The organism is Chitinophaga sp. 05T412, from assembly GCF_056396465.1.
This window is the reverse complement of record NZ_JBFTLN010000003.1, coordinates 576714-634384: the sequence shown is the minus strand read 5'-3', so window position 1 is coordinate 634384 and position 57671 is coordinate 576714. Positions and strand designations below refer to the sequence as shown.

General features: G+C 47.6%; 43 protein-coding genes (2 of these 43 cut by a window edge). 23 read left to right on the top strand and 20 right to left on the bottom strand.

Going from position 1 to position 57671, the window contains the following annotated elements:
• The 3 genes from AC1DFM_RS09830 to AC1DFM_RS09820 form a co-directional block, all read right to left on the bottom strand.
• Window positions 1-2419, bottom strand: the 5' portion of a protein-coding gene (locus tag AC1DFM_RS09830; protein WP_477076540.1) for a TonB-dependent receptor. It extends 935 nt beyond the left edge of the window; 2419 of the gene's 3354 nt are visible here — the first part of the coding sequence; the start codon lies at window positions 2417-2419; its stop codon lies off the left edge, out of view.
• Between the two features lie 203 nt (window positions 2420-2622).
• Window positions 2623-3807 (bottom strand): FecR family protein, encoded by a 1185-nt coding sequence (locus tag AC1DFM_RS09825; protein ID WP_477076539.1) that lies wholly within the window; start codon window positions 3805-3807, stop codon window positions 2623-2625.
• A gap of 44 nt (window positions 3808-3851) precedes the next feature.
• Entirely contained in the window at window positions 3852-4439 is a 588-nt protein-coding gene (locus AC1DFM_RS09820) for an RNA polymerase sigma-70 factor (protein WP_477076538.1), read from the bottom strand.
• A gap of 118 nt (window positions 4440-4557) precedes the next feature.
• Between AC1DFM_RS09820 and AC1DFM_RS09815 the strand changes: the two genes are divergently transcribed.
• Window positions 4558-5778 carry a trans-sulfuration enzyme family protein gene (locus AC1DFM_RS09815; RefSeq protein ID WP_477076537.1) on the top strand — a complete coding sequence of 407 codons (1221 nt, stop codon included), beginning with the start codon at window positions 4558-4560 and terminating at the stop codon, window positions 5776-5778.
• 54 nt (window positions 5779-5832) lie between these two features.
• On the opposite strand, the gene AC1DFM_RS09810 is transcribed toward AC1DFM_RS09815, so the two are convergent.
• The 4 genes from AC1DFM_RS09810 to AC1DFM_RS09795 form a co-directional block, all read right to left on the bottom strand.
• Window positions 5833-6375, bottom strand: a complete 543-nt coding sequence (locus AC1DFM_RS09810; RefSeq protein WP_477076536.1) for a hypothetical protein — start codon at window positions 6373-6375, stop codon at window positions 5833-5835.
• A gap of 283 nt (window positions 6376-6658) precedes the next feature.
• Complete coding sequence (locus AC1DFM_RS09805; RefSeq protein WP_477076535.1) at window positions 6659-7978, bottom strand: GntP family permease; 1320 nt, start codon at window positions 7976-7978, stop codon at window positions 6659-6661.
• A 32-nt stretch (window positions 7979-8010) separates the two neighbouring features.
• A complete protein-coding gene (locus AC1DFM_RS09800; protein ID WP_477076534.1) occupies window positions 8011-8493 on the bottom strand; it encodes a YdcF family protein in 483 nt (160 codons plus the stop codon).
• A gap of 106 nt (window positions 8494-8599) precedes the next feature.
• Complete coding sequence (locus AC1DFM_RS09795; protein ID WP_477076533.1) at window positions 8600-11740, bottom strand: glycoside hydrolase family 31 protein; 3141 nt, start codon at window positions 11738-11740, stop codon at window positions 8600-8602.
• Between the two features lie 200 nt (window positions 11741-11940).
• Here AC1DFM_RS09795 and AC1DFM_RS09790 point away from each other — a divergent pair, with 200 nt between their 5' ends.
• From AC1DFM_RS09790 to AC1DFM_RS09780, 3 genes are all read left to right on the top strand, one after another.
• On the top strand, window positions 11941-12471 hold the full coding sequence (locus tag AC1DFM_RS09790) for an OmpA family protein (RefSeq protein WP_477076532.1): 531 nt from the start codon (window positions 11941-11943) through the stop codon (window positions 12469-12471).
• A gap of 193 nt (window positions 12472-12664) precedes the next feature.
• The gene (locus AC1DFM_RS09785) at window positions 12665-13771 is read left to right on the top strand and encodes a Gfo/Idh/MocA family protein (RefSeq protein ID WP_477076531.1); all 1107 of its coding nucleotides are present in this window, start codon (window positions 12665-12667) and stop codon (window positions 13769-13771) included.
• Window positions 13772-13896: 125 nt separating this feature from the next.
• The gene (locus AC1DFM_RS09780; protein ID WP_477076530.1) at window positions 13897-14490 is read left to right on the top strand and encodes a porin family protein; all 594 of its coding nucleotides are present in this window, start codon (window positions 13897-13899) and stop codon (window positions 14488-14490) included.
• Between the two features lie 90 nt (window positions 14491-14580).
• On the opposite strand, the gene AC1DFM_RS09775 is transcribed toward AC1DFM_RS09780, so the two are convergent.
• Both AC1DFM_RS09775 and folD read right to left on the bottom strand, forming a co-directional pair.
• Entirely contained in the window at window positions 14581-15105 is a 525-nt protein-coding gene (locus AC1DFM_RS09775) for a DinB family protein (RefSeq protein WP_477076529.1), read from the bottom strand.
• Between the two features lie 224 nt (window positions 15106-15329).
• Window positions 15330-16181: a bifunctional methylenetetrahydrofolate dehydrogenase/methenyltetrahydrofolate cyclohydrolase FolD gene (gene folD / locus AC1DFM_RS09770; protein WP_477076528.1), complete on the bottom strand. Its 852-nt coding sequence runs from the start codon at window positions 16179-16181 to the stop codon at window positions 15330-15332.
• Between the two features lie 185 nt (window positions 16182-16366).
• Between folD and AC1DFM_RS09765 the strand changes: the two genes are divergently transcribed.
• The 12 genes from AC1DFM_RS09765 to AC1DFM_RS09710 all read left to right on the top strand — a co-directional run bounded on the left by AC1DFM_RS09765 (window position 16367) and on the right by AC1DFM_RS09710 (window position 32672).
• The gene (locus AC1DFM_RS09765; RefSeq protein ID WP_477076527.1) at window positions 16367-18370 is read left to right on the top strand and encodes an FAD-dependent oxidoreductase; all 2004 of its coding nucleotides are present in this window, start codon (window positions 16367-16369) and stop codon (window positions 18368-18370) included.
• Between the two features lie 117 nt (window positions 18371-18487).
• Window positions 18488-19084, top strand: a complete 597-nt coding sequence (locus tag AC1DFM_RS09760; RefSeq protein WP_477076526.1) for an RNA polymerase sigma factor — start codon at window positions 18488-18490, stop codon at window positions 19082-19084.
• A 93-nt stretch (window positions 19085-19177) separates the two neighbouring features.
• Window positions 19178-20398, top strand: a complete 1221-nt coding sequence (locus AC1DFM_RS09755) for a FecR family protein (RefSeq protein WP_477076525.1) — start codon at window positions 19178-19180, stop codon at window positions 20396-20398.
• A 67-nt stretch (window positions 20399-20465) separates the two neighbouring features.
• Complete coding sequence (locus AC1DFM_RS09750) at window positions 20466-23789, top strand: TonB-dependent receptor (RefSeq protein ID WP_477076524.1); 3324 nt, start codon at window positions 20466-20468, stop codon at window positions 23787-23789.
• Window positions 23790-23799: 10 nt separating this feature from the next.
• Complete coding sequence (locus AC1DFM_RS09745; protein ID WP_477076523.1) at window positions 23800-25491, top strand: RagB/SusD family nutrient uptake outer membrane protein; 1692 nt, start codon at window positions 23800-23802, stop codon at window positions 25489-25491.
• A gap of 417 nt (window positions 25492-25908) precedes the next feature.
• A complete protein-coding gene (locus AC1DFM_RS09740) occupies window positions 25909-26406 on the top strand; it encodes a hypothetical protein (protein WP_477076522.1) in 498 nt (165 codons plus the stop codon).
• A gap of 32 nt (window positions 26407-26438) precedes the next feature.
• Window positions 26439-27032: a hypothetical protein gene (locus tag AC1DFM_RS09735; protein ID WP_477076521.1), complete on the top strand. Its 594-nt coding sequence runs from the start codon at window positions 26439-26441 to the stop codon at window positions 27030-27032.
• A gap of 76 nt (window positions 27033-27108) precedes the next feature.
• Window positions 27109-27630, top strand: coding sequence for a hypothetical protein (locus tag AC1DFM_RS09730; protein ID WP_477076520.1), 522 nt, complete (start codon window positions 27109-27111; stop codon window positions 27628-27630).
• A 14-nt stretch (window positions 27631-27644) separates the two neighbouring features.
• On the top strand, window positions 27645-28556 hold the full coding sequence (locus AC1DFM_RS09725) for a DMP19 family protein (protein ID WP_477076519.1): 912 nt from the start codon (window positions 27645-27647) through the stop codon (window positions 28554-28556).
• A 326-nt stretch (window positions 28557-28882) separates the two neighbouring features.
• On the top strand, window positions 28883-29323 hold the full coding sequence (locus AC1DFM_RS09720) for a hypothetical protein (RefSeq protein ID WP_477076518.1): 441 nt from the start codon (window positions 28883-28885) through the stop codon (window positions 29321-29323).
• 210 nt (window positions 29324-29533) lie between these two features.
• Window positions 29534-31903, top strand: coding sequence for an ABC transporter permease (locus tag AC1DFM_RS09715; RefSeq protein WP_477076517.1), 2370 nt, complete (start codon window positions 29534-29536; stop codon window positions 31901-31903).
• A 37-nt stretch (window positions 31904-31940) separates the two neighbouring features.
• On the top strand, window positions 31941-32672 hold the full coding sequence (locus tag AC1DFM_RS09710; protein WP_477076516.1) for a hypothetical protein: 732 nt from the start codon (window positions 31941-31943) through the stop codon (window positions 32670-32672).
• A 47-nt stretch (window positions 32673-32719) separates the two neighbouring features.
• Here the strand turns inward: AC1DFM_RS09710 and AC1DFM_RS09705 are convergent, their stop codons facing one another.
• The gene (locus AC1DFM_RS09705; protein WP_477076515.1) at window positions 32720-33643 is read right to left on the bottom strand and encodes a helix-turn-helix transcriptional regulator; all 924 of its coding nucleotides are present in this window, start codon (window positions 33641-33643) and stop codon (window positions 32720-32722) included.
• Window positions 33644-33736: 93 nt separating this feature from the next.
• Here AC1DFM_RS09705 and AC1DFM_RS09700 point away from each other — a divergent pair, with 93 nt between their 5' ends.
• The 6 genes from AC1DFM_RS09700 (at window position 33737) to AC1DFM_RS09675 (ending at window position 44362) form a co-directional block, all read left to right on the top strand.
• A complete protein-coding gene (locus AC1DFM_RS09700; protein WP_477076514.1) occupies window positions 33737-34609 on the top strand; it encodes an NAD(P)H-binding protein in 873 nt (290 codons plus the stop codon).
• Between the two features lie 100 nt (window positions 34610-34709).
• The gene (locus tag AC1DFM_RS09695) at window positions 34710-35432 is read left to right on the top strand and encodes a metallophosphoesterase family protein (protein WP_477076513.1); all 723 of its coding nucleotides are present in this window, start codon (window positions 34710-34712) and stop codon (window positions 35430-35432) included.
• 219 nt (window positions 35433-35651) lie between these two features.
• Window positions 35652-38201 (top strand): GH116 family glycosyl hydrolase, encoded by a 2550-nt coding sequence (locus AC1DFM_RS09690; RefSeq protein ID WP_477076512.1) that lies wholly within the window; start codon window positions 35652-35654, stop codon window positions 38199-38201.
• A 108-nt stretch (window positions 38202-38309) separates the two neighbouring features.
• The gene (locus AC1DFM_RS09685; RefSeq protein ID WP_477076511.1) at window positions 38310-41393 is read left to right on the top strand and encodes a SusC/RagA family TonB-linked outer membrane protein; all 3084 of its coding nucleotides are present in this window, start codon (window positions 38310-38312) and stop codon (window positions 41391-41393) included.
• A 10-nt stretch (window positions 41394-41403) separates the two neighbouring features.
• Window positions 41404-43203 carry a RagB/SusD family nutrient uptake outer membrane protein gene (locus AC1DFM_RS09680; protein ID WP_477076510.1) on the top strand — a complete coding sequence of 600 codons (1800 nt, stop codon included), beginning with the start codon at window positions 41404-41406 and terminating at the stop codon, window positions 43201-43203.
• 16 nt (window positions 43204-43219) lie between these two features.
• On the top strand, window positions 43220-44362 hold the full coding sequence (locus AC1DFM_RS09675) for a hypothetical protein (protein ID WP_477076509.1): 1143 nt from the start codon (window positions 43220-43222) through the stop codon (window positions 44360-44362).
• A 121-nt stretch (window positions 44363-44483) separates the two neighbouring features.
• Here the strand turns inward: AC1DFM_RS09675 and fucP are convergent, their stop codons facing one another.
• The 8 genes from fucP to AC1DFM_RS09635 all read right to left on the bottom strand — a co-directional run bounded on the left by fucP (window position 44484) and on the right by AC1DFM_RS09635 (window position 54309).
• Window positions 44484-45758: an L-fucose:H+ symporter permease gene (gene fucP, locus AC1DFM_RS09670; protein ID WP_477076508.1), complete on the bottom strand. Its 1275-nt coding sequence runs from the start codon at window positions 45756-45758 to the stop codon at window positions 44484-44486.
• Between the two features lie 21 nt (window positions 45759-45779).
• A complete protein-coding gene (locus AC1DFM_RS09665; RefSeq protein WP_477076507.1) occupies window positions 45780-46640 on the bottom strand; it encodes a fumarylacetoacetate hydrolase family protein in 861 nt (286 codons plus the stop codon).
• Window positions 46641-46665: 25 nt separating this feature from the next.
• Window positions 46666-47898, bottom strand: coding sequence for a DUF6786 family protein (locus AC1DFM_RS09660; protein ID WP_477076506.1), 1233 nt, complete (start codon window positions 47896-47898; stop codon window positions 46666-46668).
• 136 nt (window positions 47899-48034) lie between these two features.
• A complete protein-coding gene (locus tag AC1DFM_RS09655; protein WP_477076505.1) occupies window positions 48035-49684 on the bottom strand; it encodes a UxaA family hydrolase in 1650 nt (549 codons plus the stop codon).
• A 12-nt stretch (window positions 49685-49696) separates the two neighbouring features.
• Window positions 49697-50470, bottom strand: a complete 774-nt coding sequence (locus AC1DFM_RS09650) for an L-fucose dehydrogenase (protein WP_477076504.1) — start codon at window positions 50468-50470, stop codon at window positions 49697-49699.
• A gap of 3 nt (window positions 50471-50473) precedes the next feature.
• On the bottom strand, window positions 50474-52036 hold the full coding sequence (locus tag AC1DFM_RS09645; protein ID WP_477076503.1) for an aldehyde dehydrogenase (NADP(+)): 1563 nt from the start codon (window positions 52034-52036) through the stop codon (window positions 50474-50476).
• 25 nt (window positions 52037-52061) lie between these two features.
• A complete protein-coding gene (locus AC1DFM_RS09640; protein ID WP_477076502.1) occupies window positions 52062-53198 on the bottom strand; it encodes a glycoside hydrolase family 172 protein in 1137 nt (378 codons plus the stop codon).
• A 91-nt stretch (window positions 53199-53289) separates the two neighbouring features.
• The gene (locus AC1DFM_RS09635; protein ID WP_477076501.1) at window positions 53290-54309 is read right to left on the bottom strand and encodes a LacI family DNA-binding transcriptional regulator; all 1020 of its coding nucleotides are present in this window, start codon (window positions 54307-54309) and stop codon (window positions 53290-53292) included.
• Window positions 54310-54560: 251 nt separating this feature from the next.
• Between AC1DFM_RS09635 and AC1DFM_RS09630 the strand changes: the two genes are divergently transcribed.
• Window positions 54561-55676: an epoxide hydrolase family protein gene (locus AC1DFM_RS09630; protein WP_477076500.1), complete on the top strand. Its 1116-nt coding sequence runs from the start codon at window positions 54561-54563 to the stop codon at window positions 55674-55676.
• 112 nt (window positions 55677-55788) lie between these two features.
• Here the strand turns inward: AC1DFM_RS09630 and AC1DFM_RS09625 are convergent, their stop codons facing one another.
• Entirely contained in the window at window positions 55789-57333 is a 1545-nt protein-coding gene (locus AC1DFM_RS09625; RefSeq protein ID WP_477076499.1) for a sulfatase family protein, read from the bottom strand.
• A gap of 11 nt (window positions 57334-57344) precedes the next feature.
• A protein-coding gene (locus AC1DFM_RS09620) for an alpha-L-fucosidase (protein ID WP_477076498.1) crosses the window boundary here: on the bottom strand, window positions 57345-57671 show its 3' end. The gene runs 972 nt beyond the window's last position; 327 of the gene's 1299 nt are visible here — the last part of the coding sequence; its start codon lies off the right edge, out of view; the stop codon is at window positions 57345-57347.

Sequence of the window (57671 nt, the reverse complement as noted above, 5' to 3'; positions counted from 1 at the left end):
CGATGCTACCGCTGAGGCGATCATGAAGAATGGCGAAGTCGATACCCACGTTTAACCCGGCGGTGGTTTCCCATTTCAGGTTAGGATTGCCCAACGAGTTGGGAACAAGGCCAATGGAAGTAACGCCATCATACACGTAGTTAGCGGTGGCGAGCCTTGTTAACGTACGATACGAGCCTACTGCCTGGTTGCCGGACTTACCGTAAGATGCTCTCAGCTTCAGTTGAGAGATAGTAGGGATGGCGGCCATGAATTTTTCCTGTTGGATATTCCAGCCGGCAGCAACAGATGGGAACACACCATATTTGTTATTAGCGCCGAACCCGGAGTAGCCATCGCGACGGATAGTAGCGGTGAACAGGTAACGGCTGTCGTAGTTATAGTTGGCGCGGAACATCTGTGATACCAGGGAGCTACCGGTATAAGAGGTGGTGGTTTTTTGTACCTGTGCCGCTTTCAGGTTGTTGAAGTCGAGGTTATCATTCACAAAGCTATTCGCATCCAGTTGTGAGGTGAATTGCTCGTCCTGTTGTGCACTGTACAATGCTGTTAAATCTACCTGGTGTTTTTTTACGCGCAGGTTATAGGTCAGGAGATTTTCTACAATCCACTGTTTATTTTCTTCGTTATACACCTTGGCTGTTCCCAGCATATCGCCCGTTTTACGACCGTAGTAATCGCCGGTGCGGTTAGGACGGAAAGAGTAGGAGGCATTCACCCGATACTTCAGTCCTTTCAGGAAAGGAGGTGCTATTTCTGCGTAACCGCTGCTGGTCATATTTTTACCGCGATCCAGTCCGGGGTTATACAGGTTAATAAGCGGACTTTGATACAGCGTTTGTGGTGCAATGGGATATACTTCATAGTCGCCCGCCGCATTGTAGAGGGTACCATAAGGACTCAGTGAGTTGGCATCAAACAGGGTGGCTTTACCGCCGTCCTGGTTGTTGTTCACGAAGAACAGGTTCACGCCTGTTTTCATCCATGGTGTCACGTTGGCATCAATGTTAGCACGGATGCTGGCGCGGTTATACTGAAACCCTTTGATAGTACCTTCTTCTTTCAGATAAGTACCGGAAACATAATATTTCACATTGTCGGTGCCACCGGAGATGCTGAGTTCATGGCTATGGATATATCCTTGTTGCGCAATTTCTTTGAGCCAGTCTACTTCCGGTTTACCGGCAGCAAAATTTTGTTGTTCAGATAGGTAAGGTAAGTCGGGTGCATCGGGACGGCCAGCCTGGATATTGTACCAGTGATTTTTGGTGCGGTACTGTTCTCCATTCATCTGCTTCACGGTATTGGCCTGGTATTCCGGTCCGGCGTAGCCGTTGTAGGAGATAACGGGTTTACCGGTTTTTCCTTTTTTAGTGGTGATCATGATGACGCCATTGGCGCCTCTGGCGCCATAGATAGCGGAAGCAGATACATCTTTCAGCAGGTCGATCGCAGCGATGTCATTTGGATTGATATCATTGTACGAGCCTGCGAAGGGGATACCATCCAGTACAATCAAAGGAGCATTGCTGGCATTGATGGATTTAAGACCGCGTAAATAGAAGGCCGGGGAGCTGCCTGGCTTGCTACTGTTGCTCACGATATTCACGCCCGGAGTAGTTCCTTGAATCGATTGCAAAACGTTGGTAACAGGAAGATTCTGGAGGCGTTCTTTCGGCACGGAGGCGATAGCGCCGGTGACGTCGCTTCTTTTCTGGGTACCATAACCCACTACCACTACTTCTGTTTGTTGTTCTACGGAGATCTTCATTACGACGTTGAAAGTAGTGTTGCCGGTAACCGTTACCTCCTGCGGTGTCATGCCGAGGTACGAGAACACGAGTACATGCGGACCTTCGCCGGTGATGTGCAGGGAGTAGCCACCATCTGCGCCGGTGCTGGTGCCGAGGGAGGTACCTTTTACTCTTACGGATACGCCTGGCAGCGGGGCGCCGGTTTCGTCCGTCACTTTTCCTTTCACATCTGCCGGTGGTGCGGCAGTGATGTTGTTATCGCTGGTGTTGCTGGTTGCTTTAGGAGAAATGAAAATCGACTTGTTCACGATTTCATATTTCAGTGGTTGACCTTTCAGCATGAGGTCGAGGAAAGCCTGTATCGGTGCGTTTTCCACTTTCATGGTAACAGGATTGGCTTTCTCCAATACTTCTCTGCTGGCTACTACAGTGTAGCCGGATTGTACCCGGATTACGGGGAAGATTTTTTCTACCCGCACATTTTTGCCGGACCAGGTAATCAGTTGTGCGTACCCGGCGGCATGTACTTGTAATAGTGCGGCAGTAAGCAATAGAAACGTCAGTTTCATGACTAACAGCGTTTTGGTTGAAAACCAGTGTCTGGCCAGTACTTTTGTTCGTGTAGGTACATAGCGGGCCTGGTTACAAAGAGCAATTTTTTGCATAGCTTTGCATTGATTTGGCTTGTAAATAGATAGTTGTCCGGAATATTCAACTGCTTTGCATAGCTGTAATCTTTTGGTCGGAGGTGGTCGAAACACCTTCGGCTTTTTTATTACAGGTATACTGGCGTTGGTGGTGGAACATTAGTTCACTGTTTTTCTATAACATGTTGTCGTTTGGTTGTTAGATGTAGCGTCGATTTATTTTAAGCATTAATAATTAATTTTCTTCCTTCCAGCCGGAAGTGCATACCTGATTCCCGCAGGAAGTTGAGCACGGTGGCGAGTGTTACGTCGCTGTTGATTTCTCCTACAAAAGTGATGTCCGGTGGTGTTGTTTCATATACCACTTCAATATCATACCATCTTGCGATCATGCTGATGACAGTAGTCAGTTTTTTATCCTCGAAATTCAGGATACCATTTTTCCAGGCAATTACGGCGAGGGTATCAACCTGTTTGTTGAGGGTAGCTACGCCGGTAGTTTGGTTGATGTCCAGTTGCTGACCGGGTTGCAGCCGCCTGATTTGTTGTTGCGCTTTTACCTGTACGGCGCCTTCCAGCAGGGTGGTGCTGCTATAGGCATCATCGGGGTAAGCGCTGATATTAAAATGTGTACCGAGTACTTCTACAGTCGTTTCGTTATTCATTTTTACGAAGAAGGGCGCGTTTGGATGCGCGGCTACTTCGAAGTAGGCTTCTCCGGAAAGCGTAACGCTTCTGGTATTGCCGGTGAAGGCAGTAGGGAAGGTGAGAGAGCTGGCGGCATTCATCCATACGTGCGTACCATCAGGCAGCAGCAGTTGAAATTTGCGGCCGCGTGGGGTAGTCATTGTATTATAGGTCACGGTGCCGGTTCCAGCCGCATTGTAGCTCAGTTGCCCGTTTTGCAGTACTAGTTTGGTGCCTTGCTGGGTACTGATCACGCCATTATTTAAGCTGTCCAGTACTACCTGGCTGCCATCGCCGAGGGTGAGTATGGCGCCATTTTTACCGGGTTTTACATCATGGGCATTGGTGGCCAGTACGGTTGCTGGCGCCTTGATAGCCGGGCGTTGCAGCAGATAACCGCCTGCGGCAATGAGCAGAAGTATAGCGGCGGCAGCGGCGTAATACCAACGGAATGACCTGATTTTCCGCACCGGTGCAGCAGGTTGAAGAATGGATTGGATGGCATCTTCATACTGCGCCGGATTATAGGCAGGATCAGGTAATGCAGCCGCATGGAGTTCACTGATGAGGGTGGTCCATTCGTCTTCATCACCGTCTGTACGCAGTGCGGCGAACAATTCTTCTTCTTCCGCGGCGGTGGCGGTACCGTTATAATAACGATGCAATAAAAACCGGTAATACTCTTTTGCTTCCACGATACAATCCCTTCTTTTGCTCATAGACGTCCCGAAATGGTAAGTGTACTATGCGTCTGAAAAAAAAATTAAAAAAATCTGGATAGGAGTATAATCAGCAGGATAGGAAGTCGCGTTCCTGTTTGTTTTTCCAGGTATTCGCGGATAAATTTGCGGGCGGTGACCAGCTGGTTTTTCACCGTATTTTCAGATATGGCCAGGGCATCGGCTATTTCCTTGCGGGATTTGCCTTCCTGGGTATTCATCATAAAAACTTCCCGGCGGGAAGCGGGTAATTTTTCTACCGCATCTTTGATAAGTGCCTGTAGTTCTCTGGCATAGATGCCGGCGGAAGCATCTTCGTTATCCGCCACGTCTTCGATATCATTCTGCCGGTTTCTTTCTCTGGCATGTTTCCGGAGGGCGGAGAGGGAATAGTTAGCAGCCAGTGTATAGAGCCAGCCGCCGGGATTTTCAATATCCCGCAGGGTGTGCCGCACCAGCCAAACCTTCAGGAATACTTCCTGGAGTACTTCTTCCACGGCAGTATCTGATTTCAAGAGTTTTTTGACAGACCCCAGCAATACAGCATTGTAGCGATGATACAAGGAACGGAAGGCTGTTTCATCTCCATCTGCAATTTGAAAAAAAAGAAGCCTGTCGCCTGTTAAACTCAATGTCTGTGCTGTGTTTTATCTCATCAATATTATATCATTTCCGCTTTCCCAGCAAGCGCTTTCTTTCCATTGATCATTTTTTATTGGATATGAGGGTGGGAAGCAATTAATTTACAACATGGAAAATCATGCACCATTTAGCGCAATGGCATCTGCAGCTATTCATGCTGCGCAAGCTGGTATGGGCGAGAATGCCCACCTGGTACCCGTATACGCTACCTCTACTTTTACATTCGATAATGCCCAACAGGGCATGGACCGTTTTTCCGGTAACGCGCCGGGATATATTTATTCCCGGTTTGGTAATCCTACCGTAACGGTAGCAGAGCAGTTGATAGCGGCCCTGGAATCTTTTGGTATTGTACAGGAAGATGGAAGTCCTTTGGCGTTAAGAGCCATCCTCCATGCCAGCGGTCAGGCGGCCATGGCTACCCTGTTCCTCGCCAATATTGCATCCGGAGATACGGTGCTCACGCATTACGCGCTCTACGGCGGCACACATGAATTCTTATTCGACTTCCTCCCCAAATTCGGAGTGAAAGCGCTGATCGCCGATTTGCACGACCTGGCACAGGTAGAACAATTATTGCAAACCCGCCCGGATATCCGGATGATTCATATTGAATCACCCGCCAATCCTTCGATGCGTTGTGTGGATATTGCCGGCATTTGCGACATTGCCCACGCGCATGGCGTGAAAGTAAGTGTAGATAATACGTTTGCTACACCTTACCTGCAACAACCCTTCCGTTACGGCGCCGATTTCGTTTTCCACTCCACCACCAAATTCCTGAACGGTCATGGCACGGCTATCGGCGGCGTATTGCTGGGCAAAGACCTGACCGCCATGCAGAAAATCAATAAAACAGCCAAGCTGCTCGGTGGCACCGCCAATCCGTTCGATACCTTCCTGCTGATTCAGGGTATTAAAACGCTGGAACTGCGCATGAAACAGCACTGCAGCAATGCCATGGCGGTAGCGGAGTTTCTGGAGGCGCATGCCGCTGTTGCCGTCGTGAATTTCAACGGCCTTGCGTCCCATCCGGATTATGAATTATCTGCCCGGCAGATGCGCTATCCTGGTGCGGTGATGAGCTTTGAACTGAAAAATGGCTTCGATGCAGCCGTACGATTTATCGATCGCCTGCAAATGTGCTTGCGCGCCGTGTCTCTTGGTACTGTGGATACGCTGATTTCGCATCCGGCATCAATGACGCATTCCGGCATGAAGAAAGAAGACCGGGAAAAAGCCGGGATTTCTGATGGATTGATCCGGATGAGTGTAGGACTGGAGAATGTTACGGATATATTGAATGACCTGGAACAGGCATTGAAATAAGCTGTTTGGGGCATTGGCAGATGCCCCAAACGGCCATCAAAATATCACATTTACTCAGCAACCACCTTTGTGAGGGGGACGTTTATAAAGTATTTTACTATCTCGTTCTACATAGTCGCCCGCTACTATCGGATATGAATACTTGGGGGCATACGATACACTATGGCTTCTTATAATGATTTTGTCGTTGACTTTCAGGCTACGCAATGGCTGAAATTCATTAGACTTTTCCAACCCAAAACTAAGAATATAATCCTCACCATTAATCCTGGCCATCACTCCGAAGCCTAATCGTGAGCCTGGCGGAAGAGAAAGAGACGTTACAACAGCTTCCATATTGGCAAGCGTATTTACAGACCTGCTTATTTTAGCTGCATTGGCAAGCACTTTTTCACCTTCGGGAGACACTTCCCATTTTTTGAACATGATACCAGCCGGGGTAGCCTCCCATCTTTCCCTTTCGGCTTTTATTTCTGCAGCAGAGGGTGGCTTTTGGGTTGACTTTTTAGCATGGTCATTTTTGATTTCGCGATTAGCAAATACTAATCCACCTACCGCAACCAGTGGTAAGATCAGCGCATAAATAACTTTTTTCATGGTTTGTAGTTTTAATTAACATAGATCTATCTCCTGATAAATCAGATCCGCTTAAGGCATCTCATAGATCTAAACTACCCTAATACTTTCAGCTGGAAGGATTAGGATTGTAAATTAAAATGTAAACTTTGTAAATTATTGTAAACAGGCCACTGGAGGGTGGAAGCGCCTTGCTTAAGATCATTGCTGATGGCAAAAAAAGGAAGAAAAAAACGTGTTGCTGCTGATAAAATTATGGGTGAATTAACAGCTACCMCGACAGCAATTGCCAGCGGAAAATAAATTACAGTAACCACGACAGTATATACACTCCTCCAATAGCTACGAGTGCCATTACAATAGTCCCGGTACTATATACCCGCAGCATTTCCCTGATATCCAGCCCGGAAAATTTCGATATCACCCAGAAGTAAGCATCGTTCGTATGTGATATCATCATGGAGCCAGCGCCCATTGCTAATACACAAAGGATGCGTCCATTGGCGGTATCCAGTCCCATGAGGGGGAGCAGTGGCTGCATAATCGCCGCCGCAGCTATCACTGCTACGGTAGAAGAACCCTGGGCCGTTTTCAATAAAGCCGTGACGAGGAAAGGCAGCAACAACCCCAGGGCGGCAATGGACTGGTTCTGTGCAATATGACTGCCAATATCTGCTTTGGCCAGGATCGCTCCAAATGCCCCACCACCACCGATAATAATCAATATGCCGGCGGCTTTTTCTGCTCCCTCCGCCAATATTTTTCCCATATTACTTTTCAGTTGGGTGAGCGCCAGCAGGATGCCGGTGCTCAGTGCTACTTCTGGGATACCAAGAATAGCGATGAGTTGCAGGAAGGGCGAAGGGTGACTCACTTCCAGGCCGCTGAGTGAACGAACGGCAATAAGTAAAATAGGTAATGCCACCGGCAGCACAGACATCAAAATAGATGGTCCTTTTTCGGCATCGGCTACCACCGTATCTTCCGAACTAACGCTGACGGCTATCCGGCGCCCGGCAAATCCTGACCAGAGGTAGCCGCTGATAGACGCGGGAATGGCGATCAGTAATCCATATAGCATCACTTTCCCCGTTTCTGCCTGCAGGGTACCGGTGGCGGCGGTAATGCCCGGATGCGGCGGCATGAGGCAATGTACCGCATAGAGCCCGGTAGCTAAGGAGGAGGCCATCACTACCATGGGAATACCGGAACGCTTTGCCAGCGCTTTATTTAATCCACTTAATACGATAAATCCGGAATCACAAAAGATGGGCATGCCTACCAGGTAGCCGATGATATTCATGGCCATGGCCGAGCGGCGGGTACCGGTGATACGTAATACTGAATTGGCCAGCACCGTAGTACTGTCACTATGTTCCAATATCAATCCCAGCGTAGTGCCGAGTACAATCAGTAATCCTAATGAGCCAATGATTTTACCAATGCCTGCTTTGATGCTATCAATGATGTCTGTTACGGGCAACCCTAATATGCACCCGGTGAGTATACTGGCCAATAGCAACGCAAAGAAGGCATGTATCCTGAACCGGGCCGTGAGCAACACAATGAGGCCAATGCCTGCCAGTGAGCCCAGTATGCTTTGTGTCAGTGGAATGGTATTCATAGGTTTACAAGATAATCAATTATTCCTTCGGGTTACCCCGCCTGTAAACGGGCGATCGCCTTTTGTTCATGTGCGTGCAATGCTTGCAATTCAGCAGCAGGAAGCGTTGTGGGCGCTCCCCAGAAAATAGTATGCGGATAGTTTACCTGCTGTGCCTGGATGAGTGTGGCCCGCGCAACATGAAAATCAGAGGTCACCACCCACAGGATATCCGGCGCCAGGCTATAGATGAGCGATTTGGCCTGTACAAAGTCATCCACGGTATTCACTGAATCCACGGAAGTAGTAAGCGCCGCCTGGGAAATACCATGTGCCAGCAGGTAGCGATGAGAGTAGTAGTAATGTGGATGTGGGGCTTCATTGAAATGCGCACCTTTCCCACCGGTGCAGGCAATCTGAAATTGTGGATTGTAGCGATGAATCTGCAGCACGGCATCGAGCCTGTTTTGTGCAATGGTACTGAGGTTGCCGGCAGTATCATTAGGAGCGCCTAACGATAAAATAAGACCTTTCATGAAAGCGGTAGTTTGACGGGAATAAATATAGGATTTTAGAAAAGATAAAGGGAAAGCAATTGTTGGCAACCGCTTTCCCTTTATCCATTATTTTTCCGGAGAAAAATTATAACACATTCACTTCCTGCGTAGCAGCGGTGCTGAGCCAGTTGGTTTTGATATGCAGGATGCCTTTTTTCTCAGTAGCGTTGAAATAGCAGCCGGTGGCGGCTTTGTCGAACGATTGCTGATCCGTAAATATTTTTACGGATTGTCCATTCACGGTTACTTTTTTAGGTTTCACCGGTTGATGTATATCCAGTAAATAGATTCTCTTCGCGTGCATGCCATCAAAAGTGCCTCTGGCTGCATTGATTTTTACCTGTATACCTTTGGTCGCATCTACTTCCAGCAGGGTTTGGGCAAAAGCGCCGGTTTTGTAAGCCCGTGTCAGTCCATCATCTTCATATAAGTCAAAAGAAGACTTGCCGGCAGGATAAATATCCAGTGTCAGTGTATCCGTTTTCTTTTCACCGTCGAAGTTCATGAGTGGATACATGGGGATGATAGCGCCTTGTTTTACCAGCAGGGGCAGCTTATCCAGCGGGGCGTTGTAGTTATTGATCACTGTAGGACCGCTGTAGGCGGTGCCATCCCAGTAGTCGTACCAGGTGCCGGCAGGCAAATAGATGCTGTCTCTTTTTCCTTCGCTTTTATAGACGGGCGCCACCAGTAACGAAGGTCCGTTCATAAACTGATATTCTGTTTGGGTACCCTTGCATACTGCATCTTCCGGAAACTCTAATACCATCGCCCTGGAAGCGGGTACGCCGGTGGCATGTGCTTCTGCGCAAAGGGTATACATGTAAGGCGTCATCCGCATTTTCAGTTGGAGGTATTTGCGGTTGGTAGCAGTATTTTCCGGTCCCTGTAAATAAGGCTGTTTGTTTTTCTTTGCCCAGCCACTCATCACCATAAATACTGGTGTAAAGCATTTCCATTGCAGGTCGCGCACATAGGTAGAATCACTTCCGCGGAAGATGCCGTCCACGTCGCCGGTGGCGGCATTTTGCGCAGAAAGGCCCGCACCGATAATCGTCGGGATGTGGAAGCGGATATATTCCCAGTTGCCGGACTGATCACCAGACCATACGGTGGAGTACCGTTGCGTACCGGCCCAGCCCATTACGCTCCAGATATAGCCCCGGGCGTTGCTGTTGTTTTCAATGCCTTCATAGGCGGCTTTACAACCATCCAGTGCAAACTTATATCCCGGGCCTACCCAGGCTACGTCCAGTTTAGCCAGACGGGAGCCATAAGTGCCTACTTCTTTCGCCATTTTATCGACGCCGTTTTCTGTCCACAAACCAGTGTAGAAGCCACGTTTGTGTAATTCCATGATGGTAGAATCCAGTTTCGTGTAGCCACAACCGTAGCCATCATTAGGTAATATCCAGCCACGGGGCATATCGTTTTCAATGTATTTGTCGGCTACCAGTTGAATCACATCCGGTGTAGTACCAGTGGTGCCGGTGCCTTTATACGCTTTGGAATCCGTGCCGGCGCCACCGCGATTGTAGCAGTTGGCGTCGCCTAAACTCATGGCCCAGCGCGGCATTAAGAAAGGACGTCCGGTGATCTGCGTATAGCCGTTGAGGATTTGCTTTAAAGAAGGACCGTAGAAATAGAAGCAGTCGAAACGATTTTCATTATGTGCAAACGCCAGTTCTTCTTTGAAAGAATAGCGGCCTACATCAAAGGTATTTCTGAAGGCGCCATAACCGGCGGTAGACATATAAAACGGCGCTGGGTTGGGGCGGCCGCCATTATCCCAGCCATTGCCTTTTTCGATTAATATTTCCTGACCACGGTGAGAGAAATAGCCATTCTGCATACCGCCGCCATAGAAGTATTCGTTGGGCTGGCGATGCATGGTTTGGGTAGTGCTGGCGCCAAACGACAATGGTGCTGCTTCTTCCCAGATCACCTGTGTATCGCTCTCGTCGTACATGGCAAAGCGCAGCGGTTGTTTGTATACCCGTACTACGCAGGATTTACTTTTTACCTGATAGTAATTTCCTTTATCCGTTGCCGTTACCGTTGATTTGCCCGGCGTGTCGTCTACCACAATATCATTGCCGGCAGGGTTGCTGAATTCGCCATCCGGCGCCATCCAGAGACGGAAGATATCATCACTGTAGAAAATCAGTTTAAAAGCAGACAGACCGGCTTTGATATCAAATTCATGACCGGCGCCTTTGAACTCTGTGAGGTTGCCGATATGCGATTCTTTGGCATTTACGCGTGCACGCAGACTATCATTCGCAGTGTTTTCATCGCCTGGGTATTGCAGCACAAAGCTGAGGGCATGCATGGTGCGATCCGTTAAATCAGTAGCAGGAAATTTCACGGTGAGTTCTTCTCCTGGCGCCAGTCCTTTTTTAGTAGCAGGTACGGCGGTAGTGATCTCCCTATGCTGATCTATTTTACAACTTACCTTAAAGCCGGCTTTCAAGGCTTCGATGCCGGTATTTTTAACGGTAACCGCCAGCACATCGGCATTGGTGAAGGTGTTTTTTTGTTCCTGGTGGGAAGTCAGCCGGGTAATAGCCAGGTCTTTTTTATAAGCTTCTGCCAGTTCAATATCATCTATCATCCAATACCAGCTGTAAAACCCTTTCCAGTAAAAACGGATATATACCTGTGGCTGGTGCGCCGCTACTGCCGTGATATTCAGTTCCTGGTTGATCGGAATAAACATATCATTGGACGCGGGCATATTGTTCATAACGTTGTAGTCGGTCCATTTGATACCATCGGTGCTAATTCCTACCAGCAGCGCGGCTCCAGGTGCAGCAAATTCGCTGTTGTATCTGAAGGTATGCTGGAAGCGCAATATCACAGAAGATTTATTGGCGCAGTTGATAGCGCTGGTTTGTACCCAGGTATCCGGATATTCTTTCTTTTTCACCCAGGATGGCTGGTCTTCATCAACAAAGTAGCCGGCCTGAAACTGCAGGTGATAGCCACGGCTGCGGGAAGCGATGGGCGGCGCCTGTTGCTGGTATTGATAGGAGCCGGGATACGGCTGGTCCGTAACAATCCAGTTGAGGTCTTTTTTGCTGGAATCCACATTTTTCCATCCTCCGGGGAGTGTGCTGGAAGTAAAGCTTTCGTGCCAGAAAACTTTGGAGGTCTCTGACGTTGTTTGTGCAAAAGTGATTGCACCCGAAAAAGCTAAAAAAACAAATAGCAGTAGTTTTTTCATGTATTGTTCACCATTAAAATCAGCAGTGATAAAGGTAGGTTACCTGCTGTTGCTGTTACAGTTTGATAAAGATAAAAATCAAAGAAATGATATTTCTCCGATTTTTAATACATATTTTATTTTGATAATACAATAGATTCTCCCCGCAACAGCTTGATAATGGCTATTTTACATACCTTTGTGCCCTAATACGTCTGATCATGAAAAGTATGTTATTGACCTCACGCTATTGTTTGCTGGCTCTGATGGCCGTTGTATTAATGGCTTCCTGCGCCGCTTCAAAGAAAAGCAGCAGCCCGCAGGTATATATGAATAAGCAATATATAGAACTGAAGAATGTGTTGAATGAAGCGGAAGTAAGCATTATCAAAGACAGCGTTAAAGTGATTTTCCCCAATAATGTGCTTTTTGCTACCGCCTCTGACCAGGTGAATGAAAGTGTGAAGCCTACTTTTGGTCATTTCGCGGAAATACTGAACAAGTATAATAAAACAAAGATCCTGATCACCGGCCATACGGATAATACCGGCGCCGCCAGTTATAACCGTGATTTATCAGAAAGACGCGCGGCCGGCGCTAAGCAATTGCTGAGCAGTTTTAATGTGAGCAACGACCGCATGTTTACCTGGGGCTTGTCTGATCGCGATCCTATTGCTACCAATGATACCGAAGCAGGTAAGGCAAAGAACAGGAGAGTGGAATTTGTGGTCCTGTATGATGTAAAACAGTAGCGGATTTTGCCTGTAGGCAAGATTAAACTGATTTTCATTTTTTGATGAGGGGAGATAGCAGCGAACAGCTGCTATCTCCCCTCATCTTTTATCATCACCAAAAGAAATCAATATCATCCCTTTAATCCTGCCCCTCCAGACAATTTTTTTTTGTATTATTATTCTCTATCTGAAAGCCAAAAAAATTCCCGTTATGAATTCACGTCGCGATTTCCTGCAAAAAATTGCCGCCTCCGCTATTGTTATGCCGTTGATGCCGCTGGCCGGCTGGGCTGCCCGCGTAAACCGTTATGATGGCCCCGTGTTAAAAGTGGCCATTATGGGATTGGGGAGCTATGGCAACCGGGTGGCGGAAGCCATGAAAGCTTGTGTAAAAGCAAAGCTCACCGGAGTGATCAGTGGCACGCCATCTAAGATAAAAGACTGGCAGAGCCGTTTCGGTATCCCTGAAAAAAACTGTTATAACTACGACAACTTCGACCAGATCAAAAACAACCCCGACATTGACGTGGTATATATTACCACGCCCAATGCACTGCACCACGACCAGGTAATACGTGTAGCCGCTGCCGGTAAGCAGGTAATTTGTGAGAAGCCCATGGCAGTGAATGCAAAGGAGGCACAGGAAATGATCGACGCCTGCAAAAAGGCCGGGGTACAACTGCTGGTCGGATATCGGATGCACTTTGAACCTAAAACGCTGGAAATTATCCGCATGAGAAATAACGGCGAATTGGGGAAGATGCTATTTTTCCAGGGACAATGTGGTTTCCGCATCGGCGACCCTACCCAGTGGCGGCTGAACAAACAACTGGCCGGTGGTGGTTCTATGATGGACATCGGCATTTATGCCATTAACGGCGCCCGTTATATGGTAGGGGAAGAGCCGGTATGGGTAACCGCGCAGGAAACCAAAACGGACCCCGTGAAGTTCAAACCCGGCGTAGATGAAACTATCCAGTTCCAGTTGGGCTTTCCCAGTGGAGCGGTGGCTTCTTGCCTGTCCACCTATAACATGAATAACCTGGACCGCTTCTTCCTGAACGGAGAGAAAGGTTTCGCCGAGTTATGGCCATCTACCGGTTACGGGCCTATTAAAGGGCGTACCAGTAAAGGGGAGTTAACACAACCGCATGTAACCCATCAAACAGTACAGATGGAAGAAATGGCAGGCATCCTGCTGGAAGGCAAACAACCCATCGTTCCTGTCAATGGAGAAGAGGCGCTGAAGGATTTAAAGATCATCGACGGCATTTACAAGGCGGTAAAAACCGGGCAAAAAGTAAATCTGCAGCTTTAATCCCGTTTGATTGGCCGAGGAATTTCCGTACATGATAGTGAAAAACAGGAGGATCATCTATTAGTGGCTTTGGCGCTGCAATACCCATGTGATCAATTCGTTTCTTTACCGGCAAATTGATCACTATGAAAAAACGATTATTCGCTGTCACTATTCTATGCGCGATGGTTGCGGTTGTCAACGCACAGCAATTGCATTATGGCCTTAAAGCTGATTTTAACATGTTTAAGCTGGATGGGCAAGGTATTAAATCGAATTATACACCCGGTGGCAGAATCGGCTTTTTTGCTACCTATGATTTTACCACGAAATGGGGAATACAGCCGGAGCTGTTGTTTTCACAGGCAAGCCCCAAACGTGATGATGATTTCAGCGAACGTTATATTCACAACAGTAACGACCAGGCCAATAAAAATATTAAACTGAGCTACCTCACGCTGCCGGTGCTGTTGCGCTATAACATCAATAAAAAGATCACCATTAATGCAGGTCCCGAATACAGCTACCTGTTTTATGCAAATGAAAACCTGCTCACCTATAACCAGTCGGCTTTTAAGCGCAGCGACCTGGGAATAGCTGCCGGCGCCACTTTTACGTTTGATATTTTACACGTGTATGCGCGGTATGTATATGGATTGTCCAATGTAAATAACGTAGATGATCGTTATACATGGAAAACGCAGCAGGCGCAGGTAGGACTGGGAATTAATTTTAAATAGCGGAAGGCAGAAAGCAGAAAGCATAAAGCTATCGTGGAGGATGATTATAGCGGATTTAATATTCGCTCTGATCCACCCGCTACAATAGCTTTATGCTTTCAGCTTTCCGCTTTCTGCCTTCAACAAATGCGACTGTATATTTTGCAGCTGATGTATATGTCGTTGTGTATGAATATTAACAAACTGAATCCACTCATACCGTGTAAACGGGCCAAATCCAGGCACTTCAAAGGCAGTGCACTCGTCATTTAAATCGAGTGTATTCGCAGCACTGGTCAGCTTTTCCCATATCTGGTGGATCTGCTGAAGTACTTCTTCTTGTGTATGAGGGCCATTTCCCGGCTGTATCATTTCAGGCGATTGCATCTTAATGCTGAAGTTCAGAAACATGGCTTTGATAGCATCTACTTTTTCATCCGGCATGCGGTCAGCCGGTTGAGTGGGACCATAGAGCAGGCTACAGTCGCCCGCTTTCCAGATATGCTCTGCTACCTGTCCGGCTGTCCAGCTGCCTTCAAAAGGGCGCGTATTTAATTGTTCCGTACTTAAAGAGGACAACAAACGGAGTAACGTGTTGCCAGTGTGGTCGATATCGTTGATAAGGGCTGTTCTCATAGCAGAATGTTTTATCTGTTGCAAACTTAAACGGATATCCTGATTTAGACCGGGGGTTAATACGCCAATATAGCGGGCAGAAAGCGACAAAGGAGAAAAGCAGAAAGCATAAAGCGGAAAGCATAAAGCTATTGTAGCGAGTGATGAAGCGAATAGATGTCCGCAATAATCATTCGCTACAATAGCTTTATGCTTTCCGCTTTATGCTTTCCGCTTCCATTATTTTAAGCAATAATTTTCTTTTCAGCAGATGCTACTGTCTGCGCGATCAAGGTAGCAATGGTCATTGGGCCAACGCCACCAGGTACCGGGGTGTAAGCAGCGGCACGATCTTTCACTTTATTGATTTCAATATCGCCGAGTCCACCTTTATGATAACCGGCATCTACTACAATAGCGCCATCTTTAATCCATTCTGCTTTGATGAATTCTGGTCTGCCTACCGCACCCACAACGATATCCGCCTGTTTAATCAGCTCCGGTAAATTGTTGGTTTTGGAGTGGCAGATGGTAACGGTCGCATTTTCATTCAGCAGCATCATGGCTACGGGCTTACCGAGAATAGGGCTACGACCTACTACCACCGCATGTTTGCCGGCGATAGGCAGTTTGTAATGTTTCAACAGCTCCATGATACCAGCCGGAGTAGCGCTGCCATAAGCAGGTTCATTCATCGACATACGGCCAAATCCTAAGCAGGTAACGCCGTCAACATCCTTATGGATGGCAATTTTATCGAAACAAGCCCTTTCATCGATCTGGTGAGGAACCGGGTGCTGCAACAGGATACCGCAAATCTGATCGTCGTTATTTAATTTCTCAATTTCAGCCAGCAGCTGTTCGGTAGTGGTTTCTTCCGGTAAATGTACCCGCAGGGATTTCATACCTACACGCTCACAGGCATTGCCTTTCATTTTTACATATACTTCGGAGGAAGGATCATTACCTACCAGGATCGTTGCCAGTACCGGTACTACGCCTGTTTGGGCAATCACTTTCGCTACCCTTACGCTTAAAGCAGCTTCCATTTCTTTGGATAAACCTTTCCCGTCTAGCAATACAGATGTTGCTGTCATATTAAAATCTTTTAGTTATTTGTTGCGGTATCTGCGAATCATTGAAGGGCACAAAGATACTTAACACCGCATAATTTGCAGCGCCTGATATCTCCCCCGACAAAATTTATTTTTACACGCACGAATTCCACCCGCTATTTTTTTCGTCTTTACTACATAAGGCCTTCCAAATGGTCGTTCTGCGTATGAAAACAAGCACCAAGATCTTTTCCTCCCTGAAATGGAGGCTGCTGGGCATTTGTGGCCTGTTAACCACTGGTTCCATGGTATATGCCGCCGCTCCGGTAGAAGTGGATATCTGCGTATATGGAGGTACCTCCGCAGGAGTGATTGCCGCCTATACGGCCAAACAATTACATAAATCTGTGATACTGGTATCGCCCGATAAGCATTTAGGTGGACTCACTTCCGGGGGACTGGGATATACGGACATCGGTAATAAGTATGCCATCACAGGGCTATCGCGCGACTTCTATCGCCGCATCGGCCAGCACTACGGCCAATTGGAGCAATGGATTTTTGAGCCCGGCGTGGCCGAAAATATTCTCCAGCAATACATCACTAGCGCCAAAGTCCCCGTGCTGTATGAGTATAACATCAGCAGTGCACAAAAAGAAAATGGATATATCCGGCAAATCGAAATTAAAGGCGCTGATACCCGTGTGGTGAAAGCCAAAATGTTCATCGACTGCTCCTACGAAGGCGATCTGATGGCCAAAGCCGGTATTCCCTATACCGTTGGCAGGGAAGCCAACAGCCAGTATAATGAAACCTATAACGGTGTACAGGTCCGGGATATGCACCAGTTTCCCGATGGTATTGATCCCTACAAAATTCCCGGTAAGCCGGAAAGCGGCCTGCTCTGGGGTATCAGCAGTGGTACCCTCGCAGATCATGGCTCCGGCGATAAATTTGTGCAGGCCTATAACTTCAGGATCTGCCTGAGTAATCAAGCCAGCAACCGCATCCCGATTACCGCTCCGGAAGGATATGATCCGGCTAAATATGAATTATTAATCCGCCTGCTGGAAAATACCCGCCCTAAAAGCCTGGCGCCCATGCTGAAGCTGGACCTGATGCCCAACGGCAAAACGGATATCAACAACAAAGGTGCTTTCTCCACTGATATGATCGGGATGAATTACAACTACCCTGAGGCGGACTACGCCACGCGGCGGAAAATTATCCACGACCACGAAGTATATACGAAAGGGCTGTTGTATTTTATTGGTCATGATCAGCGCGTGCCTGCGCACCTGCGGGAAGAAATGCTCACCTGGGGCTATCCGAAAGACGAATACAAAGACAATGGACATTGGTCGCCCCAAATGTATGTACGGGAAGTAAGGCGTATGATTGGCGACTATGTAATGACGCAAGCCAACTGCGAAGGCCGCGAGAAAGTAACTGATGGCGTAGGTATGGCGGCTTATGGAATGGATTCCCATAACTGTCAGCGTATAGTCGTAAACGGTATGGTGAAAAATGAAGGCGACGTGGAAATTGGTAACCTGAGTCCTTATCCTATTGCCTATCGTGCTATCATCCCTAAATCCGGCGATGCAAAAAATGTATTGGTGCCCGTGTGTTTATCGGCCTCGCACATTGCCTATGGCTCTATCCGGATGGAACCGGTATTTATGGTACTGGGGCAATCGGCAGCCACCGCGGCGGCAGTAGCGATTGATGAGAATCGCGCTGTGCAGGAAGCCGATGTAAAGAAAGTACAGCAGTTGTTGACGGAAGATCCGTTAGCGAATAATAGTACCCCGGAGATTTTGGTAGATGATAATGATGCCGCCCATGTGACCATTACGGGCGACTGGAAAACGCTGATCCATGGGGGATATGGCGCCACTTTCCTGACAGACGAGAGCAAGGGAGCGGTAGCCAAATCGGTGCGCTTTACACCAGAAGTGAAGAAAGCAGGTAAATATGACGTGTATACGTACGTACCGCGGTTGCCGGGAATGGATGGCAATATGCAGGTAAAAGTAAACGACGGTAAGCAGGTGACGGAGAAAAAGGTGACTGCGGCTACCGTGAAGGTATTGGGACAAACTTCCGGAGAATGGGTGAATTTGGGCAGTTATGATTTGCCGGCTGGTAGCAGTGCCTATGTGGAAATAGCGAACCATCAAACCGGGGGCGTGCTGGTGGCCGATGCCGTGCTATTTATCCCCCGTTAAAAAAAATAATGCGTCTGAAGGATTCGGGCGCAATTTTTTTCCGTCTTTAACAATAGCGGGTATAAACTGATGTAATTCCACAAAATGATTATTTTGTAATAAATTCCATGACCTTCCTTGCTGAAAGATAGCTTACATAATGAAAGAGAGCTGTTGCAGCGCGTGGCTGCGGGAGACCAACAGGCCTTCCGGCTATTATTTGACCGTTATTGGGAGAAGATGTACGCCAACACCCTGCAGTTTGTAAAGTCGGCGGCCAAAGCGGAAGATCTTACTCAGGAAATATTTATCAAGGTGTGGATGAGCCGGGAACGCCTGACTGCCGTCAACCGCTTTGATGCTTTTTTATATACCATGTCCAAAAATATGATCCTGGATGAATTCCGGAAGCGGGTATTACTTACCGTACCGGAAAACGGCCAGGATGTGTATCTGCCGTCAGATCTTCCTTCCGCGCAGGATAAACTGGAATTCAAGGATGTAGAAATACAGTTGAATGCAGCGATCGACCGGTTGCCAACGCAAATGCAGCTGGCGTTCCGGTTGAGCCGCTTCCAGGGCATGTCGCATGATGAAATTGCGCGGGAGATGAATATCTCACGCGTTACTTCCAAGAACTATATTGCCCGCTCTATTGCAGCGATCCGGAAACACCTGTCGGCGAAAGCCGGTCATCTTACCGGGTTGCTCTTACTACTGTGGTTAGGAAAGTGAAAAGTTTGTCGGGGCAAGGATTCGGTCGCCTCTTTTTTTCGTCTTTATTATAGCAGCCCTTCATGAGAGTGTGCTGATCTGTCATCCGGTTTTATGTCAAATGAGGAATTAAAAACATTGTTGGAAAAATATCTGGGCGATCACATCACCCCGGAAGAGTTACAATGTTTACAGGCACAGGTGCAGAACGTTGACCATGAATCCGCGCTGAGTGATATGATTGCAGCTATCCTGGCGGAAGATCGCTATACCGCTACTCCCCGGAAGGATCTGCAACAGGCTTTCAACGAAGTAATAACGGTATCGGCTATACGTGAGGCCATGGGGAAAGAATCGGGTGCGGAATTAGCCACCGCTGCTTCCACATCTCCCGTAATACCTATACTGTATAAACTGGCTGCGGCAGCTATGTTCCTGTTGATAGTGGGTGTGGGTTTCTGGTGGTACCGGAGTACTACCGTTAAAACAGTCATCGCAGATCATCAGTTGCCGGCTATACTTCCGGCAGGCGATAAAGCCATACTCACCCTGGCCGATGGCAGCATCATTGAGCTGGATAGCGCACAAAATGGCGCTTTAGGGCAACAGGGGAGTACCCGTATCATAAAATTGAACAACGGCCGTTTGGCCTATGCGGCCGGCAGCAGTACCGCCACGGCGGCACCATCATATAATACCATCAGCACACCTAAAGGAGGACAATACCAGGTAGTATTGCCGGATGGTAGCCAGGTATGGCTGAATGCCGCTTCCTCGCTGCGATTCCCGGTAGCATTTACCGGCAACAGCAGGACGGTGAGTCTTACTGGTGAAGCTTATTTCGAAGTAGCGCAAAATGCCGGTCAGCCTTTTATGGTGCACACCAACGGCATGGCCATCAAAGTACTGGGCACCCACTTCAACGTGATGGCTTATCCTGATGAAGGCCGCGTGAAAACCACCCTGCTGGAAGGTGCGGTAAGTGTATCGCAAGGCAACGCTACCACCCGGATGCAGCCCGGACAACAGGCCCACCTCGATGATGCAGGTACGGCGTTTAGTATCAGTCGCCCTGATATATCCGATGTAATGGCCTGGAAAAACGGCGAATTCAGATTCCGTAAAACAGATGTGCCGATGATCATGCGGCAAATTGCCCGCTGGTATGATGTAGAGATTACTTACAAAGGGAACTTGTCCGATATTAAATTGTACGGCAGCATGACCCGCAAAGAAAATGTTGCACAGCTGCTGGAATTGCTGGAACAAACCGGCATGGTGCATTTCAGCACCAGCGGAAATCGTATCACAGTAATGCCAGCCGAAATAAAATAATAATTTGTCAGCGGTGTTTCCACGTTCAACACCTGCCTGAATATCTATAAAACTCAACCAAAAGATCATGATGGAACTGCTTACCATTTCCCGCTCTCAGGGAAGGAGGAGTCGCATGTCGGCACTACTCAAAACATGGCTGCTGGGCTGTTTGCTGCTGGCAGGCGTGTTTAACGTCAACGCACAAACGCAAACAGTAAAGTTATCGGTCAGTAAAATGCCGTTGGACAAAGTATTCGACCTGCTCAGCAAACAAACCGGCTATCAGTTTATCTGTGATGAAAAACTGTTGGAAAATGCGCCACCGCTGAGTGTAGAGATTAAAAATAAATCACTGGACGAGGCATTGAAGATCTGCCTGAAAGATCTGCCACTCACCTACGTGATTAAATACAATACCGTTGTCATAAAAAAAAGCTCGGTTGGCGCCAAAGTCGCGCCCGGCAACGGAAAAGATATACCTGGTAAAACCATCACGGGCACTATCACCGATAGCACGGGCACTGGCTTACCCGGTGTATCCGTTGGCGTGAAATCTACGTCGAAAGGCGTACAAACCGATGTCAACGGACATTTTACCATCAACAACATTACCAATGAGGACGTACTTACGATCAGCAGCATCGGCTATCAGACCATACAGGAACCGGTAAAAGAGCAATCCACTTTTCATATCCGTTTATCCCCTACACCTAAATCGCTTGTAGAAGTAGTGGTAGTGGGCTATAGCACGCAGAAGAAAGTAGACCTCACCGGCGCCGTCGCTACTGTATCCGGCGAAATGCTGGCAGCCAGGCCGGTAGGACAAACCTCCGCCGGCCTGCAAGGCACCATGCCCGGCGTGACCATCACGCAAGGGAATGGCAAACCCGGCGGCGATGGCGGCTCCATCCGCATCCGCGGCTGGGGCACCTTGAAGAACCCCGATCCGTTGATACTGATAGACGGGGTAGAAGGATCTATCAACAACATTGACCCTAATGTGATTGCATCTGTTACGGTACTGAAAGACGCTGCCTCTGCTTCTATCTACGGTTCGCGTGCAGCCAATGGCGTTATATTGGTCACCACCAAGAGAGGGAAGAGTAGCAAACTTTCCATCAACTACAACGACTATGTAGGCTGGCAACGGGCTACCAATCTGCCGGACCTGACTAACGCGCTCGACTATATGTTATTGGCGAATGAAGCCTATAAAAATTCTGGTCGTACTCCCCTCTACGCAGAGTCCCTGTTGGAGAAATACCGCCGGCAAGGCAACGGCAGCTCCGATTCTCTGCCCAACACCGACTGGCAAAAGGCTGTGCTCACCGGTTCCGGTTTTCAGCAAAGTCATTTCTTAACCGTGAATGGCGGTACCGATAAAGTGAAAATGTTACTGTCGGTAGGTTACTTCGATCAAAAGGGGTTGATTAAACAATCGGAGTTTAAGCGCCTCACCGTTCGCGCCAACAACGATATCATCTTTTCTAAAAAACTGAATATGCAGTTTGACCTGCAATATATCAGTCCTGTTACCACAGAGCCCTCCGCCGGCGTAGATGCCATCTTCGCCTATATGAATAACATTTCTCCCAATCAGCTGGCCGTGAACGCCAATGGTACCCGCGGCGACGGATGGGTGGGCAACAACCCCGCTGCTTCCGCCAAAGAAGGGGGAATAAAGAAATTAAGCGCTCCCTGGGGAAGTCTTAATACCACCATTAACTATCAGCCCGTAGAATGGCTGACTGCTTCGTTTAATATCGCCCCTAAATACATACAAACCTACACGAACAGATTCTCAAAAGCGCTGCAGACCTATCACCCCGATGGTACACTGGCGAACAGAAATCCACAGATCAGCTCATTGGAGGTCACCAGTCAGCGGGAGTTTTATAACAACATGCGCGGTACGCTCACCTTTCACAAAGCCTGGGGCAAGCATGATGTAAAAGTGTTGGCAGGCGCGGAGCAGAACAACTACCGCCAGGATGTATTATCTGCTTCCCGCGATAACTACGTATTACCCGATTACCCCGTGCTGGACGCCGGTGGCGCAGGCAATATGAAGAACGGAGGCGGTGGATCTGAATGGTCGCTGCGTTCGTTTTTCGGCAGGATAAATTATAACTATAAAGAAAAGTATCTGCTGGAAATGAATATGCGTAACGACGGATCTTCCCGTTTTGCCGAAGGACGGAAGTGGGGCGTATTCCCCTCCGCCTCTGCCGGCTGGCGTATTTCTGAGGAAGACTTCATGGCGGCATTGAAGCCTACAGTGAATGAACTGAAACTCCGCGGCTCCTGGGGAAAATTGGGGAATCAAAACATCGGTACGTATCCATCGGCTACGGTAGTGAACCTCAGCTCTTATACTATCGGCGGACAAATCGTTAACGCCGCCGCTATGGACGCTTTGGCGAATAAAAATATCACCTGGGAAACCACCGGGATGACGGACGTAGGATTGGACATCACCTTGTTTTCCCATCTCTCTATAACAGCAGATTATTATAGCAGCAAAACAAAAGATATTCTCTTATTGCTGAACATCCCGCTGATCACGGGTTTAAAGGCGCCTTATCAGAACGCCGGTAAAGTGAGCAATAAAGGCTGGGAGCTGGGACTCAACTACGATGGCGCCATCAAAGATTTTAAATACAACATCGGCGTGAATCTATCAGATGTTAAGAATAAAGTGGTAGACATGCATGGTATCAATCAATCGGCCGTAACCGTGAGCAGAGAAGGCTATCCCGTGAATGCCATCTTCGGCCTGCAGGCAGAAGGCTTCTTCCAGGATGCGGATGAAGTAGCGAAACACGCCACGCAATTTGGCACCATTGCACCAGGAGATATCAAATACAAAGATCAGAATGGCGATGGCATCATCAATGAAAGTGATAAAGTGATCCTCGGTAACACCGTTCCCCGTTATACCTACGGGGTGAGCCTGAATGCCGCCTGGAAAGGCTTTGATCTCGGCTTGTTTCTGCAAGGCGTAGGTAAAGTAGATGGGCTGATTTATGGCGCCGGCATCATGCCGTTTTATGTGAGTTCAGTAGGTGGCACCGCACAAGAACGATTCAAAGATTACTGGACCCCGGAACATACAAATGCCGCTTTTCCGCGATTGGTATTTGGGGGTACCAACAACCAACAAATTTCCAGCTTCTGGATGAAAAGCGCTGCCTACCTGCGTTTGAAGAATCTGCAAATTGGATATACGCTCCCCGGTCACCTGGCCAGATCGATGAAGCTGAATAGTCTTCGTGTTTTTGTAAACGGCTCCAACCTGTTTACCGCCGATAAATTCTGGAAGGGATATGATGTGGAAACCGCTGTTGGCGTGGCGGATAACTATCCTGTGATGAAAGTCTACAGTTTTGGTGTTAACGTAAATTTCTAAAACCATCGTTATGAAAAATCATTTGCTTTATATACTCCTGATCACACTGCTGGCAGCACAAGCCTGCAATAAAGATTATCTCGATAAAAGCCCGTTGAACGGTCCTTCTGATGCGGCTTATTTTAAGAACCAGGATGAACTGTTGCTGGCGGTCAACGGCTTGTATCGCGCCATGAACAAGCCGATGGACGACTACGATCCCGGACAGCTGGAAGGGCCCAATATCAGCCTGATGCTGGATGCCGCTACTGACATCGGCTACGAACGCAATGCCAGCGATCTCCAAAAAATTGGTACCGGCAATCATGACGCTAACAACACCTACACACAAGGGTTGTGGACGGATTTTTATAAAGTGATTGGTCGCTGTAACTATATCCTCGACAATGCGGATAAAGTGAAATCTGTCACAGATGCTACTTTGTTCAGGCGCAGCATAGGCGAAGCAAAATTTGTTCGCGCCTACATGTATCAGCAACTTATTTCCTTATTCGGTGGCGTACCGTTAGTAACGCATACGCTTACACTGGAAACAGCGCAGATTCCACGTAGTGACAAGCAGGTAGTGCTCGATTTTATCTTCCAGGAATTAGACAGCGCCGCTGCTGCTCTCCCGGCTACTTATACTGCTGTAGACGCTGGTCGCGCTACGAAAGGCGCTGCACTGGCTATTAAAGCCAGAGTAGCTTTGTATAATGAAAAATGGAAAGTAGCGGCTGATGCTGCCAAAGCAGTGATGGATTTGAGTGTGTATAAACTGGAAGATAATTTCCCACGCTTGTTTTCCTATGATAATAAAAATTCTGCCGAAGTAATTCTTGCCCTGCAATATCAGTTACCTGTGATCAACTGGGGTGGGCCTTATCCTATCCTMTGCCGCAATGCCGGCGGCGCTTCCAACAAAGTGCCTTCGCAATCCCTCGTCGATAGCTACGAATGCACAGATGGGCTCACCATCGATAAATCGCCCCGCTATGATCCGGCGCATCCTTTCAATAACCGCGACCCCAGGCTTGGCTACACCATTGCCTTACCCGGCTCTATATTTTTCAACTACCAGTTTGAAACGCATAAAGACAGCCTCCAATGCTGGAATTATAACACCACGCCGGCTACGCGGATCGTGAACCAGGATGCCGTGAATGCCTATGCATCTTTCACCGGCTACTGCTGGCGTAAGTACATAGATTTAAAAGATAAAGACAACATGCGGCAGTCGACCATGAGCATCACGTTGATCCGCTATGCAGAAGTACTACTCACCTATACCGAAGCAAAGCTGGAAGCCGGCGAGCTAGATGCTTCCGCATTTCAGGCGATCAACGCCGTAAGGCAACGCCCTGGTGTAAACATGCCGCCTATACCTGTCACCGCTACACAGGCAGAGCTACGTTCTGCTGTACGTAAGGAGCGCATGTATGAACTGGCTTACGAAGGTTTCCGTTTGTTTGATATCCGTCGTTGGAAGATTGCCGAGAAAGTGATGAAAGGCCCATTGTACGGCCGGGTGCCGAAAGGACTGCTGGCCGGTGCACCGACGATAGATGCCAATGGGATAGCGGATTACAGCCAGGTGGCGAATAGAGCGGATATGCGGATAGTGGAAGTGCGGACGTTTAATCCGGGAAGAGATTATTTGTGGCCGATTCCGTATATAGAAACGCAGACGGACCCGAAGATGGTGCAGAATCCGTTGTATTAGGTACTTGAACAGATATTGGAAGCTGTATTTCCTGATTAGATAAAAATATTGTTGATGATTATTCTCAGGTGCTGATCTCCCTGAAAGCTCCCGGAGTGCGTAAAAGCGTTCGGGAGTTTTTATATGAATCCGGTGCGTATGGAGATGGTGGGAATCGAACCCGTTTCCAATGTTACTGGTATTCCTTCTTCCTTGCTATCATCTATTGATAATGATACTCCCCGGAAAAAAAAGCTGAAATTAAATGCTTTTATACGAATATTGAGCATAATTGGGCCCAAAAGACTTATGCCCGGAAAATCCCAGGATGCCAGGTTTCCCTGATTCATTTTATGAGTTCATAGTTAGGGAAAGCGATGAATCAAAATGTGAAATTTCCTATATTCAAGCATATAGTTATTAATTATCAAGATACCGATGAAGTATTATTTTTTATCCTTATTGCTTACCTTTTCTTGTGCTTGTACACGGGTTTTAAAAAATCCCCAAACCACTATTAAAGACAACAGATGCTACGATTCTTTAGGGCATTTACTCACCGGAAAGGTGGAGGTTTTTCATTCTAATGGAAGAATCTCCTATTCTTCTTTTTATAAGAACGGTATTGAGGAGGGTAAGTGGATATCGTATGACCTGACAAACACACCAGTACAGGAGGGGTATTATTCCCGAGATCCTGATTTAGAGGCATTAGTGTCCAGGAGGTATAAGGTAGATTATGCCATTTTGGATAAGTGGAGTGAAGGCGATATACATTTTGTTTCGGGATACGTGGCGTTGAAAGGTAGATTACCCCAAATACCGAAAGACTCTCTGATGGCCTATATTAATTATCTTGATAAGTATAAAGTGGCGAATAAGGAAATACAATTACGGTACAATGAGGAGATCATTGGCGAGGTGCGGATTTGGTAATTTATATTTCGGAATACTCCCTAACCTTTTTTATGATAAAGCACATACAATTTTTATTACTTGCATTCATTATTCAAAGCTGCGCTAATAACAATTCCGTTAAGACGGTGGCAGCTCCCATGGATACATTGCAATCCGATACTAAACCTGCTGCAACAAGCTCTTTAAATCATTCTCTAAGTAGTGTAGAAAGTCTGATGAAATTCATAGATAGCTCATCTACAATAGATGGCCTCAAAGAGTCAGATTGGATTGATACTTTTTATTCTCCTGTTCTCACTAAAGATACAATGTTTGTAAGATTAGGATTTAAAAATAACGAACCTTTTGTATTAAGCTATTCTAAGCTGGATAAAAGTGGAAAATTAGAAGGTAAAGGAAGAATATTCTTTCTGGAAAAATGCATAGTTAATCAAACTATTTGGCTATACAAAGATCCCGTTGAATATGATGTTTGTGAGAATCAGACAACGTTTTTTAGTTTTATGAAATATATTGAAGAAGAGAATTTTATTATGAATGAGCCTTCGCCTGAAAAGAAAGAATCTGATAAAATTCAATTACTTAAGCGAATAAATGAATTCAAAATTTTTTTTCCGGGACGCCAATTTCCTATAGGAAAATAGGGACTTAGTCTTGATGATTTGAAAGATATATTGGATAATATTTTCAATAGCTGGTCGGATACTAACTAAATCTGCGATGAAACTTTCTCTCTTTTTAATTTGTATATGCCTACCTGTATTGCTGTGTGGGCAATCTATTTGTGAAATAGCGAAGTCGCCTAAACGCTATTACAGCCTTTTGGAAAAGGATAAGTCTGGTCATCTATTTAAAAATGGACAAGATACCTGTGTCCTAAAAGTATTGGATTCATTAAAATCTTATGTCATCACCAATAATGATACTGCTGCATTGGGTATCCTGAATACGATCTCTGGACAAAGCGATGGGTATGTGGCAGAGGCGATGGATGGTATTGCAGCAAACATTTTTTATAGAAAGACTCCCCTTTTATTGTGGTTTTGTGATATGAATAAGAACAGCAAGTTGGAGACCAATTTAATATTAGCTTTAAGTATGGAGGTTTCAGTGGATAAAAAGACCGCAAAAAAGAGAATTGATCGATTTGTTGCGAAAACAAAGAAGGAAAGCCTTACTTCGTCGCAGTTGACGTTACTTGATAGTATTGTAAAAAGAATAGACCCGGGCATTTGGAATTAGATAATAGTAATGATATGGATGCTAAAGGAAAAGTTGATGAAATATTTGCTGCTGCCGTAAAAGGCCTAAGAGAAGAATGGTTCAATTTTGCAGATGATAATTGGTATCAGTACGTAATGAATTTACCGGTTCACGAGAAGGTGACTTATCTGGTAATCATACTCGAAGCACAGGTGTTGAACGGTGGATTTGATCAGTATTTTGCAAATCGTTATGGAATATTTGCCAATATGACTATTGAATCATTGAACCTCATAGGGGCCGTGAAGAAGGCGGCACTTCTGGAACGTGCTGTAGCAATTGTGAATGTGGACAATGATTCGCAGGATGTTTTTATGCAAAAATTAATAGTAGGAGAATTACACTTTTTTCGCAAGGATTCACCTGCTATGTTTATTTTGGATGTACTGGACGATGAATATTATGCTCACGAAGATGGAGATTTAGTCGACATGTTGGCTGGCTTTTATCAAAACATCGGAGTTGTAATAGAGACATTTGATATGCCGGAGTTAGATAATAAATTGGCGTCTGGAGCTAATGAACTGGCGACTAGACTTAAATGGAGGCTTCAAGAGAAACGCATTGACGGTATTAACATCAAACAGGAGCATCATTATTGTAAGGAGGGAGTACAGTATACCGTAGAAGTAATAGATTTAATGTACAAGGATGATGCGGTGAGATATGGGGCTGCTGAGGATTATGGGCTGGTGCTGACGGTTTCGCTTAACCGGCCGGATCAGGAATGGGCGCTGGATTTTTCCATTATGAGATCATACGGTGAAATACTTCATGAGAGAATAATTGAATTTGAACAGGAAGAAGAAGTKGATTTGGAAAGTATTGAAATGTTGTACCAGGAGATGGAAGATTTATTAATGCATATTTTAGTAACGATATATCGAAAGCCAACGGAGTTTTAATGAAGAATTTTGAATTAATCCAATATTTTTTCAATGCAGTTCATCCTGGAAATAATACTTGAAGCTATTGTTCTCATTCTTTTCTCCATCCCCGGTGCATTTATCAGGTGGATCTTTATGCGAAGAAAACGCTCATATAAGCAAGTACTCCTTGATGATGATGGGGGAAATGTTGCAGTTGGGGTGGTTGTAACGGTGATAGCTATGGCTATCTTGGCTATCGTAGATAATTGGAAAAGTTGTAACGTATGAAGGGCTTAAGATTGATAATTGAGGTTTATAAGATTTCTTACAAATAGATTGATAACAATAAAAGATAATTAAACATGGCGAGTAGTTTTATCAATTTTAAGGGTAACGGATTTTGGATAAAGGATAATATTTTAAACTTAGCCCTTATTTTTCTGTATGCTAAAATGTCAGAATGTGAACTACCTTCATGGGCAATTGAGTTTAGAGATTTAATAAAAGAAAATGCAACCGGAGAGTTTTATGGCTTTGCGGATTTAGAACTGGATTTGTTTTTAACGAATGATGAAAGAACGTTGTTGTTTATAAACTTGCTGGATCAAACTATAGAAATATTAAGTGAAGTTGAGACAGACCTGGACAAGACTAAACTTTATGATGCCGTAAAAAACTCCTTTGTGCTTGATGGAATTAATATTGGAGCTGGTAGGACTATAAAAGTTTTAGAATATTTGAAAGAACTTGTAAAGGGTGAAGTAACAACAAGTGAATCAGACCCAGTAGATTATTTTTTTTGAAGAAAGGTTGTTAGTCGTGTTTCTTAAGATGTAATCCTACAAAATCACCTGAGGCAACAATTTCAACAAAACCGCACACCTGCTGTACGTTTTTGAACAATCCACCAACACGAAAATTCGTAAAACGCCCACTGTCAGTATATTATATTACTGGCACGTATTTTAGCCGATTGATTATCAGTATCGTCCATCTCAAAATGTCAGGTGCGCATGTTTAAAATTTATTTCAAACTCGCTTACAGGAATATCATCAAGGATAAAGCTTATTCCATTATAAATATATTAGGGCTAACAATAGGGCTGGCGTCGGCTATCCTTATTTTACTCTGGGTACAGCATGAATTAAGCTATGATAAATTTCATGAAAATGCTGGGCAGATATATCGTATCACCAGCGACTTTGGTGATTCAAAGAGTGCAGGAACTGCGGCAGGTATGCCCGGCGGACTGAAAGCAGAAATATCGGCCATAAAGAATGTAGTGCGTTTAGCCCCCACCTTTAATACTACCTTGCTGGAAACGGGCAACAAAAAATTTGAAGAAAAACGTGTGTTTTATGCTGACCCGGCTTTCCTTGATGTGTTTTCTTACCCGCTGGTGCGGGGAGATCATGCTACCGCATTAAACCAGGTAGATGCCGTTTTAATCACCCAGGAAATGGCTGCTAAGTATTTCGGAAAAGAAGATCCTGTTGGTAAGGTAATCCGGAAAGATAACAAAGAGAATGTGGTGGTAACGGGTGTGCTGGCTGATGTTCCGGCTAATTCCGATTTACAGTTTGACGTTATTTTCCCAATGGCTGCCTTAGCCAGAACGAACGATGACCTGAAAACTGATAATTGGGGCAACTACGCTTTTTACGGATACGTGTTACTGGATAAAAGCTTTGATCCTGCTACTGCCAATTTATGGAAGCTGGAAAAGCAAATAGACAAAATTGCTGCGCAGCATAGCCCCGGAACAAAGGCTTCGTTTCAGCTGCAGCCATTACCCAGTATTCATTTGGCGCCGGAAAGACAAGGAGATTTACCCGGACATGGTAACGCACAATATGTAAATACCTTTTTTATTATCGCGATGCTGATATTGGCGGTTGCCTGTATCAATTTTATGAATCTGGCAACTGCACGTTCAGCCCGGAGAGCGAAGGAGATTGGCGTGCGTAAAGTGGCAGGCGCCGTACGGGGACAACTAATCTTGCAGTTTTTAAGCGAATCTTTGTTGATTTCCTTTATTGCGCTGTTGCTGGCGCTGGGAATAGCCCTTTTATGCCTGCCACTGTTTAACGAAATCACCGATCGGAAATTGGCCATTGCTGCAGTAAGTCCGGGATTTTGGTTTGGCCTGGTGGGGATTGCTGTGTTGACCGGCTTAATCTCTGGCGGCTATCCTGCTTTATTTCTCTCTGGATTTAATCCTATTAAAGTGCTGAAGGGAAATGTAAAGTCTATGGGGGGAAATTTATTATTTCGCAATGCCTTGGTCGTAATTCAATTTACTGTTTCTATTGTTTTATTGGTAGGTACCATTGTTATTTACAATCAACTTCAATTTATCAAAAACCGGAACCCTGGTTTTGAGAAAGCAAATCTCTTATATGTGCAGATGACGGGGGATATATGGGACAAACAGCAGGCTTTTAGAAATGAATTGAAACAACATTCACTTACCAGCGATTTTGCCATTACCTCTGACCTGCCTACTAACCCGGGTGGCTGGACGCTAGATGTAGAATGGGAGGGCAAAGATCCTCGCGCGCAAATGGCGATCCCTGTAATGGCCGTCAATGAGGACTTTATCCATACCTTCAGGATGCAACTGGTAACAGGCCGGAGTTTTTCCAGTGCATTTAAAACAGATTCGGGCAATTATGTGGTGAATGAAAAAATGGTAAGTTTAATGGGCTTAAATACCAATACTGCCATAGGTAAACCATTAACGCTGTGGGGTAACAAGGGAACGATTATAGGTGTTGTGAAAGACTTTAACTTTAAAACGATTCATCAGGCGATAGAACCATTGGTATTATTGTATAATAAAATAGGTGGTTTTGCAGTGATAAGAACCTTGCCCGGCAAAACCAATGAAACCGTACAAACGCTGGCGGCCATCAATAAAACACTCAACCCGGCCTATCCCTTCAAATTTGAATTCCTGGACCAGGACATGGCGAACCTCTATAAAGGAGAGCAACAGATGGGCAGCATCTTTAATCTTTTTGCTATGCTGGGCATCTTTATATCTTGCCTTGGCTTATATGGTTTATCCGCTTTCATGGCGGAACAACGGACTAAAGAAGTGGGTGTACGCAAAGTATTGGGTGCATCTGTGCTTAATCTGGTTTATTTATTATCTATTAATATTACCTGGCTCATTATCATTGCTATCGTGATGGCTGTGCCGCTTTCCTGGTTGGCGGTGAACCATTGGCTCGCCGGTTTTGCTTATCATATACACGTTAGTTGGTTAGTATTTTTGGGCGCATCTGCGGCCGCTTTGAGCATTGCCTGGATGACGGTTAGCTATGAATCGATAAAGGCAGCCATTGTTAATCCTATTAAGAGTTTAAGAGCAGAATAATCCTCTTTGTTTAGTTGAAATAAACAAAATCCCTCCTGTGCTTGTTGTCCTCCTGGACACCAAAATAAATATGCGTCCCTCGAACGTGCTGGAAGACCTTGCACCACGTTTTCCATTAACCATTTCATCAAAAGCATCTCTTATGAAAAGCATGCAACTATTGTTTCTGATCGCCATTTTGTTTGCAGGATGTACTTCCACCAATTTGATCTCCTCCTGGAAAGATCCTGGTCTACAGCCGCAAAAGTTCAGTAAGATATTGGTCATAGGAATGGCGGGTTCAAAGGACCGCGATATCCGAGAGAACCTTGAAAATGCAATGGCGCAGCAATTGACCGCCAATGGTATGTCGGCAGCAACAGCGACCAGTATCTTTGGCCCCAAAACGTTTGAGAATTTATCTGAAGCGGAGGCGGTGAGTCAGATCAGTGATAAAGGTTTCGATGGCGTGATGATTCTTTCTTTATTGGATAAGAACAAGGAAAGGTACTATTCACCGGGACGGATGTCTTATACCCCGTTTGCGATGGTGCGTAGTCATTGGTATCCTTATTACCGGGTGATTTATAACCGCACGTATACGCCAGGCTATTACAATACTTCGGTTGATTATACGCTGGAGGCTAACTTATATTCAGCAAAGGGCGAAACCCTCGACTATTCCGCGCAGGCCAAAACATTTGATCCTTCCAATGCATCGGCGCTGGCCACCAGTTTCAGCAAAACGGTGATTGCCGATATGCTGAAGAAAGGAGTGATTACAAAATAATTTATCAGTAAGGAGCATAGTGGTTTGCCATTGGCGAGCCACTATTTTTATTTCCGTATATCCCGCGGCAACTGTCCAAACTTCTTTCTGAATGCGGCTGTAAAATGATGTGGATGTTTATATCCAATCCTGTCTGCCACCTCGCTCACATATAGTTTCTCCTCTTGTAGCAATCGTTTGGCTTCCTGCATCCGGATATCGCTGAGGTATCCAAATACGGTGGTGTTGAATAATTCCTTAAAACCGGTTTTAAGTTTCATTTGGTTAATACCGGCTTTGCGCGCCAGTTCCATCAGGGATAACGGCTGATCAAAATGTTGGGTGATGTAGTCTTTGATGTCGTGCAAACCGGCTATATCTTTTTTGGGTAAGGTGGTTTTTTTCGGGAGATGTATATCATCCAGTTGTTTCACTTGCAGCAGAAAAAGCTCGATGGCTTTGGCTTCCAGGTATACCGCTTTCAGATGGCCCTGGTAAGGTGCCTGTTGCAGGTTGTTAATGATGCTTTGCATAGCAGGCAACATAKGTGCGGTGAAGGCAGGGGAGGGCTGATTAAAGGTAGCATCTTGCAGGAAGCCCCGCATAAAAGGGCTTTCTTCCGTGAAGAGTTGCTGATAGAAATTTTCTGACAGCATCAGCTCAAAAAACAAACGGTTTTTGTGAGGGGTAGCTGCTACGGTCAATTCATAAGACGCCGGTGATTCCCGGTATATCACAAACTGTTTTTCAGGTATGGCAGCAGCAGCCGGCGTGTCATCCTGTATACGGAAATGGGATACAATGGCCTTTTTAGCGGGCTGGAAGGTCATCACTTTGGGGGTAGGGTTATGGTAGTTCCCCCAGCGGAAGTCAATTTCCCGAAGGGATAATTCTTCCAGTTGGATCTGAAATCCGGTGCCGTCGTGAAGGCGGACCTGCTTTTCCTGTACGGGTGCGGAATCGGTACTACCTGTCTGGCAACTGTTGAGCATAAAACTTCTTTTTGCGTTGATGAAACTTCCTTTTGCGTTAACCGGTGGGGGCAGCAGGCGGCTAACTTTGGCCTACTAAATTAAATCAATAAAATGGAAAACAATCAGTATGTCACCGTATTTGGTGCTACCGGAAAGATAGGTAGTGCATTGCTCAATTTTCTGTCGGCGGAAGGCATCCCGGCTATTGCCGTGACACGTAATAAAAGTAAGGCAGTAACGCTACCTTTTGTGGAGTGGGTAGTCGCAGATATGTTTGATAAAGCCAGTTTATACAAAACGATGGATCATAGCAACGCGGTGTTCCTGTCATCGGGTATGGGAGCTAATTTCGTGACAGAGCAGCAACAGGTCATCCAGGTGGCAGCGGAAACGGGAGTCGCGCACATCGTGAAGCTCTCTTCTGCAGCAGTGGGTAGCAGCATCGACCGTTCTGCTATTGCAGCGTCACATGGCGCCGTAGAAGACCATCTGAAAGCGGCCGGTATGCGGTGGACAATATTGCGACCCACGGGATTTATGCAAAATTGGTTGGGGGAATTTTCTCAGCGGGTGAAATCGCAACGTACTATCGAAGAAGCTACCGGCGATGGGAAGCGGGCATATATTGATGTGAGAGACATTGCAGAAGTGGCGGGTACAATTTTGAAAGCGCCGGTGGATCACGCAGGTAATACGTATATGCTTACAGGTGGGGAGGCCATCAATTATGCCCAACTGGCAACGATGCTGAGTACGTTGGCAGCGGAACCGGTGACGTATATTCCACTCACGCTGGAAGAAGGCCGGCAACGCCTGGAGCAGAAAGGATTACCCCCCTGGGCGGTGCAAACGTTTATGGCGTACACAGAAGTACAGCGCAATGGAGCCGCCGCATCGGTAAGTACTGTCGTGTCGGATATTCTTCAGAAACCGGCGCGCACTGCGGAAGCTTTTGTGCAGGACTATGCCGGTTGGTTCAGGTAAAAACGGCAAAATTTAAACAGGCAGCCGACCCGCATTATTGTGGGTCGGCTGTCTGTTTTTTTAGCGAAGGAATCCTTATATTTAATCATAATCCACTCATATGAAAAATGTGATCGCCTACATTACAGACCCTCATCTCGATGAAGCCGGGCTCGCCAGTTTCCCCGTGAACGTAAGGGAAGACATCAAAAATATGTTGCAGGAAGTGCATGCTGCAGGTATCAAAAACGTAGTGATTGGCGGCGACATGGGCGATAAGGCCTCACATACCTTTACCTTCGATCTGCTGCGCCAATACGCCGGTAATGTAAAGATCACCCTGGGTAATCACGACAAATTCAAGGAAGTCATTACCTACTACAACCCGTTGCCATCGGGCCGGGAAGAGATGTACTACTCCGAAGAACAGGATGGCTACAAACATATTTTCCTGGACTCTTCCGCCGAAGAAATCAGCACAGCACAACTGGAATGGTTCCGGCAGGAAATGCAAACCAATAAAAAAGTAATCCTGTTTGTGCATCATCCTATACTCGGTGTGAATGCAGAGGTAGACCGTGCCTACCCGCTCAAAGGCCGCGATGATATTGCCGCTGTATTGCAGCAACACCCGCACAACGTATATATCTTTTGCGGACATCTGCACCTCGACGATGAACAAACCCACGGCCATATTCAGCAGTATGTTACGCCCGCTGTTTCCGTGCAGTTTGTAAAAGATGCCGCTACGTTAGAAATGGACCATAAATTTTTCGGCTACCGGATTATTGAAATCAATGAAGATGGTATCGATACCGAAGTAATGCTCAAGCAACGCCCCTGATCAGAAAAAAAATTTGGATGCTCAGATAAATTATTTTAGTTTCATTGCTTAAAGTAATTTTTTTTATTGCTCATTTGCTTAAACGATTAAGCAAATGACTGCCACGGATATGAAAAACAGGAACGAAGTAGCGCACGCCAGCTCTGGGGCCACCTATGTATTGAGTACAACAACCGGGCATCACACATCTGCCGGTAGCTTTTATAAAATAATGCATCCATGAAAAAAAATAACAACCGACGTTTTTTTCTGAGAAATATAGGCGTAGCCTGCCTCGGTATTTCTGCACTGCCAGCAATAGCATTGGGTAAATCATCCATAGAAGAAGACACAGCAGACCAGCCCACACCGGAGAATGGCCGCCGCTTTAACGATACCTATAAAGGAAAATACAACAACCGCATCGCCTTTCCCATCGGGGGTATTGGCGCCGGTATGTTTTGCCTGGAAGGCACGGGCGCCATCTCGCATATGTCTATCCGGCACAACCCGGAGATGTTTTTCGAGCCCGCCATGTTTGCTGCCATCAGCATCAAAGGCGGCGCCACACGTGTATTGGAAGGCGCGGTGCCCGACTGGAAAAAGTTTGGACAACGCGATGCAGGCCTCGGCGGCACTGGTGGCGCTACCTGGGGACTGCCACGCTTTAAGGAAGCTACCATGAATGCCCGCTTCCCATTTGCGGATATCGTGCTACACGATCCCACTATGCCGGTGCAAGTGGCGATCAAAGGTTGGAGTCCTTTCATTCCCGGCGATGAAGACCACGCCAGCATGCCGGTAGGCGCGCTCGAATATCATTTCACCAATACCGGCAGCAAAACAGAAAGCTGCATCTTCTCTTATAATGCCCGCAATTTTATGCGGCAGGCCGATACCCTGCACACCGTGAAAGCCATGCCCAACGGGTTTATTTTGTCACAGGAAGCAACGGAGCATGCGGCGGAGAAACAAGGCCACTTCGCCATTTTTACAACGGAGCCGGAAACAGTGGTAGATCACTGCTGGTTCCGTGGTGGCTGGTTTGATCCATTGACCATGGTATGGAATACTTTGAAAGATGGGAACACGCGCAGTACGCCGCCGGTCGACAAAGACGCGCCAGGTGCGTCTCTCTTTGTGCCATTTCAACTGAAGCCCGGTGAGCAAAAAGTGATCCGCCTGATGATGGCCTGGTACGTACCCGACTCCAAACTACGTATAGGCGATAACGCTACCAGCGCATTCGGCGACTACTACAAACCCTGGTATAGCAACCGGTTTAAAAATATAGGGGAAGTAACAGATTACTGGAAGATGAACTACGCCGACCTGTATAAAAAAACCGCATTGTTTACCGATACTTTCTATAAAAGCAGCTTACCTCCGGAAGTAGTGGAAGCGGTAGCGGCTAATCTCACGATCCTGAAATCAGCTACCGTCATGCGCCAATACGATGGCCGCTTCTGGTGCTGGGAAGGTTCCGGCGATAACTGGGGTAGTTGTCATGGTACATGTACGCATGTATGGAATTATGCACAGGCAGTACCGCATTTGTTCCCGCGACTGGAACGCAGTTTACGCCACACCGAATTCAACGAAAATCAAAACACAGAAGGACACCAGGGATTCAGGGCGAACATACCCATTTCCCCGCTGGTACATAATTTTCATTCCGCTGCCGATGGTCAACTCGGCGGCATCATGAAAGTATACCGCGAATGGCGTATCAGTGGCGATACTGCCTGGTTACAGGAAATGTATCCCTTAGTGAAAGTGAGCATGGACTATTGCATCCGCACCTGGGACCCCCGGGGCAAAGGACTGGTAGAAGAACCGCATCACAACACGTATGATATTGAATTCTGGGGCGCCACCGGCATGTGTACCAGCTTTTATCTGGGCGCCTTGCAGGCATTTGCATTGATGGGCGCCGCATTAGGCAAAGACGTGGCTACCTACCAGGCACTGTATCAGAAAGGCAAACAACAATTGGAAACCACCCTTTACAACGGAGAATACTTTACACAAAAAATTCAATGGACCGGACTCAATGCACCAGACCCGGTAAAAGCACAATCCTTCAGCACACAATACGCCGATGAAGCCATTGCACTGCTGAAAAAAGAAGGCCCCAAATACCAGTACGGCGAAGGCTGCCTGTCGGACGGTATCCTCGGAGGCTGGATGGCGCGCGTATGCGGCATGAATGAACCTGCTGATCCCGCAAAAACGAAAAACCATTTGCTGGCCGTACATCGCTACAACCTGAAGAAAGATTTAAGTCAGCATGTGAACCCGCAACGCTCTACCTATGCCCTCGGCCATGAAGGCGGACTGCTGCTCTGCTCCTGGCCGAAAGGTGGTATGTTGTCGCTGCCATTTGTATACAGCAATGAAGTATGGACCGGCATCGAATACCAGGTTGCTTCCCACCTGATGTTTCATGGAGAAGTAGCCAAAGGACTGGAAATAGTGCGGGCCTGCCGCCAACGCTATGATGGCGCCGTGCGCAATCCGTTCAATGAATACGAATGCGGTCACTGGTACGCCCGGGCCCTCTCCAGCTACGGCCTGTTACAAGGACTCACCGGCCTGCGCTACGATGCGGTGGACAATGTTCTTCATATAGACTCCCGCATCGGCGATTTTAGCAGCTTCCTGGCCACCGAAAAAGGCTTTGGTACAGTGAGCTGGAAAAAAGGAATTCCATCGCTACACGTGGTGTATGGCACTATTCCCGCGACTCATGCCATCGTGAATGGAAAGAAAATACCGTTATCCGCATAATACGCACCCTTTTCACAGAATCATCAGACAGGCTTTTTATAGTAAACCGGTTTTAATCAATAGTTGCTTAAACGATTAAGTACACGAAATCACCAAAATCACACGTTTATGAAAGCTTCCCTGCAAGGAAGACCACCCATGCCACCGCGGATCATTCAAAGCGGCCTGGGCTTCCTGTTCTTTTTTTTCAGTAGTATCTATACCTTATCTGCACAAAAAGTGATCACGGGAAAAGTCACTGCGTTTGCCACCGGCAAACCTTTGGCAGAAGTGAATGTAGTGGTGAAAGGTACGCCGGTAGGCACTACTACCTATCCCGATGGTACCTATGCCATTAAAGTAGAACAAAACGTAACGCTGGTATTTACCTACGTAGGCTATGAAACCCAACTGATACCCGTGGGCAGCCAAACAGAAATTAATGTTGCCCTGAAACAACAATCCAGCACCTTAGGAGATGTAGTAGTGGTAGGATTTGGCAAGCAGAAGAAAATCTCTGTCACCGGCGCTATCTCCAGCGTGCCGGTGAACAACCTGCAGCGCATCGCTACACCGTCGTTGTCGAATGCCCTGGCCGGCAGCATGCCCGGCATCATTACCCGCCAAAGCTCCGGTGAACCCGGCTACGACGGCGCCGCCGTATTTATCCGCGGCTTCGGCACCTGGGCCAACAGAAGTCCGCTCATCCTCGTGGATGGCGTAGAGCGAGATATCAATAACCTCAACACCCAGGAAATTGAAAGCTTCTCTATCCTCAAAGATGCCTCCGCTACAGCGGTATACGGCGTAAGAGGCGCTAACGGCGTGATCCTCATCACCACCAAAAGAGGAAAGGTCGGGAAACCTGCGGTGGTATTTCGTACGGAAAATGCCACCCTCACCGCATTACGACTGCCCAACTATATCAACGGCGGTGAATATGCAGGTCTGGTAAACGAAGCACTCAACAACGATAACCTCCCCCTAAAATACACGCCGGAAGAACTACAGAAATTTAAAGATCATTCCGATCCCTATCTCTACCCCGATGTGAACTGGACCGACGCCGTGTTGAAGAAAAATACATTTCAAAGTATCAACAACCTCAGCGTAACTGGCGGTAACGAAATCATAAAGTACTATACCAATGTCGGCTATACGATTTTGAATGGTATCTATAAACAAGATCCGGCCAACGACTATAAAACCAATGCGCAGATGAAGCGCTACAACTTCCGCTCCAATGTAGACATCAACGTATCCAAAACCATTAGCCTGGAACTGGGCGTTGGTGGGGTTATTCAGCAAGGCAACTACCCGGGCACCCGCGCGCCTGATATTTTTGACGCACTGAAAATCACATCTCCCATTAACTATCCAAAAGTAAATCCGGATAACTCTATTGCCGGCGCCTCTACTTCCTACCTGCAGAATAATCCCTGGGGACTCGTTACCCGCGCCGGTTACACCCGGCAGGATATGAATACCCTGCAAGGTACTTTCAGTGGTAAATGGGATTTGTCGTCGCTCGTAACAGAAGGACTATCCGTGCGGGGCATGTTTTCTTATGATCATACCTACTTTGCTTCCACAGAAAGAAACAAGCAGTACGCCATTCAGCAATACCGCGGCAAAGACAATAACGGCAACGATCAATACGCCATTATCCGGGAAGAACAACCCATGGGATACAGGGTCATCAACCGGGCTAACCGCGCCGTATATACGGAGTTGGCCATTAACTACAACCGCAACTTCGGGGCGCACAACGTAACGGGCATGATCCTCGGCAACCGCCGCGAATACATTGACCTCACCGCTAACAGCACCATCAATAACCTGCCTTATCGCCGCCAGGGCCTCGCGGGTAGGTTGACGTACAATTTTAATAACCGTTACCTCGCAGAAGTGAATGCAGGCTACAACGGATCTGAAAACTTTCCCGAAGGAAAACAATATGGTTTCTTCCCCTCAGTATCCGCCGGTTGGGTGATCAGCAACGAAAGTTTCTGGCATATCAAAGCCATTTCCAATCTTAAAATCAGAGGTTCCTATGGTCAGGTGGGTAACGACCAAATCAGCATCGGTACAGATACCCGGCGCTTTCTGTTCCTTACCACCATTAACCGCAACGGACAAGACTATCTCTTTGGCGACAACCAACGTGTGTACGACGGATTCGATGAAGCACAGTTGGGGAACAACGACGTCACCTGGGAAGTGGCCAACAAAACAAACCTGGGACTGGATCTTGAATTATTCAACGGCGCCATCACGCTACAGGTAGATGGATTTAAAGAAAACAGAACCGGTATTTTAATTCAGCGCGGTGTTATTCCGCGCGTAACCGGCTACTTTCCCGGTATCCTCCCTTATGCTAATCTCGGTAAGGCAAAAAACAGTGGCATTGATGCCTTGCTGGAAGTTAAACGTACCACCCGCAGCGGCTTCTTCTACAACATCAKAGGAACGTTTACCTATGCCCGTAGTATCTGTACGCAGAATGATGATCCCATCCCGAAATATGCCTATCAGTCGTTTGTAGGACAACCCATCGATCAGCCCATGGGACTGGTAGCACTGGGCTTTTTCAAGGATCAGGCAGACATCGACAAAAGCCCTAAGCAAACTTTTATGGAGCAGGTACGCCCCGGCGATATCAAATACGAAGACAAAAACGGCGATAACATCATCGATGACTACGACCGCGTACCCATCGGTTATCCGCGAACACCGCAAATTGTATACGGCGCCGGCGCCAGCTTTGGCTACAAAGGATTTGAACTGAGCTTCTTCTTTACTGGCGCCGCAAAGGCCAGCCTCTTTGTAGATGGGCCATCCATGTACGCTTTCGCGATGGGACTCGGCACGTTTAACATCCTGCATGAATACTACGACAACCGCTGGACACCAGACAATCCGAACGCCAAATATCCACGGGTATCCCCGTTACAAAATCCGAACAACAACCGCACTTCTACCTTGTTCCTGCAAAATGCAGCTTACCTGCGATTGAAAAGCGCAGAAGTGGCCTACAACATTCACCTGAAACAAGGCCGCAAAGCGGGACTCGAAGGAATCAGAATTTTTGTAAATGGATTTAATCTCATGACCTGGGATAAAATAAAAGCCATAGATCCTGAATCAGAATATGGTACCGGCGGATATCCATTGCAGCGCAGTGTGAATTTTGGTACTCAGCTCACCTTTTAATTCATTCATGATGAAAAATATAATTGCCATCATATCAAAACAGCTTTGTGTACTTTTACTGGGCTTGCTCCTGTTGCCCTCCTGCACAAAAAACTACCTGAAAAAAGCACCGGACGAAGACCTGGATATAAAAAAGGTTTTTTCAGAAAGGAAGTATGCAGAATCCTTTCTCACGTCTGCCTATAGCAATATTCCGGTGATGCTGGGGGCGGCCGACTGGGACCAGCGCAATCCCTTTACCGGCGGCTGCGATGAAATGGAGATCACTTTTCTTGGCGCCTATTCACATATGCTCAACTCCGGCGCCTGGAGTGCCAACGATTACTTCCCCGATATCTGGGGATATATGTACGAAGGCATCCGCAAAACCAATATCTTTTTGGAAAATGTAGCACAGGTGCCTATGCCGGAAGAAGACCGGAAAAAATGGATCGGAGAAGCTACCTTTTTAAGGGCCTTCTTTCATTTTATGCTGGCCCGTATTTATGGCCCCGTACCTATTGCGGATCATGCCTATGCGCTCAACGAAGACTATACGAAAATACGCCGCGCACCTATCGATAAAGTGATTGGATTTATCACCTCGGAATGCGATAAATCTGCCGGGCTGCTCGACTGGACCGTAACACCTGATAAATACGGCCGTATTACGAAAGCTGCTGCCATGGCTTTAAAAGCACAGGCGTTGTTATACATGGCCAGTCCTTTGTGGAATGGCAACCCCGATTACACCGGTATCAAAGACAAAGAAGGCACCGCGCTTTTTCCTGCTTTTGATAAAGAAAGATGGAGAGCCGCCGCCGTAGCCGCCAAGGCTTGTATTGACGGCGCAGCATCCAATGGCTATAAACTGTATCGCTCCGCCTCCAATGATCCGGTGCGCAATTACCAGGAAATATTTATTGAACGGAACAATGCAGAAGTACTGTTTGCCCGCAATGCCGGTGAACACTCGCATTTTGAACGTTGCAGCAATCCCATCAGCTACGGCGGCTACTCCATTTTTTGTCCTACCCAGGAACTGGTAGACGACTATGAAATGGACAACGGCCTGCGCCCCATTACCGGCCACAATGCTGATGGTTCGCCTATTATCAATGCGGCGTCAGGATACGTAGAAACAGGTTATGTAACGGATAAGCATCCGAAAGATTATTATCCGGCAGGTGTGCGGAACATGTACGTGAAACGGGAACCACGCTTCTATGCCAGCATTAATTTTAACGGCGCCATCTGGAAAAACCGGGGCATACAATTCTGGAATGAAGGCCTGGACGGCAGAAAGAGAGCCGGTTCCGATTACTGCATCTCCGGTTACCTGATGAAGAAAATGGTCAACCCGACCTCCGACATCTTCCAAAACAGGTTTTCACTAAATACCTGGATTTATTATCGCTTAGGCGAAGTATATTTAAACTATGCAGAAGCGCTCAACGAAGCAGATGGCCCGGTAGCAGACGTATATCAATATGTAAACGCTATCCGCGACCGGTCCGGTTTACCAGGACTGCCAGCTGGTTTGTCGCAAACCGAGATGCGGGAACGTATTCACCATGAACGCCGCATTGAACTGGCGTTTGAAACGCACCGCTACTTCGATACCCATCGCTGGAAAACCGCTGGCGACATAGACAACAAAGAAATTCACGGCATGAACATTGGCGCCGGTGCTGCTCTCAACGACGATAATTTTTATAAAAGAACCGTAATAGAAAAACGCGTGTTTGTATCGCCCAAACATTATCTGTGGCCGATGCAACAAGCGGAGATCAATAAAAATCCCAACCTGGTGCAGAATCCGGGTTGGTAAATCAGTTTTTTGTAAGATGATAAACGCCACTCACCCCCACCGTATCAGTGGGTTATGCAGACGAATTTTTAGCAGGCTCGTTGCCGTTAGTATGTTATTACTACCGGCAACGCTCTTCGCGCAACAGAGCGCTACCGAATGGATACGACCCGAACATGCCGGGAGTCCACCGGTATGGGGGATTCGCAACGGCATTGTAGTAGCACTCTGGCCTGCGGCGATTGAAAATCCCCGACCCGGCAATGACGGCGGTCCCAGGGGATTGCTACGGATAGGCTACGAATGGCAACGCATCATTTACCATATCAACTACATCGCTATTGAGCCGGTGGTAAATGGGAATATGGAGTTCAGCGAAATATCGCCTTCACAGGTAGATGGTAAATGGGGCAAACTGATGTGGGCCGGTGAAACGGATGATCCGGCAAGGTTTTTAGCAGGTGCAGGTACGCGGGGAATTGTTGTTACAGATACGCTAAGCCAGATTGTGACCGATGTGCAACATCCGGAAAATACCGTTTTGTATCTCTATGTTTTTATGGAGCAATTTATCAATGGGGCGCATCCATATCTGCGACTCAGCATCCATAGCAACCGGCCGGAAGAGTTGTGTATTGAAGTGTTCCATCAGCCAGGTAGCGCTACCATGGATCGTTGCGGCGTTAGCGCCACCATGGGGAACTATTCCCGTTTAAGAAATTTATACCTGAAAGATACCATCGTAAATGCACGGAAATTATATGCGGGCTATCAGGATATTAATTTTATAGAGAAGGCTGCCTATCCGTTACCACAATTATTACACAATCATAGTGGCGATGTGATCGTGATGGCAACACCGGATGAAACATTAAATGAATTATCTGCCTGGCCGGAAACATCGGCCTATGCTACAAAGTGGGGGTGGCGTTATCGTCCTTTTTATAAGCTGATACAATATTGGCGGGTAGCAGCTACACATGCAGATCATTCGCTACAGGCAAGAGTGAATGGTCGCGCCAAATACTGGGGCGGAGGCAATGGAGATCCATCCGCATATATCAATATTCCCGGTGGCCCTTCTTTCGAAAACTTTGAATTACGACAATCATATCGCAGCGGCCAGCAATTTTATTTTGGCCTTACGCGTAAAACAATTGCCCAATTGTTATCAGAATAACAGCATCATTTAAAGAAGCTGAAAGCTGAAAGCAGAAAGCAAAAAGCTATTGAGGCGATTGATCAAAGCGAATTAATATCCGCAATGGTCAATCGCCTCAATAGCTTTTTGCTTTCTGCTTTCAGCTTTCAGCTTTTTGCCATGCATAATAGCCCACTACCGCAAAACAAATCAACGGCACCATATACCCCAGTTGTACATTGCTGTAGTAACTCACTGCGCCCAAACCCAGCGGTATCAAAGCACCGCCAACAATAGACATCACGAGAAATGCAGACGCAGATTTGGTTTCATTGCCCAGCTCATGAATCGCTAAGGAAAAAATAGTAGGGAACATAATCGACATAAAAAACTCTACCGCTGGTAACAGATATACACCTGTTCTACCGCCAACGCCTACACTATAACACAGTAGTAATACACAGGCGATACTATACCACAGCAGTAAACGGCGGGGTGCAATTTTCCGCATGAGGAAAGTACCCGCATATCTTCCCAACATAAAACATAACAATAGGATACCGAGGAGCGTAGTGGCTTCTTTTTCCGGCATATGTCCGCTATAACCAGCATAACGGATAAAGAAGCTGGAAATACACACCTGTGCGCCTACGTACGCAAATTGCGCCAACACGCCCCAACGAAAATGTGCGTGCCGGAATACACGAAAATTGATTTGCAGCCCATCACTGTGTTCTTCAGATATAGGCGGAAAGCGCACTACCATAAACAGTATGGCGGTGAGCACCAATACCCCCGCAATCACCAGGTAAGGCGCTTGTACAGAACGGGCTTCGGACAACAGGTATGCATTGAGCACGTCGGGTGACATATTGTTCAGCTGTTCATGCGTCAACTCTTTACCGGAGAGAATCACTTTGCTGAGAAAAAATGCTGCCACAAAGGCGCCCAGCCCATTAAATGCCTGTGCGAAATTAAGTCGCTGCACGGCAGTCTCCGGCGATCCCATCATGGTGATATACGGGTTGGCGGCAGTTTCGAGGAATGTCATGCCGGCAGCTACCAGAAACAAAGCAAAGAGGAACATACCGAAAGAACGCCATTCTGCCGCCGGAAAAAATAATACAGCGCCGGCAGCGGCAATTAACAGGCCGGTAATGATCCCTGTTTTGTAACTCCATTTACGCATCAGCCATGCAGCAGGAAGTGCAAAGAAGAAGTAACTGATCCAATAGGCGGCATCAATGAAGGCCGACTGGAAATCATTTAGCTGGCAGGCTTTTCGGAGGTGGGGAATGAGTACAGGAATGAGATTGCCGGTAAGTGCCCACAGAAAGAATAGGCTGATAATGAGTACAGAAGCAACTTTCAGGGAATGGTTACCCGAAGGGGCCGCAGTGGCCCCTGTTTTTACGTCGATTATTGTGGAATCCATAAAAGCGGGTTTGATGATGGGTTATAGGCGGCAGGTCTGTACTTCGTTGACCAACCGGCCAATATGATCTATGCTGATTTCTACGCGATCGTTATCCTGTAAGGTGAAGCTGTTATCCGGTACCAGGCAGGTGCCTGTCATCAGGTAGCAACCTTCGGGAAAAGCACATCCTTTGTAGAGGAAATTCACTAACTCCTGGTGGCCACGTTTCATCTGACTAATGGGCACACTGTCCGCGTATTGTACTTCGTTGTTGCGGTAAATAGACATGTTGATCATAGTGTCCGCCGGAATAGGCGTACTGGGCACCATCAGGCAGGGACCAAGCCCCGCGCACTTTTCATATACTTTTGCCTGTGGCAGATACAGCGGATTTTCTCCTTCAATACTGCGCGAACTCATATCGTTGCCAATCGTATAGCCTTCAATGGTACCCTGACTGCTGATGAACAGCGTTAGTTCCGGTTCTGGTACATCCCAGGAAGAATCTTCGCGGATATATACAATTTGGCCATGACCGGAAACGCGGTGTGGCGTGGCTTTAAAGAATAGTTCCGGTCTTTCTGCTACATACACTTTATCGTAGAAAGTGGCGCCGCCGGATATTTCGGATTCTTCCATGCGCGCGGTGCGGCTCCGGTAATAGGTAACACCGGCGGCCCATACTTCCTGTGCACCAATGGGGGGCAGCAGGTCTGCGGCCAACAGTTGCTCAGCGATGGCGGCAGGGATAGGCGTTTTATCTTTTATGTCGGCCAGCACATAATCAAACAGGCCGGTTCTGTTGACATACGTATTCCAGTTGGCGGCTACCGTATAATACTGATCCTGGTGGGAGACGAGTAAGGCAGCGGAGGTTTTATAGATGCGGATGATGTCCATGTGGAAGTATTTGCGGTGGATAATATTATTTGTGATGCAGGAAATTTTGCACGTCTTGTAATGGTAGTTGCCAGAGCTGTGCTACCATAGCTTCCAGCGCTTTGTGATCGCCTTCAAAGTGCATGGTCACCTGTTGATAACGCAGGGATTCACCTGGTTTCAGGGCACGTGCATCTGAAGAGGATTCTACTTCATAAAAAGGTCCCATTTGCGATCCATCGGCTAATGGGCCGTCATTGTAGCAGTTCACCGCATCGCCTTTAAACGGTTCTTTTTGCTGCTCCCATTTTGAATTCACGTAGCGGCCTTGTGGTACTACTTCGTAGAATAAAACGGTCAGTGTGTTATTTTCCAGGTCGATGCTGCCGGCGCCTCTTTTCGCGATCAGTGGCGACAAGCCCAGTTTGCCGCGGGCTTTACCATCGGCGCGGAACAGCAGCAGGCTGTCTTTTACCAACAGATTTTGCGGCGGAATTTTTCCAAAGTAGTCGTCGGTGATGTGCGAGGCGGCGTTGGGAATATGCTGGAACGGTGCTACAATTGCTGTTTGATCAGAAGGTTTGAACATGCCGAGCAGCCAGATACTCAGCAGTCCTTTTTGCTCCTGCCAGGCGCTGTCGCCGCTGTTGGTAACAGTATTATCCGTTTCATAGGCCACGCTTTTAATGCCCACGGGTGGCTCAAATCCCAGCTTGTTGCGTATATCCGGGTTGCCTAACAGGCGTATACTTCTGTTGATATGTACGTTGAAAGTACTGCCGGAATAATTTTGTAAGATGCCATCCTGCTGGTAGGTGACGGCGGTATCAGATTGTGCCGTGAGTGCATAATGTGCAGTATCGATCAGGCCTGGCGTTTGCCAGTTGGGGAACTCAAATGATTTCCCCGGAGGAAAGAACAGTGCATACTGACCACCTTCCGGCCCTAGCCAGAAACGTTCTTCTCCACCGAAGGCGTTGATATGTGGCGCAAATTTTTGCGCAGCTACCAGGTTGTAATTGATCCAGCCAAAGCTTCTGCCAGCGCTGCCGCCGGTGGTGCTGGTCATTACCCTTGCCTGATAATCGCCGGTAACTACCACACTGCCGCTATCGCCGGCATGTTTGAGGACCACTACATTTTTCAGATGCTTTTGCAGGAAGCTAACGTCTTCACCAAAGTTKACCGGTTTCATATTATTTTGTTCATGCGTGGCGCCCGGCCCGTTACATGCTGCCAGCGCAGCTGCCAGACAACCGGAGATAAAAATGGATTTCATATCAATGGAATTAAGTGATAAATAATAATAAGCATAAAGCCGAAAGCAAAAAGCATAACCCCATCATCTCTCTTACTGCCATTTATTCGCTACAATCCTCTGCATTAGCTAACTGCTAATAGCTAAAAGCTAACTGCTAGAGTGATATGCCCCGCTTCCAGGGAATAAAATCATCTTGTCCAAGCTGTTGTGCCTTTGTTTGGTATTCTCCGCTGGCAGTGGCGATCACAAGTTCCAGTATATCCGCAGCTACGTCATCCAGCGAAGTATCGCCGTTGATGATAGCGCCGGTATCCAGGTCGATGATGTCCGGCATTTTGGCGGCGAGTTTACTGTTGGTAGATAGCTTCAGTACAGGACTCACCGGGTTGCCGGTGGGTGTGCCAAGGCCGGTGGTGAACAGTACTACGTTGGCCCCGGCGCCTACTTCTGCGGTGGTAGATTCCACATCGCTGCCGGGTGTGCATAGCAGCGCCAGCCCGGGGCGTTGTACCCATCCGGGATAGTCGATGACGTCCGTAACAGGAGAGGAGCCGCCTTTCTTCGCGGCGCCGGCGGATTTGATGGCGTCGGTGATGAGTCCATCTTTGATATTGCCGGCAGAAGGATTGGAGTCGAAGCCTGATCCTACGGCTTCCGCGCTGCTGGCGTAGTCGCGCATCAGTTGTACGTAGCGGGTGGCCAGTTCAGCATTCACGCAACGATCGCTCAGTTCCTGTTCTACGCCGCATAGCTCCGGAAATTCAGAGAGGATCACGGAGCCGCCTAAGGCTACAACGGTGTCGGCTACACGCCCTACGGCCGGGTTGGCGGAAATGCCGGAGAATCCGTCGGAGCCACCGCATTCCATGCCGATGCATAATTGGCTGAGTGGCGCAGGCTGACGTTGGTAGCTGTTGGCTTTTGCCAGTCCTTCAAAGGTTTGTTGGATAGCTTGTGTCATCAGCGCTTTTTCGGAACCGGTTTGTTGTTGTTCCAGATAGATCACGGTGCGATCAAATCCCGGTACCCGCTTTTCGATTTCTTCTTTCAGCATATCGATTTGCGCGTTCTGGCAACCGAGACTGAGTACCGTTGCACCAGCCACGTTAGGGTGCGTTACGTAGCCGGCGAGAATGCCGCAAAGCGTACGTGCGTCCTGTTTAGTACCGCCGCAACCCATGGTGTGCGTGAGTAGTTTGATGCCGTCTATGTTAGGAAAGGTACGCAGTGGCGCAATGGTGTCCGCGGTGTAATCAGTGGCAGTCACGGGCGCCGTGGGTTTGCCCTCACGGAAGTCCTGCAGCAGCTGTTGCAGCATGGCTTCGTAGGTAGGCTGTTTACGATACCCCAGTTCTTTCACCAATACTTCATGGAGCAGTTGTACATTCCTGTTTTCACAGAATACCAGCGGGATGATAATCCAGTAGTTGCCGGTACCTACGCGGCCATCGCTGCGGTGGTAGCCGTTGAAGGTGCGGTGTTGCCACTTTGTAACATCGGGTGCGGACCAGTGTTGCTGCCGCTCTCCGCTGACGGAAAAGTTCCCGGAGGCATGGCGGATGTTTTGGGTGGTGATGAGTTCTCCGGCGGGAATGTCTTCGTTGGCAATGCCTACCAGTACGCCGTACATGTTGATGGCAGCGTCTTTGGCGATGTGCCGGGCTGCGATTTTATGTTTGGCAGCTATATTGCGTATAGCCGTTACTGTTTCCTGTCCGCAGGTCACCGCGGTGCCGCCGGGAATGTCTTGCAAGGCTACCCATACATTGTCGGCCGGATGTATTTTTAGCGTGATTTGTTTCATGATGATAATGATTTATAGCAACGATCTGTCGAGGTGTACGTAACCGCCATCTACATGAATCAGCTGACCCGTAGTATGACTGGATTTTTCAGACAGCAGGAATACCGCCATCTGTGCAATTTCTTCGGGTGTGGTCATGCGTTTTTCCAGTGGAATGCGTTCCACGATGCTGGCCAGTTTGGCGGCTTTATCTTCAAAGGTATTGATCCAGTTTTCGTAGAGGGGTGTCCAGGATTCGGCCACCACAATGGCGTTAACGCGGATACTATATGGCAGTAGTTCTACTGCCCATTCACGGGTAAGTGCATTGCGGCCACCGTTGGCGGCGGCATAGGCGGAGGTGTTACCCTGACCGGTTTCCGCCGTTTTGGAGGTGATGTTCACGATAGCGCCTTTGCTGGTTTTCAGAAAGGGCAATGCGTGATGTGCCATGAGGTAGTAGTGTATCAGGTTGCGGTGCAGCGATTGCATAAACCCTTCGTAGGAGCCATGTTCCAGCCCGATGCCATCGTTGATGCCGGCGTTGTTAATGAGTCCGTCGATGCGGCCGTACTGTGCCACTACGGTGTCTATCGCCTGTTTGCAGGCAGCGGGGTCAGTGAGTTCAGCTACTACCTGTGCACCGTTTCCGCCAATGTGGGTAAGGTGTTGCAGGTTATCTTCTTTACTTCTGCCAATAATAACAGGGAAAGCACCTTCCTGTGCGAGTATGGAAGTGATGGCAGCGCCAATTCCTTTGGCGCCACCGGTGACGATGATGACTTTATCTTTTAGGCCGAGATCCATAGTTTACATTTGATTGTTTGAAAAATCACCATTTACTAATCGCCAGATGTGCATGGGATTATGGTCCTGTAGTTCCGGTGGCAGCAGGTAGGCAGGGAAATCCTGATAGCATACCGGTCGGCAGAAGCGATAGATGGCAGCGGTGCCTACAGAAGTACCGGCGGCAGGGGTGGTGGCTGGCCAGGGGCCGCCATGCACCATGGCATGATTAACGGCTACGCCTGTAGGAAAACCATTGATGACAATTCTGCCGGCTTTTTCGCGGAGAATATCAATCAATGCGGCATGTTCCTGCAGATCTTCGGGGGTGCCATGGATGGTGGCTGTCAGCTGCCCTTCCAGCTGCCGCGCCAGGGTATATAGCTGGGTGATATTGCCGGCATGAATATGTAAAGATGACGGGCCAAATACTTCTTCCAGCAGATGTGGCGTTTCCAGCGCTTTTTCGGCGGTAATTTGCAGCAGGTGAGGAGTGGCCTGTTGTGGTGCTGCATTTGCGGCGCCTAATACCACTACGCCTTGTTGCTGCAAAGCGTGTATGCGTTGCTGATAGGCCTGTAAGATACCCGGCGTTAGCATGTGTCCGGCCGGTAAGCTGCCAATGCCTTGTTGCAGCGCCTGCACAAAGGTAGTGGTGGCATCATCGCCGGGCGTGATAAACAATCCGGGGTTGGTACAAAACTGTCCGGTGCCCAGGGTCACAGATTGCAGCAGCTGCATGGCCAGCCCGGGTCCCTTCTCCCGTAATATGCCCGGCAGAAAAAACACCGGGTTTACGCTGCCCATTTCCGCAAATACCGGGATAGGTACTGCACGTCGTGTAGCCGTGTCGTATAGTGCTTTGCCGCCTTTGAAAGAACCGGTGAAAGCGATGGCGGATACCAGTGGATGCGCGGCCAGGTACTGACCTGTTTCGTGGGAAGTGCCGTGTACCATGGAGAACACACCTTCCGGCATTTGCATGCGTAGCACAGCTTTGCGGATGGCAGTAGCTACCAGATAGGAGGTATGCGGATGCGCGGGATGCGCTTTGAATACTACCGGGCAACCGGCAGCCAGTGCTGCTGCGGTGTCGCCACCAGCCACAGAAAAGGCCAGGGGGAAGTTGCTGGCGCCGAAGACGCCGATGACGCCAAGAGGGATTTGCATTTGCCGTACATCCGGTGTGCCGGTGTTGATGCGGGCATTTACCCAGGAGCCTTCGGCGATGGTGTTGGCAAACAGCCGCAATTGCCCCGTAGTACGATCTCTTTCGCCCTGTAGCCTCGGCACGGGCAGCCCGCTTTCTGCGGAAGCTACCTGGATTAATTCATCTCCCAAAGAAACAATATCATCAGCGATGGCATGCAGAAAATCAGCCCGCTGCGCCGCCGTTGTTTTTTTGTAGGTGGTAAATGCTTTGGCGGCTAATGTAAGGGCCGCATCTATTTCGCCGGTGGTGGCTTCGCGGAATTCGGGCGACAGCCACTGCTGCTGCACCGGGTCAAATGCCCGGAACAGCTGATCGCCTTCTCCTGAAAAATTATTTCCGATCAGTTGTAATCCTGTTGACAATGCTCGAGTCATCTTCCTGAATTTTTTATTTGAATAGTTAGTTTACTTCGAGATCATTCATGGCGGGCAGTTTAGGGAAGGGGGCATGTGGTTCGCGCTGGTACCAGAATACCGTACTGCTGATATCTGATTGTTGTGGCAGATAGCGGCCACCACTGCGCCAACCCAGGTCCTGTATGGTTACTTTCAACTCTTTTTCAAAGCGAACCGGGTCCATGATATGCCAGCGATACAGGCCAAAACGTTGTTGTGATTTATATAAACCATCCGGGCGGATCACCTGGTGTAAGCCCGTATAAGGCGTGCAGAATTCATTGTATTTGCCTTTGAAGTCGAAGTTATAAGAGCCGCAGAAATAATCTTCTGTACCGGTGCCGCAAATGGTAGGAAATTTGTTGTCGCCATCCATAAAGAATTTAATTTCCCCTTCGCCCCACCAGCCGTTATTATTCACGCCCCAGGCGAGATAGGTACCAACGTACTGGCCCTGTCCTTTCACGCCATCCAGCATGGTGAAGGACCCGTCTTTCACGGGGTTATTCCGACGAAACTGTGCATGGAAATAACCGGCATCTTCAGGTACGGTGGTCAACGTATAGTCGACCTGGTAGTACAGCGTCATGCGTTCGGTATTGATATTTTCCATGGTGATTTTACACTTCTTGCGAAACGGCATGGCCCAGTAGCAGTTGAAAGCGCTGCCGGGATTCACGCATACCGCGAGGGAATTCAGCGGTGCATATTCGCCCCATCCCATGCCGAAGAAATCGCCTACGGGTACTTCTACAGAAGGAGTCGTTTCATCATCCCAGTAGAAGCGGAGTATGGAATAGCGCCAGTTGCCGGTAGGTGTCATCCAGATATGCTGAATGGCGCCGGGGCCGCTCATTTCGGCCAGGGTAACGGTTTTGCCAGGTTCAATAAAAATGTAAGGATTTACTTTCCAGCCCTGTCCCAGTTCCCTGGCGGCGCCGCGGGCATTGCCCTGTTCCAGCGTGGCCATGCCACCTTTGCCGGGTTCGCCGGTGAGGTTTTCCGGGCTGATAGAGCGGGTTTTAGCGTTGGAGAGGCGGAATAAATTCCCCATGTTCATGTCTAATCCGTTGAAGGATTGTTGTGCGTTGGCAGCCCAGGTCAAACAGGCGGATAATGATAGTAGCAGCAGTTTTTTCATGATCAGTGGATTTTGCAATTCATTGACTTGCTTTAACGTTTAAGCATAGTGGTAAAAAACGGAGCACCGGCATGCATGGTGTGCGAAAAAGTTAGCGTTGTCCGCAGGACTTTCTTACTACCAGCGTGGTATCGATGCAAATATGTTCTATCTCTTTTTTACTGTCTTTGATTTCTTCCAGCAGCACGCGCACGGCTTCCCTGCCTATTTCCAGAATAGGTTGACGAACAAAAGTAACGGGCGAGTAAAACAGGTCCAGTGCTTCGCCTTCATCGAAGGTGATCACGGCCAGTTGATCCGGAATGCGTATACCTAACGAGTTAATATATTTCAATCCCTCCATGGCAATGCTGTTGGTGGCAAAAAACACGGCATCTGCCGGTTGCCGTCCACTCAGCAGCTGATCGATGGACACTTTAATATCTTCTTTTAAATGGGAATAGCGGGCCGATTTCAGGAGGGTAGTAGCGCCGGACATCTGATGGTCCTGCAGCGCTTCTTTATAGCCGCGTTTCCGCTCGCTGATATGATGCAGCGTAGTTTTATATCCCACCATACCAATACGTTTCCGCCCTGTTTTAATCAGATGCGATACCGCCTGGTAAGCTGATTCAAAATTATTCACGGCAATATGACTGGCTTCAATATCCGGAAAGAAGCGGTCAATCAGCACAAAAGGTACTTTCTGCGCCTGCAGCTGCCGGATCTGTTCTTCCGATCCTTCTGTAGGCGTAATAATTAATCCATCTACCTGCCGGTTGATGAGTACATTAATCAGGTCGCCGGACTTCTCTACGTTTTCGTCAGAACTGCCGAAAATTACGGTATAATTACTCCGCTTGGCTTCATCTTCTATGGTACGCGCTACATTGGCAAAGAAAGGGTTGGAAATATCCGCCACAATCAACCCAATGGTAAACGACCGCCCACTTTTCAAACTGCGCGCAATATGATTAGGCTGATAGTTCAGCTTCCGCGCTATTTCACGAATCTTCTTCGCAATCTCTTCTCCAATGCGGGCCTCTTTTTCTTTATTGGTCAGCACATAAGATACCAACGCGGTAGACACACCTGCTGCGGTGGCAATATCTTTCAGTGAAACCTTCTTCATGATTTAAAAATATGCTTAAACGTTTAAGGAAGCAAGTTTTTACCGGAATTTTTTTTAAGTTTTCGGGAGATGTATACCTGGTCAGGGTTTCAACGCTTTCAGGTAAATCCCGGTCGCCGGCCCCTGCACCGACCTCCTCCTGCCCCGGAAAAAATATTTTCACCGGGCCGTTTTCAACTGACAAACAGTTGTCACATTGCCCAACTAGCTTTGTATCATCATCAAAAAACAAATACTTAAAACAAATCAATATGACACCATTTACCATCAATGTAACCCAGGAAACCTTAAACGACTTATCAGCAAGACTCCAGCAAACCCGCTGGACCGATGAACCCGAAAACGCCGGCTGGAGCTATGGTACTAACCCACAATACCTACGGGAACTTGCCCAGTACTGGCAGCATCAGTTCGACTGGCGCAAACAGGAAGCCCTGCTCAACAGCTTCCCGCAGTTCACCACTACTATTGATGGCATCGATATCCACTTCGTTTATATAAAAGGAAAAGGAAGCAACAACAAACCTTTACTGCTCACCCACGAATGGCCCGATTCCTTTTTCCGCTTTTATAAAGTGATTCCTATGCTCACAGCGCCTGCCGACGGCGGTCCCGCATTTGATCTCATCATCCCTTCTATGCCAGGCCACGGTTTTTCCGGCCGCGTAGCCGTTACTTCCGAGAAAACAGCGCACCTCTGGGCTAAACTGATGACGGAAGTCCTGAACTATTCTACTTTCCTGGCAGCCGGTGATTTTGCAGTCACCACTGCACTCGCACAAAATTATCCCGCACAGGTGAAAGCGATCCATCTAACGGATACCGGCTATCCGAATGGAACGGAAGACTGGTCCACCATGTCGCCCGCAGAACAACAGTTCGGTCAGTTCATCCAGGGCTGGTGGTTTATGGAAGGCGCATTTAACATGATCCAGTCCACCAAACCGCAAACATTAGGTTATGGACTCAACGATTCCCCAGTAGGGCTCGCCTCCTGGATTCTGGAAAAATTTTATGCCTGGAGCGATACCAAAGGAGATATCGCCAACAGCTTTACAAAAGATGAAATACTCACCAACATCATGATCTATTGGGTAACCAATACCATTAATACCTCCATCAGAAGGTACGCAGAAGACGCCCGCGCTAACTTCGGCCCGCAAGGTCCCAAACCAGTACCTAAAACGGAAGTACCTACCGCCGTATCTGTGTTCCCTGCGGATAGCAATACACCAGAAGAATGGGCAGCCCGTCGCGTAAACCTGAAAAGCTTCAATAAATTGTCAAAAGGTGGACGCTTTGCAGCATTAGAAGTGCCTGAACTGTATGCACAAGAGATACAAACTTTCGGCGCATTGCTGGGATAATTAACTCCATCTCATAAAAAGTAAAGCAGCCTCCGGAATGGAGGCTGCTTTTGGACTGAGCCCGCGTGGAATGGGTTGTTGTAGCGTAATAAAATGGCGGAAGGAGGGCTAACTAGAATGGACGAACGAAATTATCAGGCACTGTGTCTTTATACTGCACCCGCATCGCTTCCAGTCGTGTGGTTAAGTTTTTGCGGATAGCGCTGTACTTCGGATCATCATACCTGTTTTTCATTTCATGTGGGTCAAGTTTTAAATCATACAATTCCCACGTATCGATATTGTTATAAAAGTGGATCAGCTTGAACCGGTCTGTACGAATACCATAATGACGTTTCACACTATGAAAAGCAGGGTATTCGTAATAGTGATAATAAATGGCATCCCGCCACGGAATTGTTTTCCCGGCCAGTAATGGCGCAAAGGATTGTCCCTGCATATCTACCGGTATGCGTACACCAGCATAATCCAGCAGGGTAGGGGCATAGTCGAGATTTTGCACCAGCTTTTTTTCTACAGTGCCCGGCGTAATATGTCCGGGATAGCGCATCACCAGCGGCATATGCAACGATTCTTCATACATGAAGCGTTTATCAAACCAGCCGTGTTCTCCTAAATACATCCCCTGATCAGAAGTATAAATCACGATGGTATTTTCCGTGAGATGATGGGCGTCGAGATAATCCAATACCCGTCCGATACTTTTATCTACAGAGATCACGCAACGCAGATAGTCTTCCATATAACGCTGAAATTTCCAGGCTACCAACGCTTTGCCGGTAGGTTGGCGTCGTTTATAGTCGGCAATCACTGGTGCGTATTCCTTGTCCCAGGCTGCTTTCTGCGCGGGATTGAGGCGATAGTAGTCGTTAATGAAATTAGTCCACGACCATTTGCCATCCTGTATAATACCGGAGGTATCATACAGCTTCAGATCATATACCAGGTACATATCTTTTTCAATACTCATTTCCTGCTGCGCGGCAGCTAACCGGTGATCATAAGAATCATACAGCGTAGCTGGCGCCGGAAAGTGGCGTCCGCGCAGGGCATTGAATTCGCTGGTATCCGGCATCCAGTTGCGATGTGGCGCTTTGTGATACAACAACATGCAAAATGGCTTCGTGGTATCACGGTGGTCCAGGTATTGCAGGGCGTAATCCGTAATCAGGGTGGTGGCGTATCCGTTCACCTGCTTCACACTTCCATCCATCATAATGAAATCCGGATTGTAGTAGTGTCCCTGATCGGGCATGGTAATCCAGTAATTGAAACCGGTGGGCATACTTTTCAGGTGCCATTTACCAATCAATGCTGTCTGATAGCCGGCCTGCTGCAATAGTTTCGGAAAGGTCACCTGCGAGCTGTCGAACGTAATACCATTGTGTATTTGCCCGTTTACATTAGAATGCTTACCGGTTAATATTACTGCTCTGCTGGGGGCACAAATAGAGTTGGTGCAAAAGCTATTGGTAAAAATAGCGCCTTCCTTTGCAATGCGATCAATGTTGGGCGTGTGCAACAATGCCGGGTTATAGGCACTGATAGCCTGCAGGGCGTGATCGTCCGTCATGATCACAATGATGTTGGGCTTCGTTTGTGCGTATCCGTTGATACACCAGCCGAACAGGGTGAGAAAGAATAGATAGTATCGCATCGGAATGTTTTTTATTTGATAATAGCCGGACCATCCAGCTTCACCGCCAGTACAGTCATGTATTCGTCCTGCATAGCCGGCGGTACATTGATGAACTGCATATGCTGCCCTACGGTATGCCATGTCAGTGGCGTATCATTACCCACTATATGTATGGATTTCACCTTGTTTTTCAGGCCACGGAAATACACCTCACCATTAGACTTGGCGGGCAGGAACAAATACAAGGTGCTGCTGTCTTTCGAGAAAGTAGATGGGCCATAGAAATGTCCGGGTTTTAAGCCGGCGACGGTATTAAAAATGGCATCCGAATGTTTGTGGGTCCACTTGCCCAGTTC

What these genes read in the sequence shown, in the direction of transcription:
- folD (WP_477076528.1), bottom strand. Translation starts at nt 16,181, where the DNA reads ATGACAGCAACATCTGTATTGCTAGACGGGAAAGGTTTATCCAAAGAA.
- AC1DFM_RS09715 (WP_477076517.1), top strand. Translation starts at nt 29,534, where the DNA reads ATGTTTAAAATTTATTTCAAACTCGCTTACAGGAATATCATCAAGGAT.
- AC1DFM_RS09765 (WP_477076527.1), top strand. Translation starts at nt 16,367, where the DNA reads ATGAAAACAAGCACCAAGATCTTTTCCTCCCTGAAATGGAGGCTGCTG.
- AC1DFM_RS09675 (WP_477076509.1), top strand. Translation starts at nt 43,220, where the DNA reads ATGATAAACGCCACTCACCCCCACCGTATCAGTGGGTTATGCAGACGA.
- AC1DFM_RS09790 (WP_477076532.1), top strand. Translation starts at nt 11,941, where the DNA reads ATGAAAAGTATGTTATTGACCTCACGCTATTGTTTGCTGGCTCTGATG.
- AC1DFM_RS09815 (WP_477076537.1), top strand. Translation starts at nt 4,558, where the DNA reads ATGGAAAATCATGCACCATTTAGCGCAATGGCATCTGCAGCTATTCAT.
- AC1DFM_RS09645 (WP_477076503.1), bottom strand. Translation starts at nt 52,036, where the DNA reads ATGACTCGAGCATTGTCAACAGGATTACAACTGATCGGAAATAATTTT.
- AC1DFM_RS09810 (WP_477076536.1), bottom strand. Translation starts at nt 6,375, where the DNA reads ATGAAAAAAGTTATTTATGCGCTGATCTTACCACTGGTTGCGGTAGGT.
- AC1DFM_RS09805 (WP_477076535.1), bottom strand. Translation starts at nt 7,978, where the DNA reads ATGAATACCATTCCACTGACACAAAGCATACTGGGCTCACTGGCAGGC.
- AC1DFM_RS09740 (WP_477076522.1), top strand. Translation starts at nt 25,909, where the DNA reads ATGAAGTATTATTTTTTATCCTTATTGCTTACCTTTTCTTGTGCTTGT.
- AC1DFM_RS09640 (WP_477076502.1), bottom strand. Translation starts at nt 53,198, where the DNA reads ATGAAAAAACTGCTGCTACTATCATTATCCGCCTGTTTGACCTGGGCT.
- AC1DFM_RS09755 (WP_477076525.1), top strand. Translation starts at nt 19,178, where the DNA reads ATGTCAAATGAGGAATTAAAAACATTGTTGGAAAAATATCTGGGCGAT.
- AC1DFM_RS09785 (WP_477076531.1), top strand. Translation starts at nt 12,665, where the DNA reads ATGAATTCACGTCGCGATTTCCTGCAAAAAATTGCCGCCTCCGCTATT.
- AC1DFM_RS09735 (WP_477076521.1), top strand. Translation starts at nt 26,439, where the DNA reads ATGATAAAGCACATACAATTTTTATTACTTGCATTCATTATTCAAAGC.
- AC1DFM_RS09825 (WP_477076539.1), bottom strand. Translation starts at nt 3,807, where the DNA reads ATGAGCAAAAGAAGGGATTGTATCGTGGAAGCAAAAGAGTATTACCGG.
- fucP (WP_477076508.1), bottom strand. Translation starts at nt 45,758, where the DNA reads ATGGATTCCACAATAATCGACGTAAAAACAGGGGCCACTGCGGCCCCT.
- AC1DFM_RS09800 (WP_477076534.1), bottom strand. Translation starts at nt 8,493, where the DNA reads ATGAAAGGTCTTATTTTATCGTTAGGCGCTCCTAATGATACTGCCGGC.
- AC1DFM_RS09730 (WP_477076520.1), top strand. Translation starts at nt 27,109, where the DNA reads ATGAAACTTTCTCTCTTTTTAATTTGTATATGCCTACCTGTATTGCTG.
- AC1DFM_RS09635 (WP_477076501.1), bottom strand. Translation starts at nt 54,309, where the DNA reads ATGAAGAAGGTTTCACTGAAAGATATTGCCACCGCAGCAGGTGTGTCT.
- AC1DFM_RS09630 (WP_477076500.1), top strand. Translation starts at nt 54,561, where the DNA reads ATGACACCATTTACCATCAATGTAACCCAGGAAACCTTAAACGACTTA.
- AC1DFM_RS09775 (WP_477076529.1), bottom strand. Translation starts at nt 15,105, where the DNA reads ATGAGAACAGCCCTTATCAACGATATCGACCACACTGGCAACACGTTA.
- AC1DFM_RS09720 (WP_477076518.1), top strand. Translation starts at nt 28,883, where the DNA reads ATGGCGAGTAGTTTTATCAATTTTAAGGGTAACGGATTTTGGATAAAG.
- AC1DFM_RS09650 (WP_477076504.1), bottom strand. Translation starts at nt 50,470, where the DNA reads ATGGATCTCGGCCTAAAAGATAAAGTCATCATCGTCACCGGTGGCGCC.
- AC1DFM_RS09680 (WP_477076510.1), top strand. Translation starts at nt 41,404, where the DNA reads ATGAAAAATATAATTGCCATCATATCAAAACAGCTTTGTGTACTTTTA.
- AC1DFM_RS09795 (WP_477076533.1), bottom strand. Translation starts at nt 11,740, where the DNA reads ATGAAAAAACTACTGCTATTTGTTTTTTTAGCTTTTTCGGGTGCAATC.
- AC1DFM_RS09690 (WP_477076512.1), top strand. Translation starts at nt 35,652, where the DNA reads ATGAAAAAAAATAACAACCGACGTTTTTTTCTGAGAAATATAGGCGTA.
- AC1DFM_RS09700 (WP_477076514.1), top strand. Translation starts at nt 33,737, where the DNA reads ATGGAAAACAATCAGTATGTCACCGTATTTGGTGCTACCGGAAAGATA.
- AC1DFM_RS09750 (WP_477076524.1), top strand. Translation starts at nt 20,466, where the DNA reads ATGATGGAACTGCTTACCATTTCCCGCTCTCAGGGAAGGAGGAGTCGC.
- AC1DFM_RS09695 (WP_477076513.1), top strand. Translation starts at nt 34,710, where the DNA reads ATGAAAAATGTGATCGCCTACATTACAGACCCTCATCTCGATGAAGCC.
- AC1DFM_RS09625 (WP_477076499.1), bottom strand. Translation starts at nt 57,333, where the DNA reads ATGCGATACTATCTATTCTTTCTCACCCTGTTCGGCTGGTGTATCAAC.
- AC1DFM_RS09655 (WP_477076505.1), bottom strand. Translation starts at nt 49,684, where the DNA reads ATGAAACAAATCACGCTAAAAATACATCCGGCCGACAATGTATGGGTA.
- AC1DFM_RS09780 (WP_477076530.1), top strand. Translation starts at nt 13,897, where the DNA reads ATGAAAAAACGATTATTCGCTGTCACTATTCTATGCGCGATGGTTGCG.
- AC1DFM_RS09665 (WP_477076507.1), bottom strand. Translation starts at nt 46,640, where the DNA reads ATGGACATCATCCGCATCTATAAAACCTCCGCTGCCTTACTCGTCTCC.